The organism is Myroides sp. C4067 (genome assembly GCF_038039665.1).
GTDB classification, from domain to species: Bacteria; Bacteroidota; Bacteroidia; order Flavobacteriales; family Flavobacteriaceae; genus Flavobacterium; species Flavobacterium odoratimimum.
On record NZ_JBBPHJ010000015.1, the window covers coordinates 57,672 to 101,314 of the forward strand.

A 43,643-nucleotide genomic window follows, 5' to 3' on the forward strand; every position below is an offset into this window, starting at 1 on the left:
CTTACTTAATATTTTAATCAAAAAATAGGCAGTTTTACAGTGTAAAAAACAAACAAATTCAGTATAAAATATAAAAAAACCACTACCTTCAACATCACCTCTAAAAATATTTAACAAATAACCGTATTTAATCTGTCAAAAACAGTTTCTATAAACAAGGTCAAGTCTTGCTACGACTAGCTTCATCTCCAAAAGTGTTTTTTTGCTTAAAAAAGATGTATTTCACTCTATTTTCATCTAAAAAAAACAAAAAAAAGACTCTATTTAGTTCAAAAATCAAATAATTAAAGTCATCTCTTTTTTTTAGTAAAAAAACTTCAAAAAAAGTTTTAATTAATACTATTTTTAGTTCTATAAATACCCCAAAAAAGCAAAAAGGACACTTTTAGAGGTATCCTTTTTCTTCTTATTCTGTCAGATTATTACTCATCTAAAACTATTTTACCTAAAAAAGCATGATCTACATTGATAAAGATTGTGTTTAACTTCTCCTTTTTATTCGATAATCTTTTATTATAAATTACTGTTTCTAAAGCTCCATATACTTGTTTCTCCATCATTCTGCTCCAAAAAACAATCAAAGTATTCTCAGACGTATTCTCCCTTCTAAAACCATATACATCTTGTATTTGTTTTAATTTTATGTCTAATGTAGATGTGCTAGATAATGGAGGAAACTGTTCAAATCGATTGTCTATATTCCAATCTAACTTCCATGTCCAATAATTTATAGGAACATTACAACTAGAATGTATAGAAACTAGACTATCCTCTTTAAAATACAATAACTGTATAGGTTTGGTCAGAATATATTGTTTGTCTTTCTCTACGAGAGACGAATAACTTATAAACTGCTCTTGTGTACTAATGAGAAACTGTGCTCTTTCAGGATATTTCTCTTTTAATTTAACTAGAGATTCTTCATAATCCTTTTGAGAAAATACTTCTAACTCTTGTACTCCCACTAATCTTAATACAATAGTTTCTGAGAAGACTACTCCAAGGGTGATTATAACACCTATCATGATTAAAATAAAGTACCTCTTTTTCATTGTGCTTATTTTACTATTTTAAACCCAGATTATGCAATAGACATATAAACGAAAAGTAATTATACAAAATAGGTCTGAATTAGTGATTAAAGCATACTATAGTATGGTTTTAGAGCTAATGAAAGAACTATGAAGTAGAATTGCTTTGTAGTATTTGGCTAATGCTAATATGGGTTAAAACGTATCACCTCTCCTTTTATTTCATAATCAACACATATTCTTTACATTAAACAACAACTATATTGTCAAAAACTAATCTTGATTTTACACTGCGAAATATTAGCACAAAAAAGCCCACTTATTTAGTGGGCTAATATATTATCTAAAGATCATACAGTTGGACACAGCATGTGCATATAATTTGCCTTCTGCATCTAGTAATTCACATTCTAAGTAAGCCGTAGTACGCCCCTTATGTATAATCTTTGTTTTTGTTTTTAGCACTGGTGAATCCGCAGTTATTCTTCTCAAGAAATTCACTTTTAAATCTAATGAGGTAAAGCTTTCTCCAATCTCTAGGGTACTCAATAAAGAACATCCTATTGCCGAATCTAATACCGTACTAATGATACCTCCATGTACACTTCCTATTGGGTTATAATGGAACTCTTCTCCTTTTAGTTCGAATATGACCTGTCCTTTTTCTACAGAAACTACTCTAGAGGAGATTGTTTCTTGTATAGGAGCCATAGGTAAATTCCCTTCTAATACCTGCATTAGAAACTCATATCCATTTAATTTCTTTGCCTCTTCTAAAGTTTTATTAGGGTCTTCCCAAGAGAAAGTACGCGTTCTATTGATGCTCATAATTTTATTTTTTAGATTAGTTTAGAGCTAAAAGTACTAAATCCTAAAAACAGAAACACTATTTTCCCTTTGAAATAGCCATTTTAAAAGCTAAAAACAACAATACGCTCCCCATAAACCACTTCTGTACTTTTACCCATAAAGGTTGTCTCTGAAAGAAAGAAGCCATCTTAGCTGCAAATAATACGATTAAGAAATTATTGATAAAACTAACTAATAATTGAGTAGTTCCTAATGTTAAACTCTGTAACAATACAGATCCATAAGCTGGCTTAATAAACTGGGGAAACAAAGAGAGATAAAATACTGCTACCTTAGGATTCAAGACATTCGTTAAAAAACCTATTGAGAACAACTTACTTGGAGAATCTACTTTAACGCTTTGTTCTACATCAAATATATTCTTTGCATTAGGTTTTAACGCTTGAAACGCCAAATACACTAAGTACAGTGCACCTGTCCACTTCAGTATAGCATAGGCATAAGGTATGGTAAATAATATAGCCGTCAATCCAAAAGACACTAATATAATATGAAACAGAAAACCGCAGATCACTCCCATCAGAGAGATAAACCCAGCTCTTTTGCCTTGTGATAATGTTCTCGTAATAAGATATAACATATTTGGCCCAGGAGTAATAGCCAAGACTACTGCCGCTATCGCAAACAGCATTAAATCGTGTAGTGGAATCATAAATAATCGTTGGTTAAGTCAAGTCAAATGTAATTTTTTTCTCTTGATAGATAAGTTTTTCAAATTACTTTTTCTCTTTTATTTCAACGTGTATTTGCAACTCCCTTTTCCTTTCAGCTATTCCTATTCTGTATTAACAGTCTTTAAGTTTTGCAATTGTCTAGCTAATAAACCTATCTGTTTAATCTTGCTTTCTAATTTTACATCCCAAGGCAAACCAAAGCACAATCGCATGGAGTTGTTATACTGATTTTGCAAAGTGAACATCCGTCCAGGAGCTATACTAATTCCTTTCTTCATCGCCAAGTCATATAACTCTATAGTATCAATCTCTTCACTAAACTCTATCCACAAAGACAACCCTCCCTGTGGCTGACTAATCTTAATATTCTTAGGAAAACTCTGCTGAATAACTCTAGCATAGTTCTGATAATTCTGATATAGTTTTCTTCTTAGTTTTCGCAAGTGTTTATCGTATTTCCCTGACCTTAAGAAATTAGCTACAGCCTCTTGTTCTAAGGAAGAGGAAGAGATAGACTGTATCAGTTTAATATTTTGCACTTTATCTTTATACTTGCCAGGTGCTACCCATCCTACTCTAAACCCGGGTGCAAGTGTTTTAGAGATAGAACTACACCAAAGCACATTTCCTGTCTTATCGAATGTCTTACAGCAAGTAGGTCGATGACCTTCAAAACATAGATCACCATAGACATCATCTTCTATCAAAGGAATATCGTGCTGTGCCAATAGCTCTACCACCTCTTTCTTGTTCTCATCAGGCATACAGCTCCCTACAGGAGTATTGTAATTTGAGATTAAAATACAAATATCTATTTCTGAGACTACCTCTCTTAGCGCTTCTACTTTTATTCCTGTATTAGGATTAGTCGGCAATTCAAAGACCTTTAACCCCAACCCTAAAGCTAATTGTAGAATACCAGGATAACAAGGACTCTCTATCGCAACAGTATCTCCAGGTTTACTCAATGCTGTTAGACAAAGGGCTACTGCGTTCATCCCTCCATTTGTGGTGATCAAGTCTTCTTCATGAAGATTAGCTCCCCAACCCGAAGATCGCAAAGCAATCATTCTCCTCAGATTCGCGTTGCCTTCTAATCGTTCGTATTGTACCCCACCAGTAGGCAAATCTCTAGTGGCTTGTACTATTTCTTTCTTTAATTTAGCAATAGGCAACATATCTCCATACGCCACGGTATAAGATAGTAATAAGAGGTCTTCTCTACCTATATTTGCATATACTTTTTGAAGAATATCATTAGGTTCACAGTGATTAGCTAATAAAATGGGATTACTCTCCTCAGGAAGAGGCAAGTTCTTATAACTTAATTTACTCACAAAATAACCACTCTGAGGTTTCGAATAAATCAAAGACAGGGATTCTAACTCTAAGAAAACACGTCTTGCTGTATTCATACTAATCTCATATTCTGCGCATAACCCGCGCAAGGAAGGTAACTTCTCTCCTTCTCTAATATTTCCACTTCTAATCTGAGAAGCTATATTCTCTGCAATCTCACTATACAAAAAGGTTTTGCTCATATTCATCTACTAACTGTGCCCATGCAAATATACAAAACTGATACTGTGTGAATCCTATACATAGAGGTAATTTTGTCCTAAATAAAACAGAATAATGGAACAATCAGGCATTTTAAATGCAACAACAAAATCATCTAACGGATGGTTAAATGGATTTATTGGAGTACTTCTATTCGCAGGTTCGATGCCTGCTACTAAGATGGCGGTTAAAGACCTAGATCCTATCTTCGCCACTGCAGCAAGAGCAGTTATCGCAGCTTTATTAGCGCTAGCTTGCGTAATAGCTCTTCGCGAAAAACGCCCTACCAAAGAACAGATGTGGCCACTAATTAAAGTTGCCATTGGAGGAGTTATTGGTTTCCCTCTATTGACAGCGATGGCATTAGAGTACATCACCTCAGCACATTCATTGGTATTTATGGGAATGTTACCCCTGTCTACAGCTATATTCGCTGTATTCATTGGTAAAGAGAAGCCTAAACCTATCTTCTGGCTATTCTCTTTATTAGGGAGTGCCTTAGTGATTGGATTTGCATTCTCACAAGGAGTAAGTTCTAACCCTATCGGGGATGTCCTAATGATCTTAGCGATCATCCTATGCGGACAGAGCTATGCAGAAGGAGCTAAACTATCTAAAACACTAGGAGGATATCAAGTAATCTCTTGGGCGTGTATTATCTCACTACCTCTTACAGTGCCGATTATGATTTATACGGTACCTACAGACTTAGCTCTAGTAAGTGGAGAATCTTGGTTTGGACTATTCTATATTTCTGTTGTGAGTATGTTTTTAGCGTATATCTTTTGGTATAAAGGATTAGCACAAGGAGGAATCGCAACAGTAGGTCAAATCCAATTATTACAACCGCTATTAGGGATGATATTAGCGGCAACAGTATTAAACGAAAAAGTAAGCCCTACGATGCTATACGTCACTTTCGGAGTGATCCTTTGTGTAGCTGCAAGTAAGAAGTTTGCTAAATAGATATTTTTTTCTCTTCAATTATTACCCTTTTACTAACGAAAAACGCACTTTTATAGTGCGTTTTTTTTGTTGGTGTATTACAATTATTTTTTTACTTTTATTTAATTAAACACAGCTTTTTCTCATACTAATTTATAATTAAATTGAGTCTCTTATATCTGTATATCTAAAGCAGATATACCCATTAATTAAATTAAAACTTGCACCTTCACTATCTTTTGGCGCATCTCCTATAAAAAAAACATACAAATCATAACCTTTTTTAGGTTCAAAAAGCATTTTATCAAAAGCTTTATCAAAACTTATCTTCACCATACTAAGTTTTTTATTTGAAATTTTATTTTTATCTAAAATCAATTCATATTGCTTAAAAGGTTTTCCATCATCAGGAAAATCCGCAGGAAACAATTTAATATAAACTGTTTCTCTAAAATCTTTAAAAGAAGAATTTCTTGATTTATCAGTTGCCACTTTAACTTTTGAAAAGAAAAATTGTTTTTGAATGCCAATATGCTTTTTATTAGCTAATATTTCTTTAAAAAGAGTATCATAGTCTAAAGGAATATTATTAATTTTTATTCTTTGATCCCTATTAGCTGGAAAACTTAAATAACAATCTACTATTTTCTCTATAGATGAAACTTGATTTGATTTATGATCAGAAAAATCACTTGAAATTTCTGTATGTCTTCTTTTATTTTTAGAGTCTACATTCTTTCCAACATTATGATTATATACATCTTTTTTCTCTTTTGTTATATCTTCTTCAAGAATATTAAATTTATTTGGAAAACCTATCTTTTTAGCTTCCTTATCTGTTATTTTCAGACCACTCTTTCCTTTCCCATAAATAGTATTATTTTTAGCATAATCACAATCTTCATGATGAGTATATCCTACTAACTTTCTAAAATGAGGTGCTTGAATATTATATTCCTTAAAACTACTAGGAACTACGGGAATACCACAACGGGAATCACTACATATAAACTTCATTTTTTCAACCTCCTCAAGAAATGGAAGATAATCAGCCCTTATTTCTTTTTTACTTATTTCTTCAAGTGCTATATTCATATTTTTAATTTAATTAATAGATAAAGAATAATCTCTCCTCATAAAGTTACCGAAGAGCGTTCTCCTTTCCTAGACAAAGAATGACACATTGAGAACATTAACAATTTAGTCTCTACCCCCTCCTAAAATACATGAAGAAGTTGACAAAGAATAAACATGCAATTAGCATAGCGATGACTTGAGAAGTATTAGTTATATCTTGTTGACACGTTTATAAAATAAAAAAAGCCTAACTACTCTCGTAATTAGGCTTCAGTATTAAATTTTATATCTTTAAAAAGAACTATGATTTACTAGGTGTCGGATGTATGTAATCATTCCTACGATTGCGTGGTATACGGTATGGATATACGTTGTGTGAGACGCGAGATATTGCGCCTCTACCTTATACAGACTGTGGTTACTAGGTGGCGGGTGTATATGATCATCTCTACGATTGCGTGATATACATGCCAAATGCCATAGGCAATACTGTTAACTGTCAACTAACAACTGTTAACCATTAAATGCCGTAGGCAATACACTCCTAATTCCTAATTCTAAATTCTCAATTAATTACTGCATGCTCTCGACACACATAATCGCACATTTCTCACCATCGATGGCAGCAGATACAATACCACCTGCATACCCTGCTCCTTCTCCACATGGATAAAGTCCTTTGATCTGAGGGTGTTCTAAGGTATCATCCTCACGAGGGATACGCACTGGAGAGGATGTTCTACTCTCTGGAGCGTGTAAGATAGCCTCATTTGTGAAGTACCCTTTCATCGACTTGCCAAACTCTTGGAATCCCTGTCTCATGATTTGCGTCAAGAAGCCTGGGAATACCTGTCCTAACTCTATAGAAGTCGTACCAGGTAGATAAGATGTCTTAGGGATAGACTCTGATACTTTAGACTGAGAGAAGTCTACCATACGCTGTGCAGGTACACGCTGTGTCTCTCCTGCTACCCTATAAGCCTGTTGTTCTATTGATTTTTGAAATTCCATACCTGCTAAAGCTCCGAACTTTTCAAAAGGTTTAAAGTCTTCTAAACGCAATTCTACTACGATACCCGAATTGGCTGTTGCTTGATCGCGTTTAGACGGTGACCATCCATTGGTTACGACTTCTCCTGGTGCTGTAGCACAAGGTGCGATAACCCCTCCTGGACACATACAGAATGAATACATCCCACGACCATTGACCTGCTTCACGATAGAATAAGGTGCTGGAGGAAGAAACTCTCCTCTGTAATCACAAGAGTATTGTATCTTATCTATCAGCGTCTGTGGGTGCTCTGCACGTACTCCTAGGGCAAAAGGCTTTGCTTCTATCAAGACTTTCTTGCGGTCTAGTAATTCATAGATATCACGAGCAGAGTGTCCTGTAGCTAAGATTATTTTCTTTGCTTCGATTAGGTCTCCATTGTGTAGTTTAACTCCTTCTATTTCATTTCCTTTGATCACAAAGTCGACTACTCTTTTCTCAAATAATACTTCTCCACCAAACTCCTCAATCTTAGCACGCATATCTTGCATAATCTTCGGAAGTTTATTCGTTCCGATATGTGGATGTGCTTCTACTAAGATGTCTTGTGATGCACCGAAGGCTACTAATAACTCTAGTATACGATTGACATCACCACGCTTTTTAGAACGTGTATACAACTTACCATCTGAGTAAGTCCCCGCTCCTCCTTCTCCGAAACAGTAGTTCGAATCCGGATCAACGATATGATCGATATTTATTGCTTTCAAATCACGACGACGACCTCGCACATCTTTTCCTCTTTCGACTACAATAGGTTTTACCCCTAGCTCGATTAGTTGTAAGGCAGCAAAATAACCCGCAGGTCCTGCTCCTACCACGATAACACGTGGAGCATCCTTTACATTTTTATACTCTGGAAAATCAATATGTCTGTGCACGACATCCTCATCGGCAAAAAAAACAGCAACCTTTAAATTGATCTTTACGGTGCGTTGTCTCGCATCGATAGACCTCTTTAAGATCGTGATATGCTTAATGTCCTTTGGAGAACACTTCACATGGTTTGCAACGTACTGCGTCAATAAATCCGCTGTACCTGCAACTTCAGGAAGAACTTGTAACTGTAATTCTTGTGGCATTTTTTTATAAAGCAAATAAAAATTAAAGGCGCAAAAATAAACTAAAATCACTTAGCTTTTTTTACTATTTTATAGTCATTCAGTATTTTTTTGACATCCCGTACACAAAATACAGAAAACCATACTAAAAAACTAATTATTAGTTATTTACTAGAATAAGATAACTTGTTATAGAAAGTAATTTACTCTATTATATTTTTTTTCCTACATTCAGAAGGAGGAATGCCATACTTATCTTTAAAGGCCCTATAAAACGAAGCATTTGAACTAAAACCAACTTCCTCGCCTATATCTTTAACAGATTTATCTATATATTCTCTACATACTAATAATTCTTTAGCTTTAATTACTCTTATATTATTGATATACTGATTGAAATTGGTAGCTAAATGATATGAAAAATAATAACTCAATTCATGATTTAATATACGTAAAGAACTAGCTAATTGACTTAAATCTAAATACGAATTATAAAAATATTCACTTGGTAATTCTTCTAAAGATTTAGTAATAGCCATTAATTGTTTAGAACTAAAAAGTGATTTCTCATTTCTATATTCATTATCAACATACTTATCTCCATTATAATCTCTAGATGAAAATGATACTAAATTTATACTCTTACTTAATTGAATAATTAAACTATTGTTCATCATTACAATATAACAAACAAAGAAAAACAAAAATACAATATAACTAATGCAGGTTACCATTATTAGACTTTCTGATAAGCTACTAAATAATAGGCTTATTACAGTAAGTAATATTCCTATTAAAGCCAATCTTGATATCGCATTTTTATCTTGATTATACAACTTATTTACTACGAATAAATACAAATAATATCCTATTACCATTAGTAATATTCCCCAAACAAAAAATTCTATCGGAAAAGCAAGTTCGTCATAAAAATCAAAAACAAAAAAAACAATTAATGTTACAACACTCATTACATAAGATCCATACAAGGTAATATAGTAACTAGTAATATCAAATCTTTTATTTTCTGACTCTAAATAAATAAAATATATATTGGGCCATATCAAAAAAAGAAAACTAAATGTTACATGCGTAAAGGAGTCCTTTGCATTGAGTATAATGGAAATGAAATGAATAATACAATATATGATAATAATGATATTGAATTGTTCTTTCACCTTTTGAACATCAGTTTTCGTTTTTTTTAATCTCTGGATTAATGATAGATTTGTTACACCTACTACCAATAAAATAGTAATAGCAATAACTAATGATATATCATATAAAGTATACATCTCCATTAAGCATTATTTTTTATTTTTAACTTCATTGAGATACTGAATAAAGAAAGAAGGATTTACCCCTATTATTTTTTTAAACTCAATAGTAAAACTACTATGTGAACTAAACCCAGTCACTTCTGCTAAATGCCCTATCTTATAGTTTCTATATTTTTCTTCAAACCTTAGAAGAGTGACTGCTTCTAATAACCTATACTGAGATATATAAGTTTTAAATTCTATATTTTTAGTCTTTTTTAATATGCGACTTATAGTTGTTGTATTAGTATTACATACTCTTGCTAGAGATTCTATAGTCACCATATTATCTAAATATCCTTTAGACTGTTCAAATTTTTTTATCCCATCAATAATAGATTTCTCAGATTGATCAACTAGATCCGTTTCATTCCACACAACACTTTCAAATAGAGAAGGCAATTTTTCCTTACTTATATGTATTAGTTGATATAAAAAACTATTTGGGTTAGGTATATCTTCTTCTATTTTATTTTTTTTATCTCTTTTGCGCCATACATAAAAAGCGATTGGTAAAATTATCAGAGCTATTAAAAAAGAGACTATTACAGTAAAATACTTCTTATTTTTAATATCTATTTTTTCTTTTTGAATATACTGTTTTTCTAATAATTCATTAACTGTAGCAACTCTAAAATCTTCCTTAGCTTGTTTCTCTTGTAGATAAGCTTTATTGTATTTACTATAATTTACAATATCTCCACTGTATTCATAATATTCACTTAAATAAAAATAAATACTTTCCTTTAAATCTCTATTACTATTAATCATAGCTATATGTAGACCTTTTAAGTAATATTGTAGTATTTCTTCTGTTGGTACTTTATTGTTTTGTTGAAAGCTTATTTGAGCCAAACCTACATAGATATAAGCTGTTGTTAAAGAATTTTCAAACTGAGCGCTTTCTTTTATATAGGAATAACCTCTTTCATAAGCTTCTTTAGCTTTATCATATTCTTTAAGCTCTAAATAGTTAATCCCTTTATTTTGTTCATTAGAACCTAAATAATCATCTCCATGCAGCAATAAAGAAGAAATTTTATTCAGATAAATTTCACTTTGATGAATGCTTTCTAATGCCTTGCTATAATCCTTTTGTTGATAATAAGAAGATGATAGCAAATGGTGGTAATAATAGGTAGAAAAAACACGATCGTATTCGTCATTAATTTTAGGTAGTATATCTTCAATTTTATCAAAATAATGTACTGCCTCACCAAACAATTCTAAACGACTATACTCTGCCCCAACAAAACCATAAAGTCTGCTTAACCACTTATAGCTTTTGTTAGCTTCAGCTAGTTCAATTGCTTTTAATGCTTTTCCTAAAGAATTAGGAATATCAAAGTCATCATGATACAAATAAGCACTAATAAATAATGCATGTACTTTAGTATGTACATTAGAATTATGATGATAAATAGAATCAGTAATAAAGAAAGCTCTATTCTTATCAATAGGTCTTATTTCAGTTAATATCCTAGCCAATAAAATATCTGTATCATTGTGTTTTGCCTGTATTAATACAGTAAACAGAAGAAATACATATACTACATACCTTATGCTTTTTTTCATCATACAACTTTACCTTATCCTTTTTCGTCAAAACAAAACTTAACAAAATGTCTTTATAATTCTACGATTTTAAAAAAAATCTTCTAAAAACTCGAATATACCTGAAGCAACTCCAAACTTGACAAATTAATACTATAATCTAATTTAGATATTCAAATTTTTGCAAAGTTCAGAAGAATTTTATACTAAAAAAAATACAAAACCTAATTTATTGGTAATTATTATTAAAAAAAATATCAAAATCACTATTTTTATACCTTTAAATTATATATTCTATATTTTCAACTAGTAAAAAAAAGAATTCATTACTATTTGTACAATTTAAAACTCTATCACATCTTTACTTCATCACACTACTGTTACATAGCTTCCATTAGTCACAAAGACTTACAGATATAAACTTTCCACGTATCAATATTTTAGAAAATTCTACTTTATTTTTTGTGAAATTTATACATTTTTAATTCTTTGAAGTGTTAAAATTCTCAAACTGCATTAAAAAATAAAATTTTAAAACTGTAAAGCAACAAAATAAGCCACAAGAGACTAACCTACAGCTACATACATAGTTGTTTCAAATTATTGGCATACTTTTTAATTTTTTTTTGAGAAGTGATTATTTACATTTTTAAAGACTTTTGACTCACATAATAACAAATGCTAATCGACTTTTGTATAGGTTATACATCATGTAAATTTAACAGTTGTTATTTACTTTAAGGTGGTGTAATAATCACCATTTTAGAGGCTTTTTATAACTTATTTTAACAAGCTATGATTAAAAGAAAACAATTATTAAACACAACATTATTACTTCTGACATTATTTTCCTTCTATCAAGGGATTGCTAGTAATATAAATTGTAAAATACCTTCTGATGCAATATTGTTAACAGCATCAACTAATATCTTGCAAAGTGGAAAGAAATATTTCACTGACAAAGACCTTCTAATTGCAGGAAGTACTTTCACTATTGAGCCAAATGCTGAATTATATATTCCTGAAGGGGTAATCCTACAAGCATCAGGAACAATGCATATGAAAGGGGGATTAATCAACATCTGTGACAATGCAGGTTTTTTCTTTAAAGGAGCAGTCAATATTGGTGAAATAAGAAGTAATAACAATGCTATAGTAAATGTAGGAGACTTTAGCTTCTTCAGTGTTAATGGTTCAATATCTCAACTAGATCCAGCTGATGGAGATAGTAGTAAAACAGCCAAAGCACAATTTAATTTAAGTGATGGAGCTAATATTAATGTATGTGCTACTTTATCTGTAGCTTCTATTCATTATCCTATGGTAAAATATGTAGGTAAAGGGCATGAAAGTGCAAACGTAGTAAATAGAGCTCCTGCATCTGGAACTCCTGGAGCTAAATTATCAGACTCATCATCAGTAAATTGGTTCGCTTTGGCTGGATTAGCGCATGTCTCACCAGGATCAGCTAATTTGTGTACTGATCCTCTAGCATGTGAGTCTATGTGGCCTCCTGGATTAAAAGCAGAAATAGAAGGTATTTGTAGTGAAACTGGAGAAACAAAACCAGCCATTAGTTTAACTAAAGTAGGCGCTTTTAATACAACTACTGTAAATCAAGGTTATGCTTCTGTAGGAGAAACAATTAATTATACTTTTAAAATTAAAAACATAGGTAATGTCGCATTAAAAAACATTACACTAATTGATGAAATGGTAGGTAATAACCTGATTCCAGAGTTTATCAGTGGGGATATAAATAATAATAATTTATTAGATGTAAATGAAGAATGGGTTTATACATTAATATATCCTGTTACTCAAGAGGATATTAATCGAAAAGCTGTATACAACATTGCTTCTGCATCAGCTAAAGATTTTAAATTCAAAACAGCAACAGCGACATCTTATGATCCTAATCCATTGCCATTAGACACACCTGGTCACCCAGGACTTTTAGCAGATTGTAAGAAGTGTACTATTGTATTATTAAAAGAATACAATTTAGTTATAACCAATCCTCATGTGAGGCAACTCATGCTAAATCTAGAATAAAATAAATAATAGTTATTGTAAGCTAAATTTATATTAGACAGCAAATATTTATTTTTATATTCTTCTCCCTCAAGAAGCATAATTATTAATAATATATGTTAATCTTAAATTTTTTAAATACAAGGTCCCCTCTATTCGCTAAAATCTGTTCTACTTTTTATAGAATAAAATATCTATTAACAAGAAACACATCTTGTTAAATTGCAAATACTTGTACTTTACCTTCATGTAACAAGACTTACAATAACTCAAAGAAGCCAGATATCCCTGGCTTCTTTTTATTTTAAATAGGTTTCAAAAATTAGTACTGTGTAATCTCTACCACCATTAAAACAAAAAAGCCTGTGATACAATATCACAAGCTTTTACATAAAAGGAACTAAGGAAAAGCGAACTTGGGGTAAGCTTATCAAATGAGTCTACTATCTGTCCTTAGTCCTTCTAATCTATAGAATACAATTGCTATTTCTTCTTAAAACAAAGCCTCTATTTGCTTCTCTGCTTCCCATAGATCACAGTATTTACCTTGTTTTATCATTAAGGCTTCATGTGTTCCTTCTTCTACTATCTGACCTTTTTCTAAGACACATATCTTATCCGCACCTCTGACTGTAGATAACCTATGTGCAATGATAATCACAATCTTCTCTTTCACTAACTCATCGATAGCACGCTGTACGGCAAGTTCACTTAAAGAGTCTAGAGAAGACGTTGGTTCATCTAGAATGACTATTGGACTGTTCTTAAGCAGTGCTCTCGCAATAGAGATACGCTGACGTTCTCCACCTGATAAGGTATTTCCCATATCTCCTATAGGCGTATCATACCCTTTAGGCAATTGGCTGATAAAATCGTGACATTGAGCACGCCTAGCCGCGTCTATTATTTCTTCTTGAGTAGCAGTAGGTTTCGCCATACGGATATTGTTACCTATGGTATCATCAAATAAATAAACCTCTTGGAATACCACAGATATCATACTCAACAAATCATTCTGACTCAAATTAGTAATATCAACTCCTCCTATACTAATGCTCCCCTTCTGACAATCTGCATAACGCATAATCATTCTTGCCAGCGTAGTCTTACCCGAACCTGAAGGCCCTACTAAAGCTACAATAGACTTCGGTGCAATAGATAAGTTGATATTAGACAAAGTTTTTTCTTGAGCATCTTCATAATAAAAGTCTACTTCTTTAAACTCTATACCATAAGAGGTAGGTTTCGCTTGAGGTGTCTTTACTTCTAAGACAGGAGCAGTTAACATCGCTGTGATTTGCTTATATCCTGCTTCCATCAGACTAAATATCATGGTCATGGGTACAAAGCTAGAGATCAACTCTGAGAAGCGAATCACAATAATCATTAAGGCTGTCATGACCATCATATTGCTATCTGCTTTTAGCACAAACAATATTCCCAATCCCAAGGATACTAACATCCCTACTTCTAAAGCAGAAGTAATAATCAGATTAGGAGTACTCCCTTTGCCATGCCCGAAGATTTGCACTTCTCTTACTTTATCAATGCTTTTGTTTAAACGAGCTACGATACGCTCTATACCATTACTTGCTTTAAGCACAGGTAAGCCTTGGATAAACTCTATAGACTCTGCATTTAGCTCAGAGTGTACTTCATTTAGATAATACATTCCACGGTCATAAGCGGGTTTTCTCCAGCGATATAACGGGATGATCACAGGGAATAAAATCAAGATAACGATCGCTATCTTCCAGTCAAAGAAGAAAGTCATCAGCCCTACTGATATAGGTGTAATCACTCCATACATCATCAAACTCGACACTGTAATGGTGTAAGAAATTACCTCATCTACATTATTACTAATCACGGCACTCCACTTTCCAGAGCGTTTATTAGATAAAAATTCTAAAGGCATCTCTCTCAGTTTCTCCCCTTGTCTCTTGCGAAGGTCATACTGTGCCTGTGAAGAAAAACCTCCGTAGTCATAGTCTTGCCCTATCCATCTACAGATAGCACTAATCACGACGAAGCCTAATGCTATCCAGATGTAAAACCATACTTGCTCAGGCTTTCCCTTCCCTATATTCATAAAAATAGGGTAAAAGCAAGTATAAGCTGCTCCTTGAAAAACAGAAGACAACAATATCAATATTAAACTCATTCGCAGTCGTCCACCCATCGGACCTGCTGCTTTAATCAGGTTAGATAATATACCGATAAAAGAACTGCTCTTATTTGTTTGTACTTTACTCATCTCTATTATTTATCTGATTTAATATGCCAATTTCTCGCTTGTGTATACGATTGCCACATCGCTTGATATATTCCTTGATTAGCTGCTAATTGTTCATGTGTTCCTATCTCGCTAATACTTCCCTTATCCATCACAATAATCTGATCCGCATTCTTGATTGTCTCTAATCTATGAGCGATCATAATGACAGTTTTGTCCTTCATCAAATTGCGGAAAGCACGCATCAGTAATAGTTCGTTTTCTGTATCTGAGAATGAAGTTACCTCATCAAGTATCAATATTGGTTTATTTCTCAAGATCGCTCTAGCAATCGCTAGACGTTGCTTCTGTCCACCTGAGAAGTTATTCCCTCTCTCTTTTACTAAGGTCTCATACCCATCAGGAAGTCGCATAATAAAATCGTGTATTTGGGCAGCCTTAGCCGCTTCCATTACTTCTTCTAAGGTAGCTTCCTCTGCGCCCATTCTGATATTGTTTGCAATCGTATCAGAGAAGATAAAGTTGTCTTGAAACACAAATGATATTGTATCTAATAATACCTCAGGCTTTAATTGACGAATATCGGTTCCGCCTAGTTTTATCTCTCCATCACTAACATCCCAAAAACGAGGTAACAAACGAGCTACAGTAGACTTTCCTGCTCCTGATGCTCCTGTGATAGCAGTAAAAGTACCTGGCTTCACCGTAAAACTGATATTATCTAATGCCTTGTCCTCTCTACCAGGGTAAGTAAAAGATACCTTGTCAAACTCTATGGTTGTATCATTTACAGAAATTTGTTCTCCTGTAGAAGTTAAAGGTTCTACTTCTAGTAATTCTTCTATACGCTTTGCACTAATTGCAGCTCTAGAGATCACATTAGTCAAACTTCGGTAAGGCAAAATAGACTCTATCATTCCTGTCCCCAGTAATAAAGAGGCTACAAAAGACACAAAGCTCAAAGACCCTTCTTGGAACCAATACGTCCCTAATACAAGTAAAATAATAAATGTAGGTAGCGGGTTTAAAATAAACATGGACAACTTAGCATTCAATCCGTTTTCCTTAAACCACAAAGTGATAATAGATAAATAGCGTTGTAAGGCATTCTCATAACGCACAAATGATTTCTCTCCTCCATCGAATACACGTACTACAGGCATTGCCTGTACATACTCTATCACGGCCACATTAATATCTTCTTTTGCTTTATTAAATTGATGTGTTACTTCTGTCTTATTCTTCATCGCTAATGCTAAGAACCCAAGCCCTACGATAAGAATAGCTAGACAAACTAATGCTACTCTATAATCAAACCAAAATAATGCAACCAAAGTAACTACTGGAAAAGCATACGTACGCACAAATAAAGGGGTACTATCTGCTGCAAATCCATGTAATAAACGAACATCTTCATTTAAGATTTTAGTCAATGCTCCTGAACCTGTCTCAGTCAAGAACCCTAATGGTAACTTCGCCAAATGGTGACTGATATTCTTACGCAAAATAGCTTCTAAATCAAAAGCTGCGTAATGGGATACGTCAAATGACTTTAGACGTAATACATAACTAACTACTACACATAAGATCATCGCTCCGAATAGATACAACAATTGTGTTGTATTTCCGTGATACAGTGCATTAATTAGGTAACTTAATATTATTAAATTGGCTATTGTCAATAAAGTAGAACCCACAGAAAGAGCCATTGCAAAGTTTAGCTTCTTCTTGACTGGTTTTACGATACGCCATAGCACATTATCTGTTGCCATATTATTGTTTTTGTTGTTTTGTGATTTTGTTGTTTTGTGATTTTGTTGTTTTGTGATTTTGTTGTTTTGTGAAATCGTGAAACTGTGAAATCGTTTTTTGTTCTGTTCTCGTTGCAAAGTCTCCCTACTTTGAGCTACCATGCCATCTGTTCCCCGTTTCCTGTTTCCCATTTCCCGTTCCCTGTTTCCTGTTTCCTGTTTCCTGTTTCCCATTTCCCCGTTCCCTGTTTCCCGTTCCCTCTTCCCCGTTCCCTATTCCCAGTTCCCAGTTCCCAGTTTCCTGTTCCTGTTTCCTGTTCCCCGTTTCCCGTTTCCTGTTCCTGTTTCCTAAAAAACCATAAAAAATAATAGTAGAGAAGAAAACTCCTCTACTATTGCATTCAAACTCTATGGAGAGTTCTAAATAATTAAACTTATTATTTTTCTAATTTCACTAAGCCCCATACTTGACCACCTTTACCGATGTTAAACGCAGGTTTAGCTACATTATCAGATCCTAATACATAGTATCCGTTGTAATCTTTGTTATTCACTACTCTGAAGTACACTTTACCATCTATTGTAGTAATCGCTTGAGCATCTTGGAATGCATAAGTAGATTGAGGTATACCAGTTACTGCTTTTGGTCCTGCAGCAATATTCTCTTTATCAAAAGCATAGTATGTAAAATTAGGGTTTGGCAAAATATCTGTGTATGAGAATGCTTTATCACTCCATGCTGTATATAGCTTACCATCTTTTACCCCTACTGAACCAACTGTAGTATTCTTTACATAATCATCAATCTTAATGATCCAATCTTTATCTATTTCTGTTGCTCCTTTTTTAATTCTAACAATAGCAGAACCATTAGTCGCTCCATTTACTCCGAACCCATGAGAACACATATATATCGCTCCGTCATCTCCCATAGTCCACATTTGGTTAGCGTTACCACCATATCCTACATAGCTGATACGGTTATCTTGAATCGTTTTTTCATATTTACCAGTAGCGATGTCGATCACTGCTAGTTTGATATATCCTGGAGCAGGGTCTTTCATCTGACTACCTTGTCCATCTTTAGTTCCTGTGATGATATCTACATATAATTTTCCATCTTTAGACGCGATAAAGCGAGATCCCACAGCTTGGTATTCTGCTTTTTTATCTTCTACTACAGAAAGGTCTATTTCTCCTGTACGCTGCATCGTAGAAGGATTGAATACTTGTATCTTTAACAATCCTCTTCCTATATCAGCATAATATCCAGTCGTTTTATCATGTACATAAAAGTTAGAAGACATTCCTGTGATTCTACCTGTCTCTGATAAAGAACCATCTGCGTTAATAGAATATCTCAAGATACCGTCATCAGGAGAAGAAACGCGTCCTAATTGAAGACGTTGGAATACCCATTCTCCATACGCTTTCATTCCATTCCCTTTTATCTGTAATGAACCTTTATGGATATTGTCTAAATCTCCTTCAGGCATTTTATCATAGTTAGATAAGTATCCTACGAATGGCTGTACTCCTAATGTAGCTGTTAATAGCGCATAAGATGTCTTCGTTTGCTCAACTGGTTTAGTTGGCTCTGAACTTGAGTTATCATCTGATGAACATGATGCAAAAGCAAATAACCCTGCCATTGCTAATGCTCCTATCGTTTTAGTACTAAAAATGCTTTTTTTCATTTTAATAAATTTATTGTGTTTTAATGATAAGTTTCTGTATTTCTAAATTGTTCCTCTCCTAAAGAGACATATTCACTTTAAAATGAAGACTAAATCCTTCATTTTGTATTTTGTAATTGTCAAATATTTCACTGTTAAACAAGTTCTTAGCTTCTAAACCGAAAGACAGTTTAGGTGAATAACTCCACACCACTCCTGTAGAATGTAAATTCTGATCAGGGATCACGTAAGCCTCTGCATTAACTTGTGCTTTTCCCCATAATCCTAAGAAACCACTAGGTTCAAATTCTTTAGGAATAAAGTCTAGGTAATAAGCCTTTACAAAACTGTAGTTGTAATAGAACGAGAACTTGTCTCCTGCCTTGAATACATTGTCATGTGAAGTACGCAGACCAAGATTAGCAAAGAAATAAGGTGTATTTCTCAGACGAGAACCCTCATACGTCTTGTCTTCTTTATCATATAATCTAAAGTCTTGATATGTCACGTTACCAGACAGTCTCAACCACTTTAATGGAGAATATGCTGCATCTACCTCTACTCCAACTCCTTTTATCTTTTCTATGTTCTCGTAACTACCAAAAATACCCGTGTTTAACAGCATGATCATATCATGTGTTCTTCTGTAGAACACATTGACCTCTGTCATGAAGTTCGTTTGATTATTATAGTTAAATCCTAGATTATAGTTCCAACTCTTTTCTGGTTTTAAAGCAAAATTAGTACGCGTGAATGTTCCATCTCCGAAGAACTCTTCTTGCTCTGGTAGACGTACGGCTACTTCTCCTGAGAATCTAGCATACATACGATCGTTAATCTGATATTTTAACGACTCTGATACACCCCAGTTCCCTTTTGTTTTAGATCTTTTCTGCTCCATCGAAGTGTCTCCATGCGCACTCTCATACCCTTCTGTACGCAAATAGTAATACTTCGCCGATAAGTCATTCGTCAGACGATCATCTAAGGCGTATAACCTCCAGTTTAGCCCTGTAATCCACTTTTGGAATACTACAGAACGCTGTAACATATCTATCTTAGAGAAAGGAAATGTCTCTCCGTTAGGGTCAGAACCACGACGAGTAGAGGTATTGTAAACAGAGTTTAACTCTATAAATCCATTGTCTAATCGGTAAGATAGATTAGTACGAGATACGAAGTTATAATAACGTAACTTTTTGATGCTTCCACTAGTAGTCGCTTCTCCATTTTTACTAGGTACTGGAGTGAACTTCCCTCTCCAGTCGTAAAACCCTTTAATCGTATCTGTATAACTAGAATGCAGTGTATTATAGACAAGGAATTGATCTAACTTCAAGTCTTTATCTAAAAAAGCCTTGCGATAGCGAAGTGTTGGCACTACAGAATTCATATTACTCGTCACTCCTCCGAATGGATAGTTCATCGTCATCCCGTAATTGTGCTGTTTATTAATGTAAAAGCTACTTACAGTCAAACGCAATTCATCTGCCCAAGTCTTGTTCTTCACTCCCACAAACCCTTCTACAAATCCATTAGAGAAACGGTTGTGAAACAGTTTGTGTTTTTCTCTACTTACCTGTGCCGTTTCTGAATCAGTGTAAGGCACATTGACCTTATAATTGTTATCAGAGTAATTAATAAAAGCATTTACTCCTCCGAATAAGCCTGTCTTTTTATCTTGAAAATAAGCGTTTACGGTACCTCTATGAGTGTTATAAGAACCTATCTGATAAGATACATCTACAGATTGATTACTTTCAGGCTCTTTCGTTACGATATTAACTGCTCCTCCTAATGCATCTGCCCCTAAGGCTACAGGTACCACCCCTTTATAGATCTCAATGCGATCAATCATCGTAGGCGGTACAATAGAATAACTAAAGGCATTCCCTAAATAATCCATCGGAACCCCATCCTTAAAATACTTTATCGCCTTTCCTTCAAAACCGTTTAGCATCAAATTAGTAGCATTACCTAATCCCCCTGTTTGTCTCACTCGTACACCTACTGTTCTGTTCATCAGCTCAATCACACTAGACGGCTGTTGTTTCATCGCTTTTACATCAAGTACAGTAGCACGTATAGGTTGACGACTTTCTTTTTCGGCTTTGGTCTCTCTCTGAATAATCACTTCATTTAACCCCGTATTTTGTAAAGTATCTTGCTGTGCAAAAACAGATATAGAATTAAATGATAAAACAGCGATTAAGGATAAAGTAAGGTATGGTATTTTCATCTTGATCTCTCTTATAGAATAGCTCTGTGGAAGACTATCTCTCTTATTGATAGGGCAAAAGTAGGCATCCCTTTGCCTGAGTACTGACGCTAAAAGGAATATAAAAGACGCAAGAAGGAGTATTATTTAGATTCATTAAAAAGGAAGACAACACTTCTTGTACTTCAGAACTCAGCATTAGAATTCGTTGACTTATCCCCCTGATACCCTGTGTATAGCTATGATGATATACTAATCGTAGTTTGATTCCATAGTGATCGCATAAAAAACGGGCAAAAATATGCGAGCAGTATGCCATCACTATGCGATAACTATGCGACCACTGCTGTTTTTGAAGAATAAAAACGAGCAGTAACTATCTTCAATTAGAGCTGCACACAGGCATTTACTACCTCGTAGTACCTCTTCCTAATGTAGAACTTTCTCCTTAATGGCTATGCAGATCAAGTGAGATATACGTCCTTATCTATGGATTTTCTAATTGTTGAGTAATAGCATTTTATTTGAGTGGCAATGCTAGACTATTAAAAAACTTTATTCTACTCCTAAAAACACCACTGTGAATCATTTTAATTTAATTATCTTGCTTATTCGTCTTAAAAACACCTATATGGCTTCACCATTACAAACAGAGATCCTTCAATTAGCCAAACAAGATGACCGCATTAGAGCTGTTATTCTCAATGGTTCAAGGGCTAACCCGATGGTTACTCCTGATCAGTACCAAGATTATGATATCATCTATATGGTGACTGATATAGAAAGTATCAAGAAAGAAGGTATTGTCTACAAAACTTTTGGACAGCCTGCCATACAACAATTACCAGATGATATGCACTTAGGTAACGAAGAGGGTATTCCTTCTATTTCGTATGCTTACTTAATGATTTATGAAGATGGTAGTAGATTAGACCTTACCCTATTCCCAGTAGATCAATTAAAGCAGTATAAAAAAGACAGTCTCTCTATCGTATGGCTAGACAAAGATGGAATATTTAAAGACATACCCGAGTCTTCTGATATTGACTATCATGTACAACGCCCTACTCAACGGGAGTTTACAGAAGTGTGTAATGAGTTTTGGTGGTGTTCTACTAATGTCGCTAAGGGACTGGCTAGAGAAGAAAGAGTATATGCAAAAGATATGATGGAGTCTGTCGTCCGTCCTATGTTCTTACAATTACTAGCTTGGAAAATAGGGAGTGAACACCATTTTAGCGTTTCTATAGGCAAATCAGGTAAATTCATTAAGAACTACTTAAGCGATGAAGACTATAACAAGGTATTAAGAACCTATAGCAATGCTAATATTCAAAATACATGGGAAGCCTTTCACACCATGACTACTTTCTTTCAAGAACTACAAATAGAACTAGGTAAACGACTTGTCCTAAAAGTAAATGTAGAAGAAGCTACGAATGCCTTACAGTATATCAATAGAATCTATCAAGATTAATAAATGAATCATCACAAATAGAGGTATATAAAAAAAGCGACTAACCCTTATCAGTTAGTCGCTTATAGATTATTATTAAACCTAAATACTGCAAAACCATTCTACTTCATAGCTTTTTCATTAGCTCTAAAACCATACTAGTGTATACTTTTGTCACTAATTCAGACCTATTTCGTATAATTACTTTTCGTTTATATGTCTATTGCGTATTTTGGGTTAAAAGATTAGTTCTTTGTTCTATTGGTTACCAATTGCTTTAGTGCAGCCCATTGTCTCAACGTTGTTTTTGCTTCTTGAGCAGGGTAACCTAATACTGTCTTACCTGCTTCTACATCTCCAGTCACTCCTGATCCAGCTCCTACTACAGCACCCTGCCCGATAGTAACGTGATCTTTAATAGAAGCACTACCTCCTATCACCACAAAGTCTTTTAGTGTAACTGAACCTGCTAAACCACTATTACCAGCCATGATACAGAATTTTCCTAACTCACAATTATGTCCTATCTGAACAAGATTGTCAATCTTACAACCATCTCCAATAATGGTAGCGCTAAACTTTCCTCTATCTACACATGAATTCGCTCCTATCTCAACATAATTACCGATAACTACATTACCGATCTGAGGTATCTTCACTAACCCTAACTCAGGAGACGGACAGAAACCAAATCCATCAGCTCCAATCACTGCGTTAGGATGTAAAATACAGTTATGTCCGATATGACTGCGCTCACGCACAATGACACCAGACCACAATATCGTATTATCACCAATCGTACTGTCATCTAATACAGTGACATTAGGATACATCTTTACATTTTTTCCGATTATTACATTTTCACCGATTACACAACCAGCTGCTATTTTAGCTCCTTCACCTATTATTGCTGTGCTATCTATCGTAGCATTAGGGTGAATATCTTCTTTAAAAACAGGCATCTTAGGCGCAAATAGTGTAAGTAACTTCGCTAATGCTAAATCAACATTATCTACTTTAATAAACGCCCTATCTATACCTGGTAGAATAGAAATATCTTTATTTACAATAGCAATAGGGGCTTTTGATTCCCCCCATAAGCGTTCGTACTTTTTATTACCTATAAATGAGACTTGACATTCTTTGGCTTTTTCCAACTGCTCAGCTGTACTAATCTGTCTTAATGTACTTCCTACAACAACGCCATTTAAAACATCGTTCAATTCAGTTAAAGAGTATAATTTCATAATTGTGAAATAAAGTTTTTGAGTTTTATTTAATTAAAACGAATAAAATCAAAAAATATTTCATCACAAAACGATATTTATTTATTTTAACAAACAATTACATATATTTATATTCAAAAAAATAAAATTACTTAAATTGTAAAACTAGAAAGTCTTCTTATTTCCTCAATAATTGTTTACTCAACTCTCCTACTCTTTTAAGTTTAGCTTCAACATTCTCTGACCAAGGCAGGCCTATGCACAGTCGGATACAGTTCTCGAATTGTTCTTGTACCGTAAACATTCTACCTGGTGCTATACTAATGCCCTCCGCAATAGCTAAGTCATATAAATCCATCGCCTCAATAGAAGGATCAAACTCAATCCATAGTGATAACCCACCTTGAGGACGATTAACCTTAGTACCCAATGGAAAACTAGTAATAATGGTATTCAAGTATTTCTGATAATTGCTATAGATGTCTTTTCTAAGTTTTCGCAGGTGCTTATCATAATTACCTGAGCGCATAAAACTTGCTACAGCTTCTTGCATTAAAGGAGGTGTAGAGATTAGATGTACTAACTTTTGGTGCATGATCTTATTCTTATACTTACCAGGTGACACCCACCCTACGCGATAGCCAGGAGTCAAGGTCTTAGATACAGAACTACACCAGATCACATTACCTGTCTTATCAAACGCTTTACAACATTTAGGACGCTGATTACCAAAATACATATCTCCATAGACATCATCCTCTATCAATGGGATATCGTGTTTCTCTAAGAGTTCTACTATTTCCTTCTTATTCTCATCAGGCATACAACTACCTAATGGGGTATTATAATTAGAAATCAATAGACACATATCGATATGCTCTACTGCATCTCTAAGAGACTGCACATCAATACCAGAAACTGGATCTGTGGGTAACTCAATCACCTTAAATCCTAAATCAATAGCTAGCTGAAAGATACCTGGGTAGCAAGGACTTTCTATTGCAATGGTGTCTCCAGGTTTGCCTAATGCTAATAAACACAACGAAATAGCGCTCATGCTTCCATTAGTCGTAATAATATCTTCTTCTTTAAGACTACCTCCCCAAGTGATAGAACGCTGTGCAATCATTCTCCTCAAATTTAGATTGCCCTGTACAGAATCATATTCTATCCCTCCATCTACTAACGACCTAGAGGCTGCTATAATCTCTTTCTTCATTTTGGCCAAAGGCAAAAACTCATCATATAGTGTACTATACGAGAATAAGGTCAGCTTTCTATTTCCCATATTAGAATATACCTTGCGAATAATCTCCTTAGGTTCCTTATTATTTGCTAAAAAGATAGGGTTACTCGGCTGAGGCAAAGGAATATCCGTATAAGATAGGTTACTTACAAAATATCCTGACTGAGGCTTAGATTCTATTAATGCCTGTGTCTCTAGTTCTAAATACACTCGTTTGGCTGTATTCATACTAATTTGATGTTCTGTGCACAACATTCTTACAGAAGGAAGTCTGTCTCCTTCTCTTAGTACGCCTGCTCTAATCTGACTAGCAATAGCATCTGCTATATTCAAATACAAATAATTCTGTTCCATAACAATCTCAACTGTGTCCTTTCAAAATTACAAAATTGATACTGTACTACATACTAATACAGTATATTTTTGTTAAAAAATAAAACATCAAGAAAATGAAACAAACTAGTGTAATTGATTCAGCACAACAAACTTCAACAAGTGGTTGGATCAATGGATTCATAGGAGTACTACTATTCAGTGGTTCTATGCCTGCTACTAAAGTAGCTGTACTAGAATTAGACCCAATATTTGTAACAGCAGCTAGAGCAGGTATTGCTGGTATATTAGCGCTGTTATGTCTACTTGTCTTTAAAGAAAAAAGACCTACTAAAAAACAATTATTGCCTTTATTTATAGTCGCTATAGGCGGAGTTATTGGATTTCCTTTATTATCCGCATTAGCGTTACAATATATCACCTCAGCACATTCACTAGTGTTCTTAGGGACATTACCGATGTGTACTGCTGTATTTGCGGTATGGAGAGGTGGAGAAAAACCAAAGTCTATCTTCTGGTTATTCTCGATACTTGGATGTCTATTAGTAGTGGGGTTTGCCTTTCTACAAGGGGTTACAAGTTCTCCTATAGGCGATATATTAATGCTTATCGCTATCTTATTATGTGGACTAAGTTATGCTGAAGGAGCTAAACTATCTAAATCTCTTGGCGGATGGCAAGTAATCTCTTGGGCAGTCGTATTATCTCTTCCTGTATCTATACCGATTATGTTAATCACAGCTCCTGAAGTACCTTCTCTAATAAGCACAGAAGCATGGATAGGCGTGTCATATCTAGGAATATTTAGTATGTTTGTGGGGTTCGTATTCTGGTATAAAGGATTAGCACAAGGAGGTATTGCTTCTGTAGGACAACTACAGTTATTACAGCCTTTCTTTGGTCTAGCACTTGCGGCAAGTCTTTTAAACGAACAGGTAAGCACGGCTATGATTGCAGTAACTGTAGGCGTTATTCTATGCGTAGCTGGAAGTAAAAAATTCGGTTAGTAACCCCAATTACTAGCTACTTCAAACAGTGTAGAACAATACTAAAAGCAATCACCTTACTTTTGATATTTCCTCCTTCTGCACTGTTTATTTTTAGCTAAAAAGGGATTGGCTCTTAATTCTTAAAACTGAACAAAATTACCACTCTTTACATCTTTAGGCAACTCATTAAACTTTCGCTTAAAAGCAGCTGTAAAATGGGTTGGATTCTTATACCCAACTTGTTGAGCGATATCTGCAATAGACAAGTCTTGTTCTATCAATAGCTTCTGTCCCAACTCCATACGCTCATCATAGAGATGATTAAAAATGGTCGTAGAGAACAGTTCTTTAAACCCTCTTTTTAGTTTAAACTCATTAATTCCTGCTAATCTAGAAAGCTCTCTTAAAGAATATGGATTCTGAAGATTATTACTCACTAACTCTCTGACATAATATAGCTTATCAACATCACTCCTCGTCAGTGAACCACTTACCATCTCATATTTATAATCTCCACTATACTTAATCACTAAAAGAAGGAGCTCTACAATCTTGGTCTCCATATAAATCTTCTTCATCATACCATCATAAGAATTATTGACTAAGTCATACAGTAACTTCTTCATCTCTGGAACAATCATTAAGTTAGAAGAAAAAGCACTTTCTCTCTCACTGTACAAAGATTTACCAAAGTCTCCTAACAACTCTAGATCTCCATTAAACATACGCTCTAAATAAGGCAATGTTAGTTCTATGCCTATAGCACTGTAGTTTTCTTCAACAGGGTTAAAAGCAAGGGAGCCATCAATATAAGGTAGATGAAAAAAACTAAAACGTCCTGTAGAAGTATTGACGCATTGTTTTTTATTGGATTGGTAAAAGTGTTCTCCTTGAAACAAAAAGAAAAGCTCAATGTGCTTCTGATCTCTTAGCACTTCTTTCTGTTGTCTAGTTTTATGCTGTAAAGAAACGTGATCAATATGTAACTCTTCCATATCTAACAACTGTATATTCCCTTTTATGCCATGACTAGCATACCGCTCTCCTACATTTATCAATGTCTCTTTAACCATGATACCATACTAAAGAATTATTACTATTCTACTGATTGAAAGTGACAAAGGTACTTAAAAAGACTTCCCTAATTTAAATCAACTCTAAATAATATTCGTTAATTAATATTTAATTAGGACAACACCCTATTTCTTCACTCCTATTTTCTGTGAATTAAAGTACTAGGAGGAACGCCATACTTCTTTTTAAATGCAATAGCAAAATGTTGAGGATACTCATAGTGAAGTAATTCAGCAACTTTGTTGACTGAGAATTTCTGTGACGATAATAACTGATACGCATACTCAAAACGCAAATCTCTTACATATCTAATCAAAGAAGAATCATAGTATTTTTTAAAATACTTCTTCAGTTTATATTCATTGATATAGAATCTCTGGCTCAACATAGAGAAGGTAATGTCTTGCAAGAAATGATTGTCTATCCAAGTTTTAATATGCAATAATTTATCAGCATCATTCATAGATTTTATTTCTTCTATTGGAGCTACCTTCCTCTCTAAAGACTCTTGGACACTTAACAATAAGAGTTCTGTGACTTTAGTTTCTAAATAAACTTGTTTCAAATCTGGATGAACATCACTCTGTAAAATATTCAATAATAACTGATGTATCTCTACAGGGATTGTTTTCGCTTTTGCAAATAGTGTAGTCGTCTTTCCTTGTTTAACTAAATTTAAAAAAGAAGCCAAAGCAGGTATTTTAGTCTCAACTAGTTGTGCGAAATAGTCTTCATCAAAAAGAACCTCCACTACCTTTCTATTTGTTTTATACTTCAAATGCCCATTTACACGAGGTACATAAAGCAAATTAAAGCAATCCTGCGGAACCTCTATCGTCTCTCTTGCTGTAGAATAACAGGAATACCCCTCTAACTCTAACATGAGTTTAAAAGTACTCTTTTCGTTAATAACAGCGACATCTACAGGAGTAGGTACACTCCACTCTCCATATGAGATAATAAAATAGGGATGATCAATAAACTTCTGCTTAATAGGAATTCCTTTAAAGGTAAACTGCCCATATCTCTCTTTGTATTGTTCACCATTCCCCCACTCAATGCGGTTTGGAATATTCTTCAATACCTCTTGATATTGCTGATATAAAAGACTCATAACTCGTAGATTTATTAATACTTTTTGCGTAGATGATAAGGCAAATTTACTACTATTTTCGCATCACAACAATTTGAATTAAATCTAAATAACTTTTAAACAACATAGTTATAGCCGTTTTACTTTATAGGTAACTCCCCACTATCACTATAAGTCTACTTATCTCATGAAGAAAAAAGGTAAATCAACTTTCTCCAAAATCATTGCTTGGTTACATTTATGGCCTAGCATTGTGGCTGGTATTATATTAGTATTTGTCTCTCTTACAGGGACTATCATTGTATATGGAGATGAAATCATGCAGTGGTCTGCAGGAAAGGAAGCTCGCTATGTAGAACCTAAAGGAACTCCACTAAAAATAGATGAGATTACAGCCTTACACAAAGAGAAATTCCCTGGTCATAGCTTTTCCTATATTGTAGTAGATAAAGATCCTTCTAAAAGCTGGGTTATTAATTCGGTTGATCTAAAGGATCGAAAGCTAAGTTTTATCTACATTAACCCATATACTGGGGAGGTACTAAAACAGGATCGCTCTATCGGTTTCTTCTATGTTATGGCTCAACTTCACTCTAATCTGTTAATGGGTAAAACAGGAGGTTGGATAGTCGCTATCTCTACTATCATATTTGTGTTAAGTACTTTGACCGGATTAGTCCTTTGGTGGCCTAAAAAATGGACAAAAGCGACTAGAGATAGTAGTTTTAAGATTAAATGGAAAGCTAAGTTTAAACGTCTAAATTACGATCTACACAATGTATTTGGTTTCTATAGTGCTATTATTTGCTTTCTACTTGGAATGACGGGTTTACTTATCTTCTTTAGCCCTTTAATGAAAGGAACTGTAAGTCTATTCGGAGGGGAAGGTAAAATGTGGTTCTATACCTTACAAGATTATCCTAGAGACCATGAAGCGACTAAAGATTTTGCGTTCTATGATACGAATGTTTTAATCCAAAAAGCATTTGACTTACACCCAGATAAAGCAATCATCAGAATCTGGACTTATAATTATGACAATGTAAGCATATACCCTTTCTTTTTAGGAACAAATGCTGGTCTAAAAAGTGAAGAAGGAAAAGAAGCTATTTACTTTGACAAATTCAGTGGAGAAATGGTCAATGATAGCAAAGAACAAAAGATCTACGATAAGGTAGACAATCTAGTCTGGCAAATACACATGGGGCAATGGTGGGGACAGCTAGGTAAGTTCTCTACGTTTATAGCTGGTATTATTGCAACTAGTCTTCCTATCACTGGATTCTTAGTATGGTGGGGACGCCGAAACAAAAAATCAAAATCTAAAAAATAGTAATCGTTATGAGAAAGCAATTGATAACTTTTGCTTTACTAGCCCTAACCATCACAGGCTGTAAAGAAAGTCAAAAAGAAACAGAAACTTCTAATTTTATAGAAGTAGAAAACAATGGAACAACGGTACAAGTACCTATACAACCCAAAACTGTAGCAGTCTTAGAAAGAGGTATTATGGAGAATATGAACGAATTGCAAATTCCGTTTCAAGGAATGGCAAAAGAGTTCACTCCTAAGTATTTATCACATCTTGAAAAGGATAAGAGTATCGTAGATTTAGGTGCTGTATTTAAACCTAATTTTGACGCTGTAGCTAATCTAAGTCCAGACCTTGTATTCATGGATAATGCCTTCCCTGCAGATTATGATGAAATGGTAAAAATAGCGCCTACCTTAATGTTAGGCATCCCTAATAAAGGAGATAACTATCTAAAGTATATACAGGACAATATTCTTCTACTTGGCAAAATATATCAAGTAGAATCAAAAGCAGAAGCGTTATCAAAGGATTTAGACACTCGTTTAAGTGATTTAAAAGCCCTTATTGCTAAAAGTGAAGCTAAAGCAATGGTAATCATTCACTCGGAAGGGAACTTCCGCTTATTCGACGAGAATACGCGTTATGGATTTATATTTAAAGACTTCGGTGTAAGAAGTGCAACCAATATCACTACGGAGATTGCCAATAATCATGGACAAATGATTAATAGTGAGTTTATCTTAGAACACAATCCTGATATCTTATTTATTATAGATAGAAACGCCATCGTACAAAACACAGATAAACCTACTCAAATAACTAATGCACTACTAGAAAAAGTAACTGCTTATAAACAAAATAAAGTTATCTATCTAGATCCAGATGCTTGGTTCTTATCTGGTTCTGGAGCTACTTCATTTAAAATCTTCTTAGAAGATATTGCCAAAGGTTATCATTAACACCACCATAATAATTCTACAAAGAAAGCCTCTTAAAATTACTTAAGAGGCTTTATTCTTTTGTATTCTTCTAGAAGAGAGGTGTTCCCTCTCTTATATTAGTTTTATTTTTTTCTTCTTACTTCACTTGCTTGGTACTCATCACCATCAGTAGTGTAAATTTTAAATCTTACTTCATATTCTTCTGGAACGTATACTACGATAGGTAATTTACCATTGTAACGTGTTAAATGAGGTTGTCCACTTACAAATAAGTTTCTCTTAGCTGCATCAGGGCATCCCATCATCGTAGAAGCCACATCTCCTTTTGTTGTGAATACAAAATAGCTATATCCCCAACCTTGAAGATCTTTCTCTTCTAATGTCCCCATCAAGTTAAAATGATTACATCCATCTACCTCCATCATTTTACCTACTGTAAACTCGATCTTCTTACTATCATCTTTAGAAGAGTGAGGTACTTCAATTACTACTTGCTTATATCCTTTCTCTGGAGCAGGGAAAATAGATACATCTGTTCTTGTGATTGTCTGTGCCATAGTTACAGTCATTAAACCAAAAAATACAACGATTAAACTTAAAACTTTTTTCATTTCTTTTTCTTTTTAATTGACAACTCTTATTTCATATCAAAACAAAAGTTATTGTCGTTATTAGTTAATAGCAAATTACAAAAAAAACACAAGCCAACGTGTTAAATAATGTATTTTTTATAGTTAAATCTAGAAACTGATTCAAATAAAACAACGTTTAAAAAAATTTACCACATTATTAAAAAAAGAAAGCACAACTGAATTAACAATTGTGCTTTTTATAACTTATAGTTGGATAGTGTTATCCTATCTTCACTAGTTTACTGTTTTCTTTTTCTGCAACTTCTTTTCTCAATAAGCTACTAGAGAAACGGTGATCTCTACTGTTAAAGTAAAGCTCTATTCCTTTTTCTTCACAGTATTTACGTCCTGTAAAATTCTTATCTTGATACTCATCACCTAAAATACGAACATCTATCTTAAATGATCTTAAGATATCTTCTAAATCCTGCTCTGTAGCATAAGGAACGATCTCGTCAACAAACTTACATCCCTTTAGTTGAATATATCTTTCAACTACAGACTGAGTTGGTTTATTTTTCTCTGGTCTATCTAAAGTAGGATCAGTTTGTAATCCTACAATTAAAAAATCACATTGACGTTTTGCATCTTCTAACATCTTCACATGCCCTGCGTGCAATAAGTCAAATGCACTAAAAGTTATTCCAATTTTCATACTTATCTTTTTTGCCTAGTTTTTAAACAGTAATAAAACAATTTATTAACCATTTATAAACTAGATTATATCTTGTACCCTTTTTTATTTTCCTAAATTAGGATACAAATTTACTAATTATATTCTATTTATGTTAAATCAAGATTAAAAAATATCAAATATTACAATTCTAAAACAATTTAAATATTGTTTTTTTTATAGAAAATAGTTCTAACATTATAAAAATGATAGAATAACAAAATATTTAACGTAGCACATTATTCATATAGTGTACCTTTTTTCTACAGAATGCCACAATTGATTTTGATTCTTCAATCACAAAGATAAATAGTCCTACCTCTTTTTAAATAAGGAATTCCGTAAAACAGCTATATTTTTTAGGGAAGGGCTAATATAGGTAGAGTATCTGGCTAAGTAATCACAAAAAAATCACTCCTGTATTTAGAACATTTTCTCTACAATCACTAACCAATATACCTTTTCATTAAAGAGGGTAAAAAAAGACTGCAGCACAAATTCTTAGGGAAAAGAATTGATTGTGCTGCAGGTGGGGAAAATACAATTGCTCAGAAAAAATCTTTGCAAAATACTCTACACTGAGCTAGCTAAATGTAAAGCTTTCCGAATTAAAAATTTGTTGTTTTGAATTACAAATATAGGAAAAGGTTCTAATAATCACTTCATACTAAAGTACCAAATTATCTCTAAAAAACACCATTTAACACATTAATAATAAACAATATAACATAGTTGTAGTACTAAAGTACTATATCTTTTTTTTTAGAAAAAAAGACAAATCTGATAGATTTACTCAAAAAAAAACTCACTTTGCCATAAAACTTCAAGACGTGAACTTTTATTCTTGAAAAATAACTATTTTTGCCCCTTAAATCACTGACTAACAAAACATGAATGCCTTACACAGTTGTAAAAGAAAGAATATATTACAGATATTACTAATTTTACTACTATTCACACCTACGACTTATTGTTTAAGCCAAACTAACAATGAGCAATTTAATTTTATAGTAAACCACTTAAAATTCGAGGCACTAGATCATGACTCAACTACACAGTATTCTAAGGATAAAGAAGGAAACACTTGGTTAAAAATAACTATCCCTCAAGATTTATTAAACAAACCACTTATATTACAATTTCCTACCATTCACGTAAATAATTATAATATTTATGCGAAACAGAATGGCCTATGGGAAAAAACAACCATAAATACTGACTTAGAAGGTGGAAAAATAAGTCCGCAATATCAAGAGAACCATTTTATCACTGGTCATAACACAATATATTTTAAGTCAAAATCTTCTTATGTTCATTATGGGAATTTTATACTTGTTGAGCGTGCAGAGTATAGAAGTATTATGCTTAATACAATGATCAAAATAGAGGTTTTTTATAGTTTATTTTTACTTTCTATAGCGCTAACCTTTGGCTTATATTCACTATTTAAAGAGAAAGTTATCCTTATTTATTGTATATATATCGTATCTGTCTTTATTATTTATTTAGTAGAAGATGGGTTACTCTATTTTTTATATAACAAACAGTGTAATGAGTTACTGATATTAGCAATATCTATACCTATTAGCTGTCTGATTTTCTCATTATTTATATACTACTTTTTAGATATACAGAGATTACCATCAAAACTGAAATATTTTTACTCCTTCCAAGTGCTATTGTATATTGTATTAGGCATAGTACTTTATCAAACTAATAATTCACTGTACTTCATCATCATAGTATGTAGTACGCTAGTATCAACTATAATCACTTTAGCACTTGTCTTAAAGTATTATAAAGAGGATATGTCTGTTCGTTTTATTACTTATTCATTTAGTGTAATCGCATTGACCTCGATGACGTATTATCTTTCTATATTTCCAGGTAATTACTATCTCTCATTTGTAGATAAGGATAAGATTCGTATAATCTATAGTATCGCATTTACTTTAGCAAGTTATTCCTTATGGATCAAAGCAAAGAAGCTTAAAGCAGATCATGAATCTCTTAAAAATGAATTAGAATCCCTTAAGGCTAATCAATCACAAAAAGCACACAAAGATTTAGAACATAAAGAAAAAATACCAAATCATTACACAGAAAAAAGTCCTTTCAAAGAACAATCGATTCAAGATGTCTTAAAAGAAAAGTATCTATGTACTGATCGAGAAATAGACGTTATTATGGGGATATGGGATGGTCTGTCCAACCAAGAAATCGCAGAAAAACTCTCTATATCTCTTAGTACAACCAAGCATCATGTAAGCAATGCCTATACAAAGCTAGATGTAAAAACTAGGAGTCAAGCATTACTTTTAAAAGAGACCTTACTTTCTGGAAAATAAAAAAGAGCTACTTCAAGGTAGCTCTTTCTGTATTACTGTATCAATTAGTTGTCTATTCGTAAGAAATTTCCTTCTAAATCGAATACTAACTCTATTTCTTGTGCTCCGTTTACTAATTCTACTTGATAAGTATTGTGCTCTTTCTCTATACTTTCAATATGAAATTTATTATAATTATTCACTATATAAGTATTCATAGCACTAGGTATAATCGCAGATGGGATCGCTACATTTCTCTTCGTTTCTATCTCTTTCCACTCCCCTGTAGCAGTAAATTCTACCTTTACACCATTCGCTAAATATACTTTATACTCATCTCCTGCTCTATCTAGTTCTTTCTTCACTAAGACAAGCTCTACTCCTGTAAAATGAGTTTTTAAGAAATCTTGTGCTTTCTGTGGTAAATCTGTACCTACGATTAACTCCTCATCTCTATCTAAATCTAAGTCAACACCTACAAACTCTTGTTTAGTATTAAAAATCAACTCTAAACCTGAACTAAGCTTTACTTCATAACCTCTTTTCATGTCTCTATCTATCTCAGTAATAGAGAATCCTTTATAATTCTTAACTATATAGTCATAGATATGAGGCACTTCACTCTTTAAAAACTCAACTGGTATAGCAGAGTCATCTTCCATTTCTACCTCTGTCCAATTTCCTGCTTTATCAAAATCTATTTCTACTCTATTGTCTAATCGTGTAGTGTATAGAGAACCATAATAATTAGGAGTAGTTACTTTAGTAGCATGTCTAAGAGATGAGTTTGGAAACACTGTCTTTAAAAAGCTCTTAGAATTAGCAGGTAATTGCTCTTCTGTGATTTTTTCTACTTTGTGGTCATTTCCATTATCATCACTACTACATGCTGTGAATCCTAGCGCTACAGCTAACATTAAGGCTAAAGCAATTTTTCTTTTCTTCATTTTCTTTTTCTTTTAATTATTTATTGATCTATTCTTTTAAACTTCCCATCTTTTGAAAACTCTAATTCTACTCCATTACTTAATTTCACTTCATATTTTCGAGTTTCTTTCTCTATTTTAGTAATCGTCTCTCCTTTATAATGATCAGAAACGTAAGTCACGATTGGAGCAAGCATAAAGCCTGTAGGTAATGTAGTTGTGTTACCATCTACTTCATCCCATTCACCAGATTTGTCAAACTCTACCTCTACATTATCTGTAAATGTCACTTTATATGACACAGATAAGAAGTCTGTATCCTTCTCTACCTTACTCACTTCTTTATCTTTAAAGTAAGTATCTATAAAACTACTTGCTTTCTGAGGTAATTCACTCTTAGTGATGATTACATCTTTCGCTAATGTCGATTGTGAAGCTAATAAAGCTACTGACATAAATAGTCCTGCAAACAATGTTTTTAAACTCTTCATAGTAATTCTCTTTTTAGTTTTACATGACAAACTTAGGAACACATTCTGGAAAGAATTGGGAATAATTACATTTTTAAAAAGAAATAGATTGAGTGCAAAAAAACAAAGGGACAACCTAATAGATTGTCCCCTTTATAATTCACAACACTTTATTACTTCAAATCATAATCAGTGTGATATACTGTAAAATAATGCTTGTTATCAAAATGATATTTGATAGACAGATTATCTGTTACTTTTATAATAGTCTGTACTAGAGCAAGCCCGAGTCCTGTAGATTGTTCGTTCGTTGTACTTCTAAAGAACCTATTGTATATTAAGTTCTCGTCTAATGGAGTAGGAATTAAACTCGTATTACCAATTCTAAAGTAATGATTTGTGATCTCTACCTCTACCTCTCCTCCCTGTACATTATGTGTTAATGCGTTCTTTAGTAAATTCTGCACTAGCGTAATAGAAAGCCCTTTATCCATATTGACTATAAAAGGTTGCTCATCCTCTTTAACCGTTATACTAACCGCCTTATACTCAAAGAACTCTTCAAAGTCTTCTATCATCTCTCTAATGATATCATTAAAATTAACATCCTGATAATTAACGAATTGATTATTCTCTATTTTAGCCAACATCAACAAGGATTTGTTCAGCTTAATGAGTCTTCTCAGCGTCTGATGAATAGATTGTATTTGTAACATCTGTTCTTCATTCAACTCTTCTTTTTCAGCCATTAATTCTAACTTATTACTCATAATAGCTAGAGGAGTCTGAGATTCATGAGCTGCATTAGACACAAAGGCTTTTTGCTGCTCAAAAGTACTTTCTATACGTCTTATCATCTTATTAATCTCTAGTTGTAGATCTGTAAATTCTCGGATAGGAGTCTTCGTCTCTTCCGTCACCACCTCTTTACCTATAGTATAGTTCTTCAGGTTACCTAGTAATTTATAAAATGAACCCCACACTACTTTCCTTAAAATAAAATAGTTAATCAAGAATATACTGATAATCAACATCAAGTACAAGGCTCCAACGGCAATACCAAAATCTCCTAATAAATCATCTGCTTCTATAGTAGAGGTACGTATCTCTAACAAAAAATTATCTCCATTCTTATCTTCAAAAGTAGTGGTGAGCATACGCACAGGTTCCTCATTATCATCCACATCCATATAGATCATTTCTGTGGTGAATACATTCTTTCTAGAGTATTCTCCTGGCGCTAATGGAGTAATTCTGAATCCACTTGCTCCGAATGACTGTATACTAGTGATACTAGGATTATTATATGCTTTTTTGACTATCTCACTTTTAGTGTTTTTCAGTCCATCATCTATATTATCATAGACCTCTTCTGTCATGAATGCATAGAAGATAAGCACCCATACAGTAAGCACTATCACTATGCCAATGGATAAATACCTAAGTGTATAATTATGTAGCTTCATCCCCTATTCATTCACTAATTTATACCCCATTCCATACACAGACTGAATATTTACTTCCGCGTGATGATTCTTTAGTTTTTTGCGCAAGTTCTTCACCTGAGAGTACACAAAATCGTAACTATCTGCCTCATCCATATTATCTCCCCATATATGCTCTGCAATAGAAGATTTAGTCACTAACCGATTCGCATTCACTACAAAATAATACAATAGTTCAAACTCTTTATTATTAAGCAACATCGTACTTCCCTGCACGACTACCGTTCTCTCATCTATAAAAACCTCTATATTATTCCACTTTACACTCTGGAACCCCTGTTGATTCTTTCTTCTCAACACAGATTTTATTCGAGCTAATAGCTCCGATAGATGAAAAGGTTTAGTGAGATAATCATCTGCTCCTAACTCTAAGCCTAATACTTTATCATCTATAGAATCTTTAGCCGATATAATAATAACCGAGTCGGCTTTACCCATCGATTTGATCTCACGTAACAAGTCTATTCCATTACCATCGGGAAGCATAATATCTAACAAGATACAATCATAGTCATACCCTGCTAACTTCTCTATCCCTAACCTATAATTACTAGCCACCTCGACCAAGTAAAGCTCTTTTTCTAAGGATTCTCGGATGATATCTCTTAACTCCTGTTCGTCTTCAATAACTAAAATTTTCATATCCCTCCAATTAGTACTTACGAATATACAAGTTATCTAATAAATGTTTTTCCTTTCTATCAGATTAAATAATGAAATACGAATAATAAAGCTTTTAAACGCAAATTATCTCTGTCTATATTAAAGAAATAATCTTATTTTAGTTATGCCTTACACTTAACTGATTTAGCTTATGTATAGTACCGATAGACTACAGATATCTCCACTCTCTCATGCTGACAATTCCTTTATCATAGAATTAGTCAATACTCCTGGATGGCTTAAATATATAGGAAATAGAAATGTCTATACGGCAATGGATGCACAGATGTATATACAGAGTATATTAGATAATCCACAGTATCAATACTGGGTGGTCAATAGAAAAGAGGATGGGAAACCAATAGGATTAATCTCCCTGATTAAGCGAGACTACCTAGAGTTTCACGATATAGGTTTTGCCTTCATACCCACTTACATTGGGCTAGGATATGCCTACGAAGCTACAAGCTTTATCATCAAGATAATAAGAGAAGATGCTAAATACAGTACTTTATATGCAACAACCCTTCCTGATAACAAGAGTTCTATTAAACTGCTAACAAGATTAGGATTTACTTTTATAGAAACAATAAAACCTCATGAAGAGGTACTCAACTTATTTAAAATATAATGTTTAAATCATTGATAGTAGACACATTAAAATACACTTAAATATATAATTAAAAAAGATCCCTTTCCGTAATGTATTAACGCAAAAGAACATTTCGTTTATAGACTTTTATTCATACAATACTTAGCCAAAAGCAAACGCGTTTATTAGGAAAGGGAATAAAATCGCATGAAGTACTAAGTCCCCACAATTCCTTCATACGGCGACAAAATTATATATTTTTGTAAGAGTATTCACTATGATAACAAATAATTATTAACCACTTCATCAACAATTCACTTTTCACCACAGAATCACATAAATTAACATATTATAATGCTAATTTATTCTAACATTAAGTACAATTATTCAATTTAAAAGTCGCTAAATGCGTAAATCAAAACCAGTAACCACGCTAATTCTATGCCTTTTTATAAAAGTTTAAATATTAACTAGATAAATATTGCCTTTTTTTGTCTTTCAATTATAAAAAACAAATTAAAAAAATCTTCATTCCCCTATAGCCATAAAAAAACTGACCTAAAGATATATACCTTAGATCAGTCCTATAAATTCAATATTCAAACTCAGTTTTTACTTTTTGGTAAATGTCAATACTACTATATCGCCAGAACGCATAATTAACTGATCCTCTACAATGTCATAATGAGTTACAGAATTTAGTGCATTCATAAACTCTCTATCTGCTACTCCCTCACAGAACATCATCGTAGAAGCCATCTTATCTCCTAGCTTGATAACGTTCCCTTCTTTAGCTTCAAAACTTCCATGGATATTATTACATCCATCATTTCCATAAACTTTTTTATCCTTAACTTCAAAAGTTAAACTTGGTTTCTTCATTGAGAAAAGAGTACTCATATCTTTACCAGAAGTTGCTGGAGTTGTAATAGAGCTCAATACCCATTCTCCTTCTAATTTTTTACTCATATCTACTTTTTTCTCTACTGTTACAGTAGTAATTTCTCCTGCTGTCTTACAGCTTACAGCCGTTAATGCTAAAACAGCACTTAGTAATACTAATGTCTTTTTCATCTTACTTTTATTTTATTATGTTTTCCCTTTTTCAAGGTTATTAGCAAATTTACCATTTCATATGGCAGTCTATAATAATTAATTCTTAAAATTTACATATAATATCTTATTATAAGGAATAACTCTTCTCAAAACATAAATTATTATACAAAAAAAGGGCTATCTGTAATACAAATAGCCCTATTCTATATTTTAAATATATTAAGAATACATTTTTGCTCTTAATTCTTTTACTTTTGGATCATCTAAGTAATCGTCGAACGTCATATATCTATCGATAGCCCCATTAGGAGTTAACTCTAGAATACGTGTACCTACAGTCTGTGCAAACTCGTGGTCATGCGTCGTTAATAAGATCGTTCCCTTAAAGTTTTTCAATGTATTATTGAATGCAGTAATAGACTCTAGATCTAAGTGGTTCGTAGGTTCGTCTAACATTAATACGTTAGCTCTCATCATCATCATACGAGATAACATACAGCGCACCTTCTCTCCTCCTGATAATACACGACCTGTCTTAAGTGCCTCTTCTCCAGAGAAAATCATCTTACCTAAGAATCCACGTACATATACTTCATCTCTTTCTTCTTCTGTCTTCGCCCATTGACGTAACCAGTCTACTAATGTCAAGTCATTGTCAAAAAACTCGTGGTTCTCTACTGGCAAATAAGATTGTGTTGTAGTGATTCCCCACTCAAACTTACCTGCATCAGCCTCTTTCTTACCGTTTAAGATTTCGTAGAACGCTGTAGTAGCACGTGAGTCTTTAGAGATTACTACTAGTTTATCTCCTTTAGCCATATTTAGATTGATATCTTTAAATAATACCTCTCCATCTATAGAAGCAGATAATCCTTCGATATTTAAAATCTGATCTCCTGCCTCTCTATCTGTATCAAATATAATAGCAGGGTATCTTCTAGAAGATGGCTTAATATCATCTAATTTTAATTTGTCGATCATCTTCTTACGAGAAGTTGCTTGTTTTGACTTCGCAACGTTCGCACTAAAACGACGGATAAACTCCTCTAATTCAGCTTTTTTCTCTTCAGCTTTCTTATTTTGTTGAGCTCTTTGCTTAGCTGCTAATTGACTTGATTCGTACCAGAATGTATAGTTACCTGAGTAATGGTTAATCTTACCGAAGTCAATATCAGATACGTGCGTACACACAGCATCTAAGAAGTGACGGTCGTGAGATACTACTAATACTGTGTTCTCATAATGAGCTAAGAAATTCTCTAACCAAGCGATTGTCTCAAAATCCAAGTCGTTGGTAGGCTCATCCATAATCAATACGTCTGGGTTACCAAATAAAGCCTGTGCTAATAATACACGTACCTTTAACTTAGCATCCATCTCTGCCATAGGCGTATAATGAAAATCTTCAGATATACCTAAGTTAGATAACATCGTAGCGGCAGCTGACTCGGCATTCCAACCATCCATTTCATCAAAACGGATCTGTAACTCTCCGATACGATCAGCATTTTCGTCTGTATAGTTTAAGTAAAGCTCATCCATCTCTTTCTTAACATTATACAAATCTTTATTACCCATCATTACAGTTTCAAGAACTGTATATTCGTCAAACATATTGTGGTTCTGATTAAGAACTGACATACGTTTTCCTGGTTCTAGAGAAACATGACCTGATGTAGGGTCGAAATCTCCCGATAATATTTTTAAGAATGTAGATTTACCAGCACCGTTAGCACCGATAATACCGTAGCAGTTACCTTGAGTAAAAGTTACATTAACTTCGTCAAATAAAATTCGTTTACCAAACTGAACTGACAGATTCGAAACTGTTAACATTATTATCTTTTAATTTAAATTGCCTACAAAATTACTAATTTTATATTTAGAAACATCTATAAATAAAACTTATCGCCCTACCTACCTACTTTAACCAATCATTAACAAGATAAAACACCCGTAAAACTTAAATTTGCTTATATTATCTCTCGAACAAATAGTCATTTAGCTAATGCAGAAAAAACTACCTAATACAAATTTATTATATCTTTTTATCCCACTTATAAGCCTTCTTGCATCTTGTCAAAAGAAATTTGATCCTAAAGATTATAGTGCTTATATACAGGGTGAGATTATAAATCCTACTTCTAATTACCTTTTATTCTGCAAAGACAATGAAGTCCTAGACACTTTGTTCCTAGACGAAAACAATAAGTTTTATAAAAAATTCGACTCATTAACACCAGGAATGTATATCTATAAGCACAATCCTGAGTTTCAATACATCTACTTCGATAAAAATGACAGTCTGACACTACGCCTTAACTCAAGAGATTTTGACCATTCTATTATATTCTCTGGACGAGGTGCCGAAAAGAATAATTTCTTAATGAATCTAACGGTCAGAAATATCATGGATGAGAGTGAAGGATATAGTGCATTCGATGTATCTCCAGAGAAATTTAATCGAAGAATAGACTCTGTACATGCAGCTAGAACTACTTACTATCTAAGAAATAAAGCTATTATCAACTGGTCTGACAACTTTGACCTGTATGCAAAAGCAAAGCTTGACTTACATTTTTTCGCATTAAAAGAACTCTATCCTACTGCACACTATGTTAGAACAGATGAAGATGTAAGAGATAAACTCCCTGCGGACTATTATAGTTTTAGAAAAAAAATAAACTTCAATGATGAACGTTTATTAAAATACTCTTCATTCACTAAATACCTAGCTATAATGCTAAACTCTATTGTGAATGAGCCTGAACAAAACATTATACCAGACAACAAGTTTGATAAGTATATCGATAAGCTTAATATAGTAGACACCTTAATCAGAAATGATAAAGTTAAAAATGCTATCTTAGACAATATTGCATTTATCTACTTATTAGAGGATCAGAACTTAAATAATAATGATAAGTTCTTAGAGCGATACTTTGAACTATCTACAGATAAGAATCAACACAATGAGATCATCCAGATCCAACAAGCAATTCAAAATCTTAAATATGAGAAGAAGTTACCTGAAGTTCCTATAGTGAATACTAAAAATCAAAAGGTATCTATTAATTCTATTATCAATAAGAGAACTCTAATGTTCTTCTGGACAAAAAATGGAATAGCGCATGCTGACGCAGCTCACCAGATAGCTGCAGAATTAAAAGCTGAAATGCCAAATATAGAAATCATATCGATCTGTATCGATGGTGAACATGGAGAGTGGTTAAGTATATTAAAGCGCTACCCTTCTAATGGTATTATAGAACTTAGATCTGATGACTTTAACCAAATGAAAGATCAGTGGATCATCACAAAAATCCAACGTTGCATGCTACTAGACAAAGATGGTTCTATCATAGATCCATTTGTCAATATCTTCGACAAGAACTTTGAAACAATTTTAAAGCAATAATAAGATAAAGTGAGAGCCCAACCGAATGGTTGGGCTCTCACTTTTATCATACTTCTATCTTCCTTTGAATAAAACTGTACTGCCTATATCATGACTCAATACTGACTCCGTTTAAATGCCTGTTTTAACGGACTCACTACGGACTTACTACGGACTCATAACGGACTCACTACGGACTCAACGCTATTAAAACTCATCCCATACTGCTATAACTGTACAGCAATAGTCTTGGTTTTATATTCTATTTTTATTTTTTGACAAAAAATTTCTTCAATACCTGATACAACAACTGCTTTACATGGCGCATGCTTCATTCTATTCTAACCAAGAAAACACCTAACTCTAAAGGATAATTAGAGAAAACCGATGAATCTTAAAACAAAAAAATCCCTCAAACTCCTTGTAAAATCAAGAAAAATCAAAGAAAAAGGCATTTCTTTTCAATTATAAATCACTTGATATCAAACCATTGATTTTTTTACAAAAAAAAGTACTATTTTACCTTGGAACTTTTAAATAAAAAGCAATATATTTGCCACGTCAAAAAAACCAAGGTATGCGCCTTCTAAAATTGACAATTTTTAATCTCTTTTATAAAGATTAAATGGTCCAATAGCTCAGCTGGATAGAGCAACTGCCTTCTAAGCAGTA

33 protein-coding genes are annotated in these 43,643 nt (G+C 33.5%); 9 read left to right on the forward strand and 24 right to left on the reverse strand.

The genetic code is table 11. The features are described from left to right. Positions 1–422: 422 nt before the first annotated feature. The 4 genes from AABL87_RS11825 to AABL87_RS11840 all read right to left on the reverse strand — a co-directional run bounded on the left by AABL87_RS11825 (position 423) and on the right by AABL87_RS11840 (position 4,122). Positions 423–1,052 (reverse strand): hypothetical protein, encoded by a 630-nt coding sequence (locus tag AABL87_RS11825; protein WP_025124246.1) that lies wholly within the window; start codon positions 1,050–1,052, stop codon positions 423–425. Positions 1,053–1,370: 318 nt separating this feature from the next. Further along, positions 1,371–1,859, reverse strand: a complete 489-nt coding sequence (locus AABL87_RS11830; RefSeq protein WP_341277395.1) for a PaaI family thioesterase — start codon at positions 1,857–1,859, stop codon at positions 1,371–1,373. A 58-nt stretch (positions 1,860–1,917) separates the two neighbouring features. Continuing rightward, positions 1,918–2,553: a LysE family translocator gene (locus tag AABL87_RS11835; protein WP_041892863.1), complete on the reverse strand. Its 636-nt coding sequence runs from the start codon at positions 2,551–2,553 to the stop codon at positions 1,918–1,920. A 123-nt stretch (positions 2,554–2,676) separates the two neighbouring features. Then, positions 2,677–4,122 carry an aminotransferase-like domain-containing protein gene (locus AABL87_RS11840; protein ID WP_341277396.1) on the reverse strand — a complete coding sequence of 482 codons (1,446 nt, stop codon included), beginning with the start codon at positions 4,120–4,122 and terminating at the stop codon, positions 2,677–2,679. A gap of 88 nt (positions 4,123–4,210) precedes the next feature. On the opposite strand from AABL87_RS11840, the gene AABL87_RS11845 reads away from it, so the two are divergent. After that, positions 4,211–5,101, forward strand: a complete 891-nt coding sequence (locus AABL87_RS11845) for a DMT family transporter (protein ID WP_016649051.1) — start codon at positions 4,211–4,213, stop codon at positions 5,099–5,101. A 138-nt stretch (positions 5,102–5,239) separates the two neighbouring features. On the opposite strand, the gene AABL87_RS11850 is transcribed toward AABL87_RS11845, so the two are convergent. The 4 genes from AABL87_RS11850 to AABL87_RS11865 all read right to left on the reverse strand — a co-directional run bounded on the left by AABL87_RS11850 (position 5,240) and on the right by AABL87_RS11865 (position 11,166). Further along, on the reverse strand, positions 5,240–6,175 hold the full coding sequence (locus tag AABL87_RS11850; RefSeq protein ID WP_006264104.1) for a hypothetical protein: 936 nt from the start codon (positions 6,173–6,175) through the stop codon (positions 5,240–5,242). A gap of 555 nt (positions 6,176–6,730) precedes the next feature. Beyond that, the gene (locus AABL87_RS11855) at positions 6,731–8,290 is read right to left on the reverse strand and encodes an NAD(P)/FAD-dependent oxidoreductase (protein ID WP_341277397.1); all 1,560 of its coding nucleotides are present in this window, start codon (positions 8,288–8,290) and stop codon (positions 6,731–6,733) included. Positions 8,291–8,472: 182 nt separating this feature from the next. Then, a complete protein-coding gene (locus AABL87_RS11860; RefSeq protein WP_341277398.1) occupies positions 8,473–9,570 on the reverse strand; it encodes a helix-turn-helix domain-containing protein in 1,098 nt (365 codons plus the stop codon). Positions 9,571–9,576: 6 nt separating this feature from the next. Further along, positions 9,577–11,166, reverse strand: a complete 1,590-nt coding sequence (locus AABL87_RS11865; protein ID WP_341277399.1) for a helix-turn-helix domain-containing protein — start codon at positions 11,164–11,166, stop codon at positions 9,577–9,579. A gap of 771 nt (positions 11,167–11,937) precedes the next feature. Between AABL87_RS11865 and AABL87_RS11870 the strand changes: the two genes are divergently transcribed. After that, positions 11,938–13,197: a DUF7507 domain-containing protein gene (locus tag AABL87_RS11870; protein ID WP_006264107.1), complete on the forward strand. Its 1,260-nt coding sequence runs from the start codon at positions 11,938–11,940 to the stop codon at positions 13,195–13,197. A gap of 472 nt (positions 13,198–13,669) precedes the next feature. Here AABL87_RS11870 and AABL87_RS11875 read toward each other — a convergent pair whose 3' ends face one another. The 4 genes from AABL87_RS11875 to AABL87_RS11890 form a co-directional block, all read right to left on the reverse strand. Continuing rightward, positions 13,670–15,433, reverse strand: a complete 1,764-nt coding sequence (locus AABL87_RS11875) for an ABC transporter ATP-binding protein (protein ID WP_006261626.1) — start codon at positions 15,431–15,433, stop codon at positions 13,670–13,672. Positions 15,434–15,438: 5 nt separating this feature from the next. Next, on the reverse strand, positions 15,439–17,184 hold the full coding sequence (locus tag AABL87_RS11880; protein WP_341277400.1) for an ABC transporter ATP-binding protein: 1,746 nt from the start codon (positions 17,182–17,184) through the stop codon (positions 15,439–15,441). Between the two features lie 416 nt (positions 17,185–17,600). Then, entirely contained in the window at positions 17,601–18,860 is a 1,260-nt protein-coding gene (locus AABL87_RS11885; RefSeq protein ID WP_341277401.1) for a hypothetical protein, read from the reverse strand. A 58-nt stretch (positions 18,861–18,918) separates the two neighbouring features. Further along, the gene (locus tag AABL87_RS11890) at positions 18,919–21,078 is read right to left on the reverse strand and encodes a TonB-dependent receptor (RefSeq protein ID WP_341277402.1); all 2,160 of its coding nucleotides are present in this window, start codon (positions 21,076–21,078) and stop codon (positions 18,919–18,921) included. Between the two features lie 610 nt (positions 21,079–21,688). On the opposite strand from AABL87_RS11890, the gene AABL87_RS11895 reads away from it, so the two are divergent. Continuing rightward, complete coding sequence (locus AABL87_RS11895) at positions 21,689–22,534, forward strand: aminoglycoside 6-adenylyltransferase (protein WP_341277403.1); 846 nt, start codon at positions 21,689–21,691, stop codon at positions 22,532–22,534. Positions 22,535–22,758: 224 nt separating this feature from the next. On the opposite strand, the gene lpxD is transcribed toward AABL87_RS11895, so the two are convergent. Continuing rightward, positions 22,759–23,760: a UDP-3-O-(3-hydroxymyristoyl)glucosamine N-acyltransferase gene (lpxD, locus tag AABL87_RS11900; protein WP_006258377.1), complete on the reverse strand. Its 1,002-nt coding sequence runs from the start codon at positions 23,758–23,760 to the stop codon at positions 22,759–22,761. A 157-nt stretch (positions 23,761–23,917) separates the two neighbouring features. Then, positions 23,918–25,339: an aminotransferase-like domain-containing protein gene (locus AABL87_RS11905; RefSeq protein ID WP_259637973.1), complete on the reverse strand. Its 1,422-nt coding sequence runs from the start codon at positions 25,337–25,339 to the stop codon at positions 23,918–23,920. Positions 25,340–25,434: 95 nt separating this feature from the next. Here AABL87_RS11905 and AABL87_RS11910 point away from each other — a divergent pair, with 95 nt between their 5' ends. Further along, positions 25,435–26,325, forward strand: a complete 891-nt coding sequence (locus AABL87_RS11910; protein ID WP_006264114.1) for a DMT family transporter — start codon at positions 25,435–25,437, stop codon at positions 26,323–26,325. A 122-nt stretch (positions 26,326–26,447) separates the two neighbouring features. Here the strand turns inward: AABL87_RS11910 and AABL87_RS11915 are convergent, their stop codons facing one another. Together AABL87_RS11915 and AABL87_RS11920 are read right to left on the reverse strand one after the other, a co-directional pair. Continuing rightward, positions 26,448–27,380 (reverse strand): helix-turn-helix transcriptional regulator, encoded by a 933-nt coding sequence (locus AABL87_RS11915; protein ID WP_006261634.1) that lies wholly within the window; start codon positions 27,378–27,380, stop codon positions 26,448–26,450. A 140-nt stretch (positions 27,381–27,520) separates the two neighbouring features. Beyond that, entirely contained in the window at positions 27,521–28,495 is a 975-nt protein-coding gene (locus AABL87_RS11920; RefSeq protein ID WP_073145147.1) for a helix-turn-helix domain-containing protein, read from the reverse strand. A 166-nt stretch (positions 28,496–28,661) separates the two neighbouring features. Here AABL87_RS11920 and AABL87_RS11925 point away from each other — a divergent pair, with 166 nt between their 5' ends. Beyond that, on the forward strand, positions 28,662–29,807 hold the full coding sequence (locus tag AABL87_RS11925; protein ID WP_341277404.1) for a PepSY-associated TM helix domain-containing protein: 1,146 nt from the start codon (positions 28,662–28,664) through the stop codon (positions 29,805–29,807). 8 nt (positions 29,808–29,815) lie between these two features. Next, a complete protein-coding gene (locus tag AABL87_RS11930; protein ID WP_341277405.1) occupies positions 29,816–30,748 on the forward strand; it encodes a siderophore ABC transporter substrate-binding protein in 933 nt (310 codons plus the stop codon). Positions 30,749–30,852: 104 nt separating this feature from the next. Here AABL87_RS11930 and AABL87_RS11935 read toward each other — a convergent pair whose 3' ends face one another. Continuing rightward, the gene (locus AABL87_RS11935) at positions 30,853–31,341 is read right to left on the reverse strand and encodes an ecotin (protein ID WP_006258384.1); all 489 of its coding nucleotides are present in this window, start codon (positions 31,339–31,341) and stop codon (positions 30,853–30,855) included. A gap of 241 nt (positions 31,342–31,582) precedes the next feature. Continuing rightward, a complete protein-coding gene (locus AABL87_RS11940) occupies positions 31,583–32,017 on the reverse strand; it encodes an adenylyltransferase/cytidyltransferase family protein (protein WP_006258385.1) in 435 nt (144 codons plus the stop codon). Between the two features lie 908 nt (positions 32,018–32,925). Between AABL87_RS11940 and AABL87_RS11945 the strand changes: the two genes are divergently transcribed. Then, positions 32,926–34,383 (forward strand): LuxR C-terminal-related transcriptional regulator, encoded by a 1,458-nt coding sequence (locus AABL87_RS11945; protein WP_341277406.1) that lies wholly within the window; start codon positions 32,926–32,928, stop codon positions 34,381–34,383. Between the two features lie 44 nt (positions 34,384–34,427). On the opposite strand, the gene AABL87_RS11950 is transcribed toward AABL87_RS11945, so the two are convergent. The 4 genes from AABL87_RS11950 to AABL87_RS11965 all read right to left on the reverse strand — a co-directional run bounded on the left by AABL87_RS11950 (position 34,428) and on the right by AABL87_RS11965 (position 37,905). Then, positions 34,428–35,309, reverse strand: coding sequence for a PepSY-like domain-containing protein (locus AABL87_RS11950; protein WP_341277407.1), 882 nt, complete (start codon positions 35,307–35,309; stop codon positions 34,428–34,430). Between the two features lie 20 nt (positions 35,310–35,329). Beyond that, positions 35,330–35,779, reverse strand: coding sequence for a PepSY-like domain-containing protein (locus AABL87_RS11955; protein ID WP_006258389.1), 450 nt, complete (start codon positions 35,777–35,779; stop codon positions 35,330–35,332). A 152-nt stretch (positions 35,780–35,931) separates the two neighbouring features. Further along, on the reverse strand, positions 35,932–37,224 hold the full coding sequence (locus tag AABL87_RS11960) for a sensor histidine kinase (RefSeq protein ID WP_006258390.1): 1,293 nt from the start codon (positions 37,222–37,224) through the stop codon (positions 35,932–35,934). A 3-nt stretch (positions 37,225–37,227) separates the two neighbouring features. After that, complete coding sequence (locus tag AABL87_RS11965) at positions 37,228–37,905, reverse strand: response regulator transcription factor (protein WP_006261641.1); 678 nt, start codon at positions 37,903–37,905, stop codon at positions 37,228–37,230. A gap of 172 nt (positions 37,906–38,077) precedes the next feature. Here AABL87_RS11965 and AABL87_RS11970 point away from each other — a divergent pair, with 172 nt between their 5' ends. Continuing rightward, a complete protein-coding gene (locus AABL87_RS11970; protein ID WP_006261642.1) occupies positions 38,078–38,557 on the forward strand; it encodes a GNAT family N-acetyltransferase in 480 nt (159 codons plus the stop codon). Positions 38,558–39,130: 573 nt separating this feature from the next. Here the strand turns inward: AABL87_RS11970 and AABL87_RS11975 are convergent. Together AABL87_RS11975 and AABL87_RS11980 are read right to left on the reverse strand one after the other, a co-directional pair. Then, positions 39,131–39,592, reverse strand: a complete 462-nt coding sequence (locus AABL87_RS11975) for an META domain-containing protein (protein WP_006264123.1) — start codon at positions 39,590–39,592, stop codon at positions 39,131–39,133. A 201-nt stretch (positions 39,593–39,793) separates the two neighbouring features. Continuing rightward, positions 39,794–41,410, reverse strand: coding sequence for an ABC-F family ATP-binding cassette domain-containing protein (locus tag AABL87_RS11980; protein ID WP_341277408.1), 1,617 nt, complete (start codon positions 41,408–41,410; stop codon positions 39,794–39,796). Between the two features lie 172 nt (positions 41,411–41,582). Between AABL87_RS11980 and AABL87_RS11985 the strand changes: the two genes are divergently transcribed. Further along, positions 41,583–42,992, forward strand: a complete 1,410-nt coding sequence (locus AABL87_RS11985) for a thioredoxin-like domain-containing protein (RefSeq protein WP_006264124.1) — start codon at positions 41,583–41,585, stop codon at positions 42,990–42,992. Positions 42,993–43,643: the final 651 nt, after the last annotated feature.

What these genes read in the sequence shown, in the direction of transcription:
- AABL87_RS11985 (WP_006264124.1), top strand. Translation starts at nt 41,583, where the DNA reads ATGCAGAAAAAACTACCTAATACAAATTTATTATATCTTTTTATCCCA.
- AABL87_RS11950 (WP_341277407.1), bottom strand. Translation starts at nt 35,309, where the DNA reads ATGAAGAAAAGAAAAATTGCTTTAGCCTTAATGTTAGCTGTAGCGCTA.
- AABL87_RS11955 (WP_006258389.1), bottom strand. Translation starts at nt 35,779, where the DNA reads ATGAAGAGTTTAAAAACATTGTTTGCAGGACTATTTATGTCAGTAGCT.
- lpxD (WP_006258377.1), bottom strand. Translation starts at nt 23,760, where the DNA reads ATGAAATTATACTCTTTAACTGAATTGAACGATGTTTTAAATGGCGTT.
- AABL87_RS11935 (WP_006258384.1), bottom strand. Translation starts at nt 31,341, where the DNA reads ATGAAAAAAGTTTTAAGTTTAATCGTTGTATTTTTTGGTTTAATGACT.
- AABL87_RS11940 (WP_006258385.1), bottom strand. Translation starts at nt 32,017, where the DNA reads ATGAAAATTGGAATAACTTTTAGTGCATTTGACTTATTGCACGCAGGG.
- AABL87_RS11945 (WP_341277406.1), top strand. Translation starts at nt 32,926, where the DNA reads ATGAATGCCTTACACAGTTGTAAAAGAAAGAATATATTACAGATATTA.
- AABL87_RS11890 (WP_341277402.1), bottom strand. Translation starts at nt 21,078, where the DNA reads ATGAAAATACCATACCTTACTTTATCCTTAATCGCTGTTTTATCATTT.
- AABL87_RS11970 (WP_006261642.1), top strand. Translation starts at nt 38,078, where the DNA reads ATGTATAGTACCGATAGACTACAGATATCTCCACTCTCTCATGCTGAC.
- AABL87_RS11825 (WP_025124246.1), bottom strand. Translation starts at nt 1,052, where the DNA reads ATGAAAAAGAGGTACTTTATTTTAATCATGATAGGTGTTATAATCACC.
- AABL87_RS11895 (WP_341277403.1), top strand. Translation starts at nt 21,689, where the DNA reads ATGGCTTCACCATTACAAACAGAGATCCTTCAATTAGCCAAACAAGAT.
- AABL87_RS11930 (WP_341277405.1), top strand. Translation starts at nt 29,816, where the DNA reads ATGAGAAAGCAATTGATAACTTTTGCTTTACTAGCCCTAACCATCACA.
- AABL87_RS11915 (WP_006261634.1), bottom strand. Translation starts at nt 27,380, where the DNA reads ATGGTTAAAGAGACATTGATAAATGTAGGAGAGCGGTATGCTAGTCAT.
- AABL87_RS11835 (WP_041892863.1), bottom strand. Translation starts at nt 2,553, where the DNA reads ATGATTCCACTACACGATTTAATGCTGTTTGCGATAGCGGCAGTAGTC.
- AABL87_RS11905 (WP_259637973.1), bottom strand. Translation starts at nt 25,339, where the DNA reads ATGGAACAGAATTATTTGTATTTGAATATAGCAGATGCTATTGCTAGT.
- AABL87_RS11870 (WP_006264107.1), top strand. Translation starts at nt 11,938, where the DNA reads ATGATTAAAAGAAAACAATTATTAAACACAACATTATTACTTCTGACA.
- AABL87_RS11860 (WP_341277398.1), bottom strand. Translation starts at nt 9,570, where the DNA reads ATGGAGATGTATACTTTATATGATATATCATTAGTTATTGCTATTACT.
- AABL87_RS11910 (WP_006264114.1), top strand. Translation starts at nt 25,435, where the DNA reads ATGAAACAAACTAGTGTAATTGATTCAGCACAACAAACTTCAACAAGT.
- AABL87_RS11980 (WP_341277408.1), bottom strand. Translation starts at nt 41,410, where the DNA reads ATGTTAACAGTTTCGAATCTGTCAGTTCAGTTTGGTAAACGAATTTTA.
- AABL87_RS11855 (WP_341277397.1), bottom strand. Translation starts at nt 8,290, where the DNA reads ATGCCACAAGAATTACAGTTACAAGTTCTTCCTGAAGTTGCAGGTACA.
- AABL87_RS11920 (WP_073145147.1), bottom strand. Translation starts at nt 28,495, where the DNA reads ATGAGTCTTTTATATCAGCAATATCAAGAGGTATTGAAGAATATTCCA.
- AABL87_RS11840 (WP_341277396.1), bottom strand. Translation starts at nt 4,122, where the DNA reads ATGAATATGAGCAAAACCTTTTTGTATAGTGAGATTGCAGAGAATATA.
- AABL87_RS11975 (WP_006264123.1), bottom strand. Translation starts at nt 39,592, where the DNA reads ATGAAAAAGACATTAGTATTACTAAGTGCTGTTTTAGCATTAACGGCT.
- AABL87_RS11875 (WP_006261626.1), bottom strand. Translation starts at nt 15,433, where the DNA reads ATGAGTAAAGTACAAACAAATAAGAGCAGTTCTTTTATCGGTATATTA.
- AABL87_RS11885 (WP_341277401.1), bottom strand. Translation starts at nt 18,860, where the DNA reads ATGAAAAAAAGCATTTTTAGTACTAAAACGATAGGAGCATTAGCAATG.
- AABL87_RS11850 (WP_006264104.1), bottom strand. Translation starts at nt 6,175, where the DNA reads ATGAATATAGCACTTGAAGAAATAAGTAAAAAAGAAATAAGGGCTGAT.
- AABL87_RS11865 (WP_341277399.1), bottom strand. Translation starts at nt 11,166, where the DNA reads ATGATGAAAAAAAGCATAAGGTATGTAGTATATGTATTTCTTCTGTTT.
- AABL87_RS11830 (WP_341277395.1), bottom strand. Translation starts at nt 1,859, where the DNA reads ATGAGCATCAATAGAACGCGTACTTTCTCTTGGGAAGACCCTAATAAA.
- AABL87_RS11960 (WP_006258390.1), bottom strand. Translation starts at nt 37,224, where the DNA reads ATGAAGCTACATAATTATACACTTAGGTATTTATCCATTGGCATAGTG.
- AABL87_RS11965 (WP_006261641.1), bottom strand. Translation starts at nt 37,905, where the DNA reads ATGAAAATTTTAGTTATTGAAGACGAACAGGAGTTAAGAGATATCATC.
- AABL87_RS11925 (WP_341277404.1), top strand. Translation starts at nt 28,662, where the DNA reads ATGAAGAAAAAAGGTAAATCAACTTTCTCCAAAATCATTGCTTGGTTA.
- AABL87_RS11880 (WP_341277400.1), bottom strand. Translation starts at nt 17,184, where the DNA reads ATGGCAACAGATAATGTGCTATGGCGTATCGTAAAACCAGTCAAGAAG.
- AABL87_RS11845 (WP_016649051.1), top strand. Translation starts at nt 4,211, where the DNA reads ATGGAACAATCAGGCATTTTAAATGCAACAACAAAATCATCTAACGGA.